We start from the raw sequence: 57,671 nt of genomic DNA on the forward strand, positions 1-57,671 counted from the left end.
GACTCAAAACGCTCAAAAATCTTCTCAAGAATTACAAAAGAAATTACGATTGCAGTAAAAGAGGGTGGTGCTGATCCTGAAGGAAATGCTAGGCTCCGTTTGGCAATAAACAACGCTAAAGGCGCAAATATGCCAAAGGATAACATGATGCGAGCCATTCATAAAGCCGAAAAAGATCCTGATAATTTTCATGAGTTAACATTTGAGGGTTATGGTCCTGGTGGAGTAGCTATTTTTCTTGAATGCTTGACCGATAATAATAACAGAACTGTTAGCGCTGTCCGTTCTGTCTTCTCAAAAAGAGGAGGAACCCTTGGAACTAATGGCTCATTAGCTTTTTTATTCGATAGACAAGGAATCTTCACCATTCTAAAGGACAAAATTAATTTGGAAGATGTGGAGCTCGATTTAATTGATGCTGGAGCGGAAAACATCGAATTAAACGATGACACCTACACGGTTTCCACAGCAATGGAGGACTTTGGGAAGATGAATAAGAAATTGGAAGAGCTAAAAATTGAAGTTGAAAACGCTTCCCTACAAAGAGTTCCAAACGATTATAAAAGCACCGATAAATCAACAGCGCTTAGAGTTTTAAGGCTGATTGATGAGTTTGAGGAGAATGAGGATGTTCAAAGTGCCTACCATAATCTAGAAATTACCGATGAGATTATGGCTGATATGGAAAGTAGCGAGTAATTAAGGATTTTAAATAATAGCGAGGTCATGTCTTTCGACTGACCTTTTTTTATTTTTGACTATGACACCAGATTTTATTCTTTCTCTAGATCAAGGAACATCAAGCTCACGAGCAGTAATCTTTGATCGATTCCAGCAGCCATTGGGAATGGAACAGGTTGAATTCACTCAGCACTACCCATCTCCTGGTTGGGTGGAACATAACCCCGAGGAAATATGGGAAACACAGATTCGGGTTGCAAGACATCTTCTTAAGAAATTAAAAATAAAACCCGATAGAATAGCAGCCATTGCCATTGCCAACCAGCGAGAAACAACTGTTGTTTGGGATCGTGAAACAGGCCGACCCATCCATAATGCAATTGTTTGGCAGGATAGACGTACCGCAGATATTTGCGAATGGCTTAGAAGTCAAGGATTAGAGGAGTATATTAAATCGGCCACAGGATTGGTAATAGATTCCTACTTTTCAGGAACAAAGTTAAGTTGGATTCTTAAAAATATTCCAGGAGCACTTAAACTTGCGCAAGAGGGACGATTGGCCTTTGGTACAATCGATTCGTGGTTGCTTTGGAAGTTAACTGGTGGCAAAGTACATGCAACCGACTCAACAAATGCATCGCGAACCATGCTTTTTAATATTTCCACCCTTAAATGGGATGAGAAATTACTTAATGCACTGAATATCCCTGCAAGTGTTCTGCCCAATGTTTTGCCCTCCTCTGGGCTATTTGGGCGTACGGCTAAAGATATTTTTGATGGTTATTCAATTCCCATAGCTGGCATTGCTGGCGATCAACAATCAGCACTTTTTGGTCAAAAATGCTTTGATGCAGGAGATGCAAAAAATACCTATGGCACAGGCTGTTTTATGCTAATGAATACGGGGATAAAGCCCGTGATATCAAACTCAGGATTACTTACAACCATTGCTTGGCAAATTGGAAACGAGGTAAACTATGCCCTTGAAGGAAGCGTTTTTATTGCTGGTGCAGCAATTAAATGGTTGCGCGATGGGTTAAAGATTATTAAAAACGCATCGGACACCGAGGAGATTGCACTCTCAGTTATTGATAGCCAAGGAGTTTATATAGTACCCGCCTTTACTGGGCTTGGTGCGCCCTACTGGGATATGTATGCTAGGGGTGCTATTTTTGGTTTAACACAGGGAGTAACCGATAAACATTTAGTTAGAGCAACTCTGGAATCATTAGCCTACCAAACTCGCGATATTATTGGATTAATGGAAATTGACTCAGGAATAAAACTCAAAAGTTTAAAGGCTGATGGAGGAGCATCTGCAAATAACTTCCTAATGCAATTTCAATCAGATATCTTAAATGTAGATGTTGTTTGCCCACCATTCCCTGAGGCAACTGCTTTTGGAGCAGCACTTCTTGCCGGATTAGCCATTGGATTTTATCAACAAAATGATATAAAATCAATAATTCCAGGAAGCAAAAGCTACCAACCAAAAATGGGTGAACATCAAAGGGACGAACTCTATCGGGGATGGCTTAAAGCTGCTGATAGAACGAAAAACTGGGTAAAGGAGAAGTAGTTGTTCATGAATATATAAGAAGTTAGATTGAAGTTAATCGGAAATTATTCGGAAGTTAATCAAAAAAAGCAACCTTTTTATAGTTTATCGCATTTTGCGATAATCGAGTGTGCCAGTACTACAAAAACAATAAACCCAGATTTTGCTTTATTTGAAGTCTGAAATTATCAATTCCTAAGATTAATTACCTTTGACCTTTTCAAATTCGAAAATGATGAAAAGACTTACCGCTTTAATGCTGATTTTAACCACGATGATCCTTATGGGAGGTTGTGGAAAGTTTGAGAAAATTGCCATTTATGGGATGAAGGATGTAAAATTCAGGGGAATGAAGGATGGTAGAATTCTATTAAATCTAAACCTAGAAATTGAGAATCCGAATAATAAAAAAATAGTAATATCTAAAATTTACTTTAAGGCATGGATGAATAACCGGGAGTTAGGAGTTTTAAATAGCACTAAAAGTATAGTACTGAAAGCCAAATCTCGCGAGGTGTTTCAAATTCCAGTTGAGATTGTTTTAAGAACAACTGCCGATATTTTTAAACTCATGAACATTAAAGAAGATCTCCTTAATCAATTAACCATCGAAGGGTTTATAAAAGGCCGTATTTTTTGCATCTCAAAAAAGTTAAAAATCGAAAAGCAACCCTTTTCTAAGTTAGTGAATTCTCATAAAGAGAAACTAGAAACAACAGAAGTAAAAGACACCCTGCAAAATAGAGAAACCTTTCAGAGCGATACATTAATTGTGAGATAAGAATTGTTTTTTGCACGGATAATTAAAACACAATCTTAAAATTGCAACACTTAAAAAATTCCTACTCCTAGCGTGGATGCTAGATATCAGATTTTTTTGATTAGATTATCAACAGCTATATATCTGTTTAACATCTTTTTTTAACTTTGCAGTGCATTTTGAAAAATGTTTCTTGATGAGAAAATACCTCATTCCCCTAATCATTATTTGTTGTTCAATTAGCGTTGCAGGTCAGGACTACACCTCTAGGGGGGATGATATTCTCGTTCAAATCCGTCAGAATAAAACCAATCAAGGGAAAGTTACAATAAACCAGAATCCTCAAATAGAGCATGTTTTTAACCTCGATATTCTGCAAAGTGCAAGACAACCCGGCATGCATGGATATCGAATCAGAATCTACTTTGATTTAGGCCAAAAATCGCGTAAACAATCAGAGGGCATTGTAGGGGAATTCATGCAGAACTATCCTGGCATATCTGTTTACAGATCTTACATAAGCCCTTACTACAAAGTATCGGTTGGCGATTTTCGCACACGCGATAATGCCCTTAAACTTTACTATCAGTTACTTAAGGAATACCCAAAATCATTTATCGTACCCGAGTGGGTAAACTTCCCGCCACTCGAATAAATAATAAAATATGCAGAGAATAGTAGATATTCGAAAGCTGAAAGCAACCTCAAAAAAAATCCCTACGGATACAACAGAGTTAGCTTCGGTCGAATCGAATCTTCAATACTATCCTTTGAACTATTTCTTTGCAACGATGTTTCCATTTAACCAAACGTTATCAATCAGTTATAGAAATGAGCGATCAGATTAAACACGAGTGCGGAATTGCTTTGATAAGGCTTCTTAAGCCCCTAGAGTACTATCAGGTAAAATATGGGTCATGGAGATATGGATTGCAAAAGCTTTACCTGTTGATGGAAAAACAGCACAACAGGGGTCAGGATGGCGCAGGATTGGCAAGTGTGAAGTTTGATGTTGAACCCGGGCAACGATATATCGATAGGGAGCGTTCTAACTCACAATCATCTATTCGTGATGTTTTTGATGCTGTAAACAAAACGTTTAAAAAATACGAATCAAAGCCCGATTTAATTGACGATCCTGCTTGGGCAAAGCAAAACCTTCCTTTTGCAGCGGAACTATATCTTGGACATCTTAGGTATGGCACATTTGGCAATCATAGCATAGATTACGTTCATCCTGTGATGAGGGAGAACAACTGGAAATCGAGAACGCTAGTTGTAGCAGGTAATTTCAATATGACAAATGTTGACGAACTTTTCACGAAGTTGGTTAACCTTGGACAACATCCTAAGGATTATTCCGATACCGTTACTGTCCTTGAAAAAATTGGACATTTTCTCGATGAAGAAAATCAACAGCTTTTTAGGCAGTATAAAAACGAAGGAATTTCTAATAAGGAAATAACCAACCTGATTGCCGAGCATATTAGCATAAAAAAGACACTACAGGATTCAACTAAAGATTTTGATGGGGGCTACGCTATTGCGGGTTTATTGGGACATGGCGATGCTTTTGTTCTCCGCGATCCATGGGGCATTCGTCCTGCTTACTACTTTGCTAACGATGAAATAGTTGTAGTGGCTTCGGAACGACCTGTTATTCAAACCGTTTTGAATATCTCTGTTGATGATGTGAATGAAGTTAAACCTGGGCATGCTCTCATTATTAAGCGTGATGGCACAATAAGCCACGACGAGATAAGGGTTCCTCAAACCCGAAGTTCTTGTTCATTCGAGCGAATTTACTTCTCAAGAGGAACCGATAAGAGTATATATTTAGAAAGAAAGAAATTAGGAGAATTATTAGCTTTAAAAAGTTTAGAGGCTGTTGATTTTGATTATCGGAATACAGTTTTTTCGTTTATTCCAAATACAGCCGAAACAGCATTTTATGGAATGGTTAAAGGGGTTGAGGACTACCTAAAGATGGAAAAAAAGAGGTTGATTCTCGAAAAAGGAAAATCTATTACTGAGGATGAGTTGGACGAAATCATCTCAATGCGTCCACGGGTTGAGAAGGTTGCTGTTAAGGATATTAAACTACGAACTTTTATTTCGCAGGATAGTGGACGCAACGATTTGGTTGGACACGTATATGATGTAACCTACGGAATTGTCCGTAACGATGTTGATAATCTCGTGGTTATCGACGATTCGATTGTAAGGGGCACCACCCTGAGGGAGAGCATACTTAAGATCCTTGATCGATTACATCCAAGAATGATAGTAATTGTATCATCATCACCACAAATTCGCTACCCCGATTGCTATGGCATTGATATGGCAAAACTCGGAGATTTTGTTGCATTTAGGGCTGCAATCGAACTTTTAAAGGAAACGGGGCACGAGGGTGTAATCAACACAGTATATAAAAACTGTAAAGCGCAACAAAATCTACCCAAAGAAGTGATTATTAACTACGTAAAGGATATCTATAGGCCATTCACCGATGAGCAAATTTCCGATAAAATCGCTCAAATCTTAACCCCTAAAGGGATGAAAGCTCAGGTGAAAATAGTATTTCAAACAATTGAAAATCTTCATATTGCATGCCCAAACGATTTGGGCGATTGGTATTTTACAGGAAACTACCCAACGCCAGGCGGCAATAGGGTGGTAAACACCTCATTTATTAACTATATTGAGGGGCGGAATCAGAGAGCCTACTGATCCTTTTTCCGAAGTTTTGATTCGTGTTTAATGAACTTTCGGAGTTCATATTTTTCCTTGATATTTTTGAAGAAGCTAGCGATATGCCTTTCTACTTTATGATCATAGATATCGGAAATGGTAATCATAATTCCTGTTTCCTCAACATCACCAAAGAAAGGATTAATAACTGTTCCAAAAACCTTCATCGAGGGGCTGATATTCATATATGAGTTAATCAAGGGTGGAATTTTCTCACCTAAATGACGGATTTCGTGGGAGAGTATCTTATAATCCTCCTTGTATGAACTTCCATTAAATATTTTTGCAAGTTTCTCCCTATCCATTTCAACAACCATAGGATAGATAGGTGTTATTAGACCCTCTGTATCGCTAAAGTACTTTTCGAAAAAATAGAGTAGTAGATTACGGGAATCAAGGTTATAGTTACGGTACATTGTCACCTTCCCAAAGAAATATTTAATATGCGGATTTATGACAATCAATGCACCCAAACCATCCCACAGATTATCCAAAGCGTATATACCCTTTCCAAGCCTATAAATAGATTGATATTTTGGCTGTACGAATGACCGACCCAACTCTATCATGTGGGGCATATATTCTGCTATAAACTTATCGGAGAAATTAAAAAGATGCTTTGTTGATAGGTTTATCTCTTCACCTTTAGAAGGATCGACGCTATGGTAACGATAACCACCAACTATCTCCTTATCCTTTGGATCCCAAACAATTAGTTGTTTGTAACAGTTTGTGCAAGTATCGTATTCATCAATATCAATGCTCAGACCAGTACCACCACCGGCAGAACGGAAAGTCAATTCGCGAAGTCGACCAACCTCCCTCATAAGATTCGGTGAATCTGCGGCAGTAAAAATATAAAGATCGTTCCCTGCGTTGTTGGTATGGCGAACAAACTTATCGTGTGTAAGTTCTTGTTCTAGCAACTTTTTATCTACATGTTCAATGATCTGTTCCATCAACAAAAATTTGCTAAAAGTAACACTAATTCATGCTTATTGTTTTCTGCTTATCAAAATTATGAATTTTGAGCCATCTCATAAACACTGCTTTTCACCCAGTTTGCCCATCCTTGTGGGGGGAGTGAATTATCAAAATTTTTATATGGAATGGGTTTACCAATTTTCACGACAATGTTTTTCCCTTTTTGTTTGAACATCTCATCTACGAGATAAAGCATTTCAATATTTGCCTTGATTCCAAAGAAAGCCCTAAGTTTGGCTAGATTATAAAAGAAATTAGAGTTTCGACCGCTAAAATATATGGGCACAATATCGCGTTGATGTCTTAGCGCCTTTGTGATAAAACTCTTTTTCCATTCCAAGTCTTCAATTTTGCCTTTCTGTTTGCGGGAGCAGAGACCCGCAGGGAAATATAGTATTTGAGAACTAGAGGAGTACGCTTGCTCTAATGCACGTGCATTTTGCGATGATTGTGAACCATGTTTATTAACTGGTATAAAAATGCCATGAAGCTGCTTTAAATGCATTAGTAAATCATTCACAGGAAACTTTACTTCCGGATATTCTTGACCTAAAAGATGTATTAGAATCATACCATCCAGCCCACCAAGGGGATGATTTGAAGCGAATAGGTACCTACCATCTTGGCTAATATTTTCAATCCCTTCAACCTGATAGGATACATCCATATGTTTTAATACTGCATCAATAAATTCAACGCCCTGTTTTTGTCCATGCTGGGAGAGAATCTCATTAATCTCAGCTTGATGGATGATGCGTTTTATGTATCGAATAATAAAGTGAGGCAGGAATTTAATTAGGCGAGGACTTTTGCCTGCTATTACCTTCTCTACATCTATGAAATTCTCTTTTTCTTGCACAGAAACATCATTTATTATTAGCAAAGTTAAGAATCAAAAATTGACAAATGTGATAGAGAAAAAATCACCCAATAATTTTTGCCAACAAACACATATCAAAATATCTATCTCGGGCATAGTAGTAATCACGCATTATACCCTCGTTGATGTAACCATTCTTCTCAAGCACCCTTATTGATGCCTTATTTTGAGGGTCAACCAATCCATTTAAGCGATGCAATTTTAGTTCGGAAAAGCAATAGTTGGTAATAAAGTTAACTGCTGAGCTGGCAAAACCTTTCCCCCAAGATTCTTTAAGAAATCCATACCCAATTTCGGCTTTATGATTATCCTTATCAATACCAAATAGGCCACCATAGCCAATCTCTTTTCCAGTGCTCATTTCACTAAAAACCCACCAAATGGCTGTTTGTTCCGCCATTGATTTTAGGAATTTAGCAAGAAGTGCTTCAGCTTCATTAATCGTTTGGAAAGGTGTGCGAGGAACAAACTCTAAATTTTCAATGCTTGAGTTAAAGTTAAATAGCAAATTGATATCACTAGAATTTAGTAAGCGGAAGTCCAATTTTTCGAACATTTTATTGGAGTTAAAAGTTATAAAACGTTACTGTTTTGAACGTTCGACCCTAGAAGCAAAATATTTTGTATTGCCACGCCAAGGAAAGGACATATAGCGTTTAAAATAATGTAAATTTACCCTTTCGCCCGTTAATGCAACAGCCTCCAAATCTTTTATCACCTCTTTCTCCTTGCTTTCAACAGAAAAATCAAATGTTTCAGCAATTGGGCTTGCTCCCCTTAATGCGCCGAATGATTCAAGTCCAAGTTTTCCCTCGTATGTTTTAAAAATCATTCCCTTTTGGCTTATACGTAATATTTTTCCTGCCATTACTCCTTCCTCGTACTTGCCCCAGTATGTAAATGCGCAGATTCCAAGAAAAACTATTAAGGCAAGTATAATAATTCGTTTAACTATCTTCATATTCAGTAGGCTAAAAGTGTCTTCAAAGATAATAAATTTGGTGGTTTGGCATTATATCTTTCAACTAGAAAAACACAAAGAGAACTTAAGGCATTATTTTGCCAACCGCTCTTTAGCCTCATTTACAGAACACACAAATACTACCCTTCCATACCTATTACTTTCAAAAATAAAATCCTTTAAGCTCTTACTTGAGTATTTTGTAAAATCGCCAACTAAAGCAAGACGCACGCTATAAGTTGAAAACTTTTGAAGAATATCTCCGGCTATACCTGTCTTTAAATCAAAAAAAGCAGGAATCAAATTTTTCTCATGAATTATAATTCTGGTTGATCCTTGATAATTACAATTCCCCATTATATCTAAAACATCCTGCGTACTATTTATAATGATACTCTCAGAAATTATCTCAGCAATACTTATTCCGTTGATTTGGCTAATTTCTATTTTCATAGTTTATATTGTTATTGTGAGGATGAAAATGGCAACTACGTTTTTTTACTATAACTATTATTTCTTAACCTATTTATTTTCCAAGGCCAAATTTGAACTCAATTTTCCTGCAATAAAACCAGTTGTCCAAGCAGCTTGTAAATTATAACCCCCTGTAATTGCATCAATATCTAAAACTTCTCCGGCAAAATAGAGGTTTTTGCAAACCTTACTTTGCAGTGTATTATGGTCAATGCTTTGCAAACTAACCCCACCGCAGGTTACAAACTCTTCTTTAAATGTTGATTTTCCGCTTACAGCATAAATATCATTTGTTAATACACTAATCAATTTATTGAGTCCTTTCTTACCAAGTTCGCTCCATTTTTTCTTTAGGGAGAGTTCACTTTTCTCTAATAGGTACAGCCATAATCTCTCAGGCAGAGCGTAAGGTCGAATATTCGATAATAATTTATTGGAATGTTCATTAATAATGGCATTCATGTAATTAATGACTAAGTCATTATTTTGCTCGTAAACCCAATTTACCTGAACATTAAAGTTATAGCTCATCTCATTCAATACCCTTGCCCCGTATGATGATAATTTGAGAATTGCAGGACCACTCATTCCCCAGTGTGTAATAAGTAATGGACCTTCTGATTTAATTTTTGTGCCTTGAATACTCACCAAGGTATTTTCAACCACAATCCCCATCAATTCAGTAATTGGGTCTGACGGAATATTGAATGTAAATAATGATGGAACGGGGTTTTCAATTTTGTGTCCCAAAGATTCTAACCATTCCAATCCATCCCTTTTTGGAGAACCTCCAGTTGTAACAATTACCTTGTCAAAGATTTTAGGCTGGAATTCATCCTTAAGAAATACAAGTTCTAGCTGATTTTCTATTTGTTTTATTGCTTTTACACCATGTCCCAGTTCTATTTCAATTCCAAGTCTTTTAGTTTCTCCTATTAAACAATCGATTATACTTTGTGAGTTTTGAGATACTGGAAAAACACAATTATCACTTTGAGTTACTAAAGGAACGCCTCGCGATTCAAACCATTCGATTGTATGATTATTATTGAAAATGTGAAAGGCTTTTTTTAATAATCGTTCACCTCTGGGGTAAGCTTTGCATAATTCATCTATGGAATTGCAACCGTTGGTGACGTTACATCTTCCTCCGCCAGATATTTTAACTTTTGATAAGGGTTTTAGCGATTTTTCAAAAATTACAACCGTAGCATTTGGATAATTTTCCTTTGCTGCAATTGCAGCAAAAAAACCAGCAGCACCTCCTCCAATTATCCCAATTTTCATTTAAACTCCCAGACAATTAATTATATACGATTCGCCCATTTCTGTTGCTATTTGTTAATAATATTTTGATTGAATCGCTATTGCAGTTCTTTTTTTATCAGTTCAATTTTAGTATGATTTTCGAAAGAGAAGGTTGAACTTTTCTTTTCAACATGCTCATAGAGAGCTAATATCTTTTTTAAAAGATCTGCCTTTTTCGCTTTTTCATAATTCAGGTCGTCCAGCATTTCATAAATAATATCTGCATAAACCCCGATAAGTTTATAATCGGGTGTCATTTTTTCAAGTTTCTCAATTATCTCTTCTTCAGATAAAGACAGAATTTCGGAAAGATCTAAATCGAGTTCTGTTTTAAGCGTTTGGTTTACAATCTCTATTCCCTGTTCGGTTTTTCCTTGTGTTTTCAGACTTATCAAATCGGCTAAGAGTTTTCCTAAAACTCGCCCAAGTTCATCGATTTGTTTTTTTAGATAATCACGGTATACCATAAGGGTAAAAAGTGTAAGTTATTTTGACTAATTGGACTGTAATAGCAAGATGTAAAGATCTAAAAGACAATACAAATAGTAACAGTTTACTTACCATAAAAGTAAGCAATTTTTGATAAATCTATCGAGGATCAGTTTTTAGCCAGAAAAAGAGAGGTTATGTTGAAACGATTTAATGTATTTATTCGAATTCGTTTATTATTTCTTTAATTCCTTCAGGGATTGTTGTTATTTTAAAATTAGGGAAATGTGTATTGAATTTTGTACAGTCAAAAATATAATCCTGCTCCCATTGGTACAGCAGTTCAATTATCTCTTTAACAAAGGGATTAAATAACCCCACTATTTTAATCATCTCTTTTTTGAGAATGGTATATTTTAACTCTTTCCCTTTTATAGATGAACACTGAGCAATAAATTGTTTTGTGGTCATTCTATTTGTATCACAAGGTAAATGCCATGTTTGATTATAGGCATCTGGGGTATTTCCTAATAAAGCGGTAGCTTTAGCTGCATCGGGAGAATAAATCAAGGTTCGTAGAGTGGAATCGTTCAATAGCACTTGCAGTTTTTTACCTTTTTTGATATTGTAAAATATGGTTGAATTTGTTCCACTATTAGTATTGTGAGGACCATAGAATTCGGGTGCTCGGCAAATCATTGCCGTAATTTGATTGTTTTTAATTTCATCTAAAAGCATTTGGGTAATTACACCTCTTACTTTACCCTTGATGCTAACGGCATTAAAAGGTGTTTCTTCGGTCATTGTTCCTTTTACCTTACCGTACATGTAAACGTTATCGAAAAATACCAATTTAGCATGGTGTAACTTACAAGCATCAATAACATTTCGCATCACTATAGGCCACTGTTCGTGCCATATTTTTGAGTTGTACGGTAAACCAGCAGTGAGATAAACAATTTCGGATCCTTTTACAGCAATTGAAGTTTGACTGGGGTTTAGTAGATCAGCAGACACCAGTTCGTCCGTATCATTAATCTTTTTGGGATTTCTGCTTACCAAGCGAATATCCTTTGTGTATTTTGAATGAAGTTCTTTTGCAAGCTCACTTGCAATAATGCCATTGGCACCGAGTATTGTTTGCATGGGGTTATTTATTTTTATTCAGTGGAGTTGTTGGTTGGCTTTGCTTTCCAGAAAATCAACCTATTTTTTATTTTAGCTATAAAATCCTTACCAATTAAGAATATGCTTAGATAAAACAGAATTTCTCCGGCAACTAAAAGCCCTGTAATTACCCCTGCAATTGTACCTTTTGAAAAACCAAACCAGGGAACAACCAGTATCAACCCAAATAAAATACAGGAAATAGCTAATAGTATATAACCAATTGTTTTAGTCATTTTTTAGGCGTGCCATAAATTTTAAAGGATCCTTATATCAACATAATTTAAGTAGTTAAGTTTATTCGAGGAATAAAAAATTTTATAAATTTCTTCTTGTTAATAGTGAGATTCTATTATAAATAGTAAAATATACTTAAATTGCAGTAGTATATTTAGATACAGGGTAGAATTGCTAACAAAAAATCAACCTGTTTTATTATAGGATAATTGATCTCATAAATTACTGTTAAATCAAGCATCAATAACGTTAAACACGCACCCATGTATACAATTAGTAAAGGCCATCTTTTAGCTAATTATTGTTTATTAATTATGCTTCTGCTAGTTGCAAAAACCATAACTATGGCTCAATCTGTAGATCTTGGTTGGAAAGGATCAGCGATGATGCCTCTAAATTTATTTACAGATAAAGATAGATGGATTTGCAACTTTAATCAGGGGGCAAGAGATTCTGGCTATATAACCACCAATGATACCTGTGTTTTTCTACACTGGAAATTTGGTTCAGGGAAAAGAGACAAGTTTGTACAGTTTTATCAGGTAATGAGTCCAACCATCTCATTATCCGATAAGGATATATTTGGCTTTGATGTTAAAGGATCAAAGTGTGATACAAGACGTAACATTCAACTCAAATTTGAAGATGGTACCATTCAGGGCACCTATAAATGGGACGGATTAGCTAGTATTACCAGATGGTGTGAGAGCGTTTCAGTTCTTAAAAAACAAATAGGGAATGGCGGAAGCATTAGCTGGAATGCCGTAAAGGTTATATCGTTCGAGGTTAATTCTGGAGCATCAGATAATGATATATTGCCCGATTCGGGTACGATAGCATTCAAAAAACTTAAAACCGATTCTGCTGCATCTTGGGTACGTGCAACCTCCTTTGAAACGCTTAACGATTCCAGTGTGTTACCTATAATTGCTAAGCAAGCCTTAAAAGCAATTCTCAATCGTCAAAATAGCAATACAGGCCTTTTTTGTACCTGGCTCGCGGATAAAGTCTCCTATCTATATGGGCAAGGACTTGTTCTAAAAATACTTTCTTCGGAGGGGCAGTGGGAGAATTCAAAACCAGTAGATTCATGCTCCAGAGCTGCAGAAAAATTGGCGCTATTTCTAGTTAAAAATCAAGATAAACTTGGTTTCTGGCCAAGAGCTTGGAAAACCGAAACAGGGGATATTATTTATAATCTTGAGGGTGATGGAACAGTATGGATGGGTGATTTTCCCTGGATTATTACAGGTTTACAGAATTACTATAATAAGTCAAAAGATAAAAGGGTAATAATTGCCATTGAAAAAGCAAAATTCTTCCTGTATAACTTAATAGACAGCGATGGGAAATTCTACACAATCAACCCGCTAACTAAGGTGAAGTATGAGGTTTCAAGCGGCGAAGCTTATACCGCGGCAATACTCAGTGTCAACGAACTTGGCGACTCGTCTAAAGCGAATAAAATGTTGCAATATATTGACAGTAAAACATGGGATACAGAATTAAAATACTGGCAGGAAGCAATAAATGCTCCTCGTGTAGTGCTATTTGCCAACACATGGCTTTCTGCATTTTTTAAGAAAACGTCTGATGCACAAAAGTCTCTGGATGCACTTTCCTTTTCGGGGAAAGTACTTTATACCAAGGGACCAAGTGATCCTGCCGGATTTGATGGGATTGGGCCAATTGCAACGTGGTATGAAGGAACGTTATCTTACATCTGTGCAGGAGGAACTGGTAGTCGTTCACTCTTCTACAATTTAGTTAACCATCGCTATCCCGATGGAACAGTACCTCATTATAACGACTCTGTTAGTGTAGCCGGAATTTGGGCGGTTAAATGGTCGAGTCTTGATGGTACATCATGGCTCTACTATGCAGCATCAAGAAAATCCCCATTCGACAGGTTAACCACTTTAGATACTTGCAAAACTGAACCAAAAAAAGTATTAATGCACTACATGGGATGGTTTGGTACTGGTATAACAGGCCAACATTGGTCATGTGGTCAGCCCAGAAAACCTCTTATCGATTATTACGATTCAAGAAGTTGGACAACATCGCTTTACCATATATTATTGTCTTGGTCATGCGGAATTGATGGGTTGGTTATTAACGTAAAAGATGACTTTGACGAGCAAAGCCTTAAGGTACTAATGCCTACAATTAATAAAATCAGGGATATTGATAGTACAGATTTTAAATATGAATTTGCTATCAGCTATGATGATCAGGGAATGGATAAAAAAGAACCATTGGATACTGCTTTAAGAAAAATTTCGTACTTACGTGATTATATCCTTCCGAATACATCAAATTACCTGTATTATTATGATAGACCGGCAGTTTTTGTATTTAATTATCCAAATAAATTTTTAACTGCAAAAAATTTTTATGACGTTACAAGTAGCATATTTACTGAAAAACAACCAATTATTCTGTGGAATGAAATAGAAGCAGATGCTATCGATTATATTAATTCTTCATATCCTTGGGTTGGCCCTGATAATACCGGATGGTATGCAAATGGCAAGAACTGGGGGAGAAAATATTTGCAGTGGTACTATCCTGAAGTAAATCAATATGGTTTAAACCTCAATTTTACTACCGGAGGCGTTTGGCCTGGTTTTGATGACAAGAGTAATAATTGTTGGGGAGAAAAGAATAGATGGATGGATAGGCAGAATGGAACTATATACGATTCAACATGGACATTTGTGAATAATTACCAGTCCCCCTTACCATTAAAATGGGTAATTATTGAGACCTGGAATGATTGGAACGAGGGTACTGAAATTGAGCCTAGCAATGAATTCGGTTATAAATATCTTAAATCGACAATTAAAAGCATTAATGATTTTAAAAACACAAATATTTCCTTAGATACTTGTAAATTTGAGGCTGCAAGAAAAATCTATGAAGCATCAAGATTGATTGAACTTAAATTACGTGATTCGGTAAAACATTATCCCGATCTTAAACTTGCAATTAAAAATTTAATACTAAAAGATTGTTCCAATGCCATATCTTTTGCTGAAAATATAATATCGAACATCAATGAAAACAGCATTAGCGGAATAAAAATATACCCAAATCCATCTAACAATAAACTTAATATTGAGTTAAATGATATTAAGCAATCAACAATGCGGGTTATTGGTATTAAAGGGGATATTATGCTTACCAAAATAATAAATAGGCAATTTGAAACTATTGATATATCTAATTTGCCGAAAGGGGTTTACTTTATTCAAATATTACAAGAACATAAATCTTTCGTAAAAAAGATAGTTCTAAACTAATATCATACAACAGACTTTATATAGATTAAGCATCAACTGTTGTACCTAAAGTTTACTCAAAAACTTTATCCTTCGGAAAAGAAGGTAAACCCTAGAGTTCCGAACTTTTTAAAAAGTTCGGAACTCTTATCAAACTCAAACGGCTTAATCTGTATAATGGCTAATACTACTTTTGTAAGTTTTAAACTAGCGTGATTATTAATTGATTTAAGATTACTACTAATCGAGAATTGGGTTGGTGGATACCATTAAAAGTTATTGAAAAAATCTATCATTAACTTTGAATAATTAGTAAATCCTGTTAGCGGTAATGTTTCCGATTTGTCATAAATGTCATGATATGCTTGAATTCCGCCTAGGGTATAAATATAATAAGAGGGTACACCTTTATCATAAAACAGACAATGATCGCTATTGCATGCAGCACCCCTGATTTGAACAGATTTCAAATAGCTATTCTTTTCATTTAAGCGTGTAAGTATATCAAAATAGGTCTTAAATACACTACCGTTTACAACTTTAATACCATCGTCACCTGTACCTGCAAGATCAAAATTGACTAAAAACTTTATCTTCTTCAAATCGAATAATGGGTTATCGACAAAATATTTTGCTCCAACAATGCCAATCTCTTCAGCCGATAATGCAATAAATACAATAGAGTATTTGGGAGGATTGGCTTTAAAATGTTTGGCTAAGGTTAGCAGCATTGCTACGCCACTTGAATTGTCATTAGCTCCCGGGAAATATGTTTCTGATCCCATTTTTCCTAAATGATCATAATGCGCCAGTACTACTAGAAATGAATCAGGCTTTTCCTTCCCTTCTACATAGCCAATTATATTTTGTGTTTTATATTTTATTAATGATGCATCGATCTCTATTTTTCCCTTCTTTAAAGTAGCGATGTCATACCCATTATTAACAGTAAATGATGGTTTGGATGATTGAGTTGTTGAGGTGCTCCACGTTAATTTCTCACTTGTTACTATAATTGTCCCTGAAGAAGGAACGTTAGGGCTGTATTTTAGAAAATTTATGATATCTTCTACTTTTTGTTTCTCTTCTTTTTTAACAGTTTTAAAATCTCTTTCATTTATAATCAAAATCTTACCTGTTGAGGATTGTATAGCATTTCGAACCTTATTGTCGTCTAACAGGTCTTGTTTGTTGATAATATATACTGAAAATTCACCATTCAATGATGGGGATGATGGATCTACAATAAAATCCTTCCCTGCCACTAATTTAGAGTTGTCAAATGCTAGTTTCATGCTTTTGGGGAAAGTATTTACATCAATCTTAAAGGGTTGAAAATAACCCTTCTTAAATGGGTTTAATCCAATTTGAGAATATTGATCTTTAATATAATTTGCAGCAATTCTATTTCCATCCTCAACATAGCCTCGTCCTTTAAACTCAGGAGAAGCGAGTGTCTTTACAACCTCTTTAGGGTAATCAACATCTTGACCTATCAAATTAAGAAAGATAGAAAGAGCTAATGAAACTGCAATAATTTTTTTCATATTTTAACTATTCATAATTCAATTTGCCATAAAGGTAAATTATTTCCATTAAATCGATGAGGAGTATTTTTTATCTCTATATTAGACATTAGACTTTATATAGATTAAGCATCGGTTGATAAATTTAGCATTGATAATCAGCATGGTTATAATCTAATCAATATAATGTCTAATATGAACACCCACGTTTTTAAAGTTGTATTTAAAAACTGTGGGTGTTTATTATTGTCTAAACCTTAAACCTTCCCTGAATACTTTTCAGGGTTATCACCAAAACTTGTAATATTTAATGTTGCTTTTTCTCAAAGTAAGTAAGCGATAAAGCAATTAACTTGTAGGAAACATATAAAATTACTGGAAGGCATGCCAACCAAAGGATTTGAGTAATCATAATTTTTAATTTTAATGGTTAATAAACATGTTCCTTTTCCATATCGTTAGCATCTAACTTTTTACTGTTCATTGCTCTCCATACGTATACTATGTAAGCTAACACGAAAGGGATAAACAATGAAACATAGCTCATTGCAGTGAGCGTATAGTGACTCGAAGAGCTATTAGCAATGGTTAGAGAGCTCTGTAATTCGGCAACTGAAGGGTAGTAAGCAGTGTTATTGAAACCAGCCAAAAGGAACAATGAAAAAACGGCTAAAACAGTACCAATTCCTGCAAACCATATAGCTTTGTTGCTATATTTTACAAACGAAACTATTGGCATAATTATGCCCATTAAAACTAAAACTACACCTGCTAAAAATAATAAGGCTACTAAAGGCATATCAATTAAATTGATAAAATACTTGTAGGATTGCATAAATACTTCACCCGTTACTGGGTTTACCGCAAAACCATCTTTAAGCATTAGCATTCCTGTAAATAGCAGAAAAAATACTAGGAATGGAATTGCGTTATACCATAGCTGTTTTTTTACCTTCTCAATAATTTCAGAATTGTCAATAGCATTCATGAAATAGAGTAAAGCCAAAACGCGTGATAAAAAGAATACTGCCAAACCCAACGACAGGTTTTGAATATTTAAAGCAGCCTCAAGACCACGCGAAGCCATTGTCCATTGCGAATGATGTTCGTTATCAATAGTGAAGTTTGAACCAGTAAAAAATGTGCTAACCGCTGCACCCAAAAGTATAGTGCCTAATAGTCCATTCAAAAAGAGGAAAGCGTCGAAAACCCTTTTGCCAAGAACGTTTTCAGGTTTTGAGCGGAACTCATAGGCAACGGCCTGAATAACAAAAGCAAATAGGATAACTATCCATACCCAATAAGCACCACCAAAGCTTGTGCTATAAAATAAAGGGAAAGATGCAAAGAAAGCCCCTCCAAATGTTACCAATGTAGTAAAAGTGAATTCCCATTTACTGCCAACGGTATTAATTATAAGACTTCTGGTAGTGTCCGTTTTACCCAATTGGTAAATGAGTGTTTGTCCGCCTTGTACAAATAGTAAAAATACAAGTAGGGAGCCCAGCAGAGATACTAGAATCCACCAGTATTGCTGTAATGCGATATGTGATAAAGTTTCAAACATTATTCGTTTCCTCCATCTTTAGGACCAATTTTAATTTGTTTTAGCATAATCTTGATTTCTGCAATTAGCAATATCGTGAAAATGATGGCAAAAAGGGCGAAAGTTATTTTTACCGAACCAACATTTATATTTGAAACAGCAGTTATGGCAGGCATTAAATCCTGAATAACCCAAGGTTGGCGACCAACCTCTGTAACTGCCCATCCAAGTTGTGATGCAAGATATGCTAATGGTATACTGATAATAGCAGCACGGAAGAACCAGCGTTTATTTTCCAAGCGATTGCGAAATAGAAAAATCAAAACAAGTACAAAAAGAACAACAAACCAGAAACCAAGGGCAACCATTATACGGAATGAATAAAAAGTTAATTTAACAGGAGGTACTATTTGTTTGGCATCGGTAAGGTAGCCATAGCCAAAGTAATTGTAATTTGCATTTAATATGGAAAGAGATTCTTTCGCTTTATCATAATCTTTAGTTTTTTTGGCAGTATTATAATCTCTTAAAGTTTGTATTGCTATTTTACCTTTTTGGATTTTTTCAGAGGCAGATATAATGCCGTGTTCGCTATTGCCTTGCACTATATCTTTAATACCTGGAACATATGCATTAGCATCGAGAAATGCCATAGAAGACAAGAAGTTTGGTATTTCGAGTTTAAATGCAAAATCTTCTTTAGCCAAACTATCGGTATTATTGTTTTTAAGAACCCCAAAAACTACAAGCGGAGCCTTACGTTGTCCCTGATAGATATTTTCCATTGCAGCGAATTTCATGGGTTGATGCTTTGCCATTAATCGTGCAGAATGGTCGCCTGTAAGGATGATGAATAATGACGTAATTAAACCAAAAACTGCGGCAACCAAAATGCTAAGCTTAGCAAAACGTATTTCGCGATTTTTTAGCATATACCAAGCGCTAACTCCTATTACAAAAACAGCGGATAATACATAACCAGACGAAACGGTGTGTAAAAATTTGTTGATAGCCACTGGTGAAAAAAGCACATCCCAGAAATTGGTCATCTCGTTACGGGTCATATCGGGATTGAAGTGCATGCCAACAGGGTATTGCATCCACGAGTTTGCAACCAGAATCCATAGTGCAGAAAGATTTGCGCCTATAGCGGCAAGCCATGTAGAAACCAAATGAAATTTTTTGCTGACTTTGTTCCATCCAAAGAACATAACTGCAACAAAGGTGCTTTCGATGAAAAATGCCATTATCCCTTCAACAGCAAGCGGAGCACCAAAAATATCGCCAACAAACCATGAATAGTTTGACCAGTTGGTACCAAACTCGAATTCGAGTATAATACCAGTTGCCACACCAATAGCGAAATTTATACCGAAAAGGGTCATCCAAAACTTGGTAATTCGTTTCCATTCTTCGTTTCCAGTTTTAACGTAGAGTGTTTCCATAAAGGCAACAATAAACGAAAGTCCTAGAGTTAGAGGCACAAAACACCAGTGATAAATGGCCGTAAGGGCAAATTGAGCCCGAGACCAATCAACCAGAGTAGGGTCATAAAGTTGTGTCATAAATTAACTGTATTAGGTTTAGGTTGAAAAAATTGTATAAAGGAATAATTCGAAATTCAAATTGATTTCAAAAGCCTAAAGTATATAATAGGTGTGTAATAATTTAAATTAGAGATATTACAAAACTATTACATGTATCAAATCTATATTTTGAATTGATACATGTAAGTATTACGTATTGATTTTCAATACAATATCGGATTATTGTTTTGTCATGCTGAACGAAGTTAAGTATCTAACTTTTAGATAATTAAATCCTTCACTTCGCTCAGAACCGAGCTTGCGAGTTCGGCGGAGCCAATAACACCTTACATAGAATTGACGTTAATTACCTTCTATTTTGGCCGAGCGATTAAACGAGTAAAGCAATCAAAGGGTGATGGGAAATAAATGGAGTGGATAAGTTTAGAAACTCAAAATATAACTTCTTAAATCAATTGAATCGGATAGATTCATTTTTTTCTTTAACCGAACCCTGCTAATTTGAACCGATGAGGCTTTAATATTAAAGAAACGTGCAATCTCTTTTGTTTCGAAATTCATTTTTATGCAGGCACAATGTTTGATATCGTTTGATGATAACATTGGGTGTATTTTCTTGAGTTTACTAAAAAAATCAGGATGTACCTCTTCAAAGTTGGCTATAAGCATTTTCCAGTCTTTATCCAATTGTTTATAGCTGTTAATGATATCAAATATCTTCTTGAACTCCTTTTGGCTTTTTGAGAATTTCTTATCGGTGAGAGTTTTAGTTAAAACACTTTCTATTTCGGACAGGATTGTATTCTTTTGATTCATGTATAAAGCATCAGCAGCAACCTGCTTCTGTTTTTTCTCTTTTAGAACATCGGAGGTAATATCGATTAATACGGTTTGCACATATTTCTGGCAATTAATCGTATTGTTTACTAAATCGAGTCTGATATAACGAATATCACCATTGCTATTTAAAATCCTTAGTTTTTTAACTAACGGTGAAGGAACGTTGTTGTCTTTTAATTTTAGGGATAGCTCTTCGGCAATTTTTCTATCATTTGGGTGGAATAATCCAACAAAACCAATCTTCTCGAAATCTAATAAGGATTTGAGTCCAAGCCAACTCATAGTGGTTTTATTGATGTAAACAGGTTTGTTGTTCTGCGTTAGAATAAGCCCTAACGGAGCATTTTCGGCAAGCATTTTATATTTCTGACGCTCATCAAATATTTGCTTCTCAAGATTTGAGATATGGGTTATATCCTGTAATACGCCAAAGAATTTTTTGTTTTTAGTTACTGGATCTATTCTGACTTCGCCAATTCCGCGAACAGTTTTCTCCTTATCATTGGCATCGATAATTCTGAAGATAAAATCAAATTTTTTCTTTCCGTTATAGGTAAGTTGAAGCAATTGCTTAACCTGCTCGGAATCCTCATGGTGAATATATTTGACAAAATTTTCTTTGTGCGATGTTTGATTTTCGCTGTAGCTATGCCCAAAGATATTATAAGCTCCGTGCGACCATATTTGAAGCCCTGTGGTTAAATCGCTTTCTATATGACCAAATGAATTGGCAATTTCAGCACGAATTTGTCGAGCATGACTCCGCTCCAGTTCATTCTTTGTGTTTTCTTTTTCGGTAATATCAGATCTGTACTCGACAAAACCTGTTAGGGTTCCATTATCATCGAATAATGGGGTGTGCCTTACCATCCATATTCTATTATCATTAAGGGTAACAATCCTCTCTGTAGGTACGAATACACGGCTAACTACGGGGCAATTCATACAGGGCTTATTATTGTTAAACCATACATTATGACATAATTCACCAATGTAAGAATCATCCTTTATGTTAAGTTGCTCCTTACCAGCATCGTTGAGCCATATAATGTTGTGGTTGATGCTATAAAAAGCAATAACTTCTTTAAATGAGTTGAGAATATCGGTGCGAAGTTTTTCTTCAACCTGTAATGCCGTATTATACTCCAAATCGGGAGTAATATCGCGACTTATAATGAGCGTTGCTGGTTTTTTATTGTAAACAAAAGGAATCAGATTACTCTCAGTATCGAAAAAAGTCTTATCGAATCGGATATTTTTTAGGTGTACAGGCGTAATGGGTAAATTAGATGTAGTTGCCAGACGATCGATTACGATATATTGATGATCGGCATGTATTGTATCAAGAATATTTTTTCCAATAATATCAGCAGAACTTGTGCAGCGCAATAATTTTAAGCCTTTTGAGTTTATAAAAACAAACTTCCCTTCCTGAATAACTGCTATATAATTTGTGGAGTTTTCAACAATAGAATTATAAAACTCTTTGTTTTCTTTCTTTAGTTGGGTGCTTACTATTTTAAGCTCTTTGTTTAAAGACTCAAAATTATTTATCAGTAAATTGAAGCGTTCCATCCGGCATTATTTAATGTCAAAAATAATTGAAATAATTAAAAAATAAGTTTATTTTACATGAAGAATGGTTTAATGTTTGTGTACGAAAATACCATTCAGATAAATGGATTTGGAGGTTGAAGTTAGTTTCCGACAACTTTTTTACCTGCCGTTTCCTCTTTGGATTAACTGTCGTTGGGCATTATAAAGTTTTATGTTTTATTTTAATTTTGATAATTCTTAAACACTAAAAGGTATGAAATTCATAATCTCAATAATTACATTGGTATTTACCTTGCAAGGTTTTTCTCAGGATAATTATTATGATTATTCACAGAGAGAGAAAGAGGTGGTATTCTTAGATAATTTTGATAACAATAATAATCGTTGGTGGCTTGGTGACAATTCTGAAGCGCTTTCTAGTGTTGAAAATGGATACCTTACTTTAGAATGGAGAGGAAAATCTCCTATTTGGTATAGCCTTAACGGAATTATTTTTGATTTGACTCAGGATTTTGAAATTGAAACCCTTATAAAACAAACAGGCGGGACTAAGGGAAATCTATTTGGGTTAATATTTAACAAATCGGATAAAGGTGAATGTGGGTTTATTGTAAACTGCAACAGCGAGTCGGTTGTTTATCAGGATAAAATTAACGAAACCAGAAGGTTTATAAAAGATGGGGGAGAGTTTATTCCTAATATTAGCGTTGTATATAATGAATTTACTAAGCTAACTATTAGAAGAACAGGCGACCAATTCTCCTTTTTTGTAAATGAAGTCTTACTAAAATCTGGCCCTATTACTGAATTTAATTCAAATCGTATTGGTTTCCAGATATGGTATAACTCAAGAATTTGTGTTGATTATTTGAAAGTATCATATTTAAGAAAGGCAAAGGAAATAATTGTACCTGAAATTGCAGATAACCTAAAGAATAAAGGCAATAAGCAATCCATAATAAAATCTGATGTTGATGTAAATATTCCAGAAGTTGCAAAGCAAAACTCCGATAGGTTTGCCCTGATTATAGGTAATGAGGACTACTCATCAAAGCAAAAGGAGATAAACACCGAGGCTAATGTTGAATTTGCTCGAAACGATGCAACCATCTTCAAGGAACATGCTATTAAAGTGCTGGGCATCCCTGAGGAAAATATTACATTCCTACTTGATGCAACACTTGGGGAGATGAGCCAAGGAATTGACAAGCTAAATAAGATTATTAAAGTAACCGAAGGAACTGCTGATGTATTTGTTTACTATGCCGGACACGGGCTACCCGATGAGAATACTAAAGAGGCCTATTTAATACCTGTTGATGTGAATGGTACCAATTTGATCTACGCAATTAATTTAAACACTTTATACTCAAAGCTAACTGAATTCCCAAGCAGAAGAGTTACAGTATTTTTGGATGCCTGTTTTAGTGGAGGAGCCAGAAATCAAGGATTGCTTTCGGCTCGTGGAGTTAAAGTAAAGCCCAAAGAGGATGTTCTAAAAGGTAATTTAGTTGTGTTTACTGCGAGTTCAGGTGAGCAAAGCTCTTTACCCTACAAAGCCAAAAACCATGGCTTATTCACCTATTTTTTGCTAAAAAAGTTTCAAGAAACAAAGGGGGATGTAACATACAAGGAGCTATCCGATTATTTGAATAAATCCATTAAGTTGAATTCAATTCTAATTAACGATAAAGAGCAGCTTCCACAAACAAATACAAGCATAGATATTCAAGCCGAATGGATGAATTGGAAACTTAATTGAAAATTCTATGGTAAACGAAAATCCATATTTGAACGAATTGAATAAGAAAACCGATGATGAATTATTCGATATTATAGCAAATACAGATGAATCCGAGGATCCATTTATGCATGAAGCGGCTATAAGCATTGCATTAGAACGTGAATTAATTACTGAATATCAAGCAAAACATCTACTTGAAGGAAATATTGCAGTATTAGAGTACAATCCTGAAAATATTGATAACCAGGAATTAGAAAAGGAAGCACAGGAAAGTCATGAAAAATCTAAGGAGAAGAATAATGTAAGATTTGGGTTATCATTAATGGGAGGAGGGGCACTTCTTATATTGTATTTTTATAACGGTGGATTGATATTTCCTGTTAAAACGCTAATAATTGGAATAACTTCCATGTTTGTGGGAATAGTTCTTTTAATTATTGGTCTTATTGAAAAGAATAGAAGAAAAAACAATACCGAAGAGAACATTGACTGAACCCTTTTTGCTGAAATTTAATTTACAAGAACCTCTAAACTTAGCTTTCTATTTTTTCATTTAGAAGTAGGTTAACGGCATCCTTGAATGAACCTGCTAGAATAACATTGCCTGTATTGACAAAGAAAATCTCATCTGCATTTTCAATGGTGTTTAAGCGGTGGGCAATTATTACCCGGGTGGTCGATGATGGAAGTTTCCTTAGTATTTCGTCAAGCAATTGTTCTGTAATAGTGTCGATATTTGCAGTGGCTTCATCAAGAATAAGTAATTCTGGTTTTCGAAGTACAGCTCGCATGAATGCGATTAGCTGTTTTTGTCCTAGACTGATACCATCTCCAGTAGTTTGAACCTTTGTATCAAGCCCTTGATCGAAACGTTCCAATAAGCCCGCCAGTCCAGCTTCTGAAATAACTTCTGCCAACTGTTTGTTAGAGAGATTTTTGTATTCGACATTTCCGTATAGAATATTATCACGCACAGTTCCTGAAAACATAAAAGGGTCCTGAAGAATAAATCCAATCTTATGACTACGTTCTTCGGGTTTATATGATCGTATATCTTTGCCATCAAGAAGGATAGAGCCCTTTGTGGTATCATATAATCTTGCAATAAGTGATGCTATGGTAGTTTTACCCCCACCTGTAGGGCCTACAAACGCATAGGTTTTCCCTTGTTCCAAATCGAAATTTACTTCATACAATACCTCTTTACCATTTGGATATTGAAATGATACATCTCGAAAAGTTAGGTATGATTTACTCTCCTCGTTTTTAACATCTTCCACGATATCTAAATTGTTTTCGAATGATAATAGCAGTGAAATTCGATCCCAGCCGGCCAAGGCTACCTGAAAACTGGCCCACAAAGTTGCTAATTGACGTAATGGGTTGTAAAAATTATTTATATAAGCAATAAAACTAATAAGCAGACCAAGGGTAAATAGTCCTTTTGTAATTAAATAAATCCCAAAAGAAAGCACAATCATCTGACCAATATTAGCAGCCAAAGTATATATAGGCATAAAAACAGTATTGGCAAAACCTGTTTGAATCGACTGTGCATAATTTTCTTTATTAACCTTTTCGAAACGTTTACGGAAATAATCGCGACGATTGAAAGCGATAATTACCTTAAAATTTGCGAGACTCTCCTGCACCTCTGCGCTAAGAGTCCCGGTTGTTTTCATGCTGGCCGCATTTCGGCTTTTTACCCAGGGCGAAATACTCTTGGTAACGAACCACATCATTAATGCTGGCGATAATGCTGCAATACCTAAGGGGAGATTTATGCTTAGTAGAAAAATCCCTGCCCCAATCATTATAATAAGACTTCCAATAAATTGCATTAATGATTGTGAGAAAAATTGGTTTACCTTATCGGTATCATTATTAATACGAGATATAAGATCGCCGCTCTGGTTTTGATTAAAAAAATCAACTGGAAGTTCTTGGAGTTTGTTAAACACTGCGTTACGCAAGCTGAATAGCATACGTTGCCCGATGCCTCCCATCATACGCATTTGAATATAGTTTAAAGCAAAAGCAACTATGTAAACTGATAATAGAATTGAGGCAAACACCAGTACTCCATGGAACTGTTTGGTTTGAATATATTTGTCGATAGTATGTCCAATTAGGTATGGCCCAAGCAAACTGAATCCAGCATTGATAAGAATAGCAATAAAGGCTATAGTTAAGTTGCGACGCTCTTCACCAATAAGAGCAATCAATTTTCGGAGCGATGCAAGGTTCGATTTCTTTTGCTCCGTTTTATTTGATGCTTGGTGTAGGTTATAGTTCATAGTGATGTGTGCTTCGTTGTGAGCTATAAATTTGAATATATTCAGGCGAACTCTTCTTTAACTCCTCGTGCGTACCAGTTGCAATAACTTCACCCTCCATTAAAAGAATGATTTGTTCGAAATTCTTTACCGATGCAATTTTTTGAGTAATTGATACAAGGGTCAAATCCGGGTAATTATTTTCAAGGTTACAAAGAATTTTATTTTCTGTGGTTCTATCAACGCGTGAGGTAAAATCGTCGAGTAAAAGAATTTTAGGATTTATAGCAAGCGCACGTGCCAACATGATACGCTGCTTTTGTCCACCAGAAAGGCTGGTACCGCGCTCCGATACAATTGTATCAAGCTTTTGAGGGAGCGATTCAATAAAGTCTGTTAGTTCGGCAGTGGCAATGGCTTTCTCCAATGACTCGTTTGTTACCCTATCGTTGAAAGCAATATTTTCACGAAGGCTCATGTTAAAAATCACGCTATCCTGAAAAACAAAACCAATTTGACTGTGGAATAGTTCCTTTGTATACTTATCCATATTTATACCATCAAATTCTATTGAGCCTGAACTAGGAGAAATAAGATTTGTAAGTAAATATAGCAGTTGACTTTTGCCTGCTGCTGTGGGTCCTAATATGGCGGTTCTGCTTCCTGTTTTTATCGAAAATGAAACATCCTTCAATATAGGTTTTTCCTTATAAAACAATGAAACGTTTTTAAGCTCAATATCACCCTTTATATCGCTATTAATAGTTCCAGTTTCAACTTCTTCGGGTGCTTTAAGAACCTCGTATACCCTCATATAGGAGGCCGAAGCTTGAGCAATGATATTACTCATAAAACCAATCATTAGAATAGGGAAAATTAATAGCATAATATAACTGTAGAATGCAGCAAAATCTCCTAATGACATACTACCAACCATTACAAAATGTCCACCCATAACCAGTATTGTAACCAAAGACAGATTGGCTACAAACTGAATTACCGGGACTAATGTGGCAAATAAGCGTAGAATGGATAATCCCAAATTACGAGATTCCATATTTGTCTCCAGAAATCTCATGCTCTCTGGTTGTTGCGAGTTTAGCACCCGTATTAATGCGGAACCTAAAATACTTTCGTTAATTATCTTGTTAAGCGAGTCAATAATCTCCCTACTTCGTTTATAAAGCACTCTCACCTTCTTTAGTACAATATAAAAGGTTCCGCCAATAATTGGTACAATTAGAATAACCGCTAATGCCAACTTCCAGTTGATAAGAATAAGCAAAATACATGTGCCCACAATTACAAAGATTGATGAAACAATAACGACAAAAGCCTGGGAAACAAACGTTTTTATTGAATCAATATCCGATGTGAGGTTCGTTAAAAGTTTAGATGGGTTCGAACTAAGAATATACGTATAACTCTGGCGTGAAATTTTTTCGGATAGCTGTGTTCGCAAATTTCTAGCAACTCGCTCCGAGGTATAAATTTGAATAATGTTTTGCAAAAAAACGATTATAAATATTGCAACAGCAGCCACCAGAAACTCAAGAATCACAGTTTCCATATTATAGCTCTTTGATGAAAAAGCATCGATACCACGAGCAATAATTTTCGGAATCAACATGTTAATTCCGTTGCTAATTAACGCCATGGCAATCAGTATCGATACCATTCCAGAATATGGTTTCAGCAAGCTGAATATACTGGGTTTAAGATTTTTGCCTTTTGTAGGTTGAGAGGTAGGTTTGTTCATAGCTATGTGTACTGTTATGCAAAGGAATTTAAAAAAAATGATTATTCATTCGACTAATCGGCAAAGTCATAAAATTTATCGGTAAGTATACTCATAAGATGCTTAGATTTTAATTTTGGTAAATGCCGTTAATACTTAAACATAGCCCAATGAGGCTATGCAGATATTGGACTATAGGGAATCTCAATACGGTATAAGTATAGCATTGAAATATTTCTATTATTGAAATCATTTTATTTTAATCAAGTAAAACAAATATCTCCTCACATAAGGCAAGAAAAATTTACCTTTTTTTCAACATTGAATCTACTCCTAATCTGCTGTGTGGAATTGCCTAAATTGGTCGAATAGCGAAAAACATAGATAATTGGTTTTGTTGATTAGTGTTGCAAGAATAGCTCTTAGATTATCTTATCCTAATAAAAATTAATATCCGTTTTATTGTAGTACCTTACAAAATAATTTCTTAAAGCTAAAACGATCATCCCAAATTTGGCAATGGAAAACACAATTGTCGAATCGACTTATAAAATCTGCATAAATAACTATTGATAAAAACTTTATCAACCTAAAGCGTCAAGTATTAATAGAAAGGGACAATATATGTGTTTTTCACCAGAAGCAAGTTTTGCAGGGGGTATAATCATTTCATCTGTCGGTATTGCCACTGTTAGGAAAGTGCATAAACCTTCTCAACTAGTTTTTGCATGCATTCCACTATTCTTTGGCATTCAACAAATTGCCGAAGGTTTTTTGTGGTTAACCATACCTCTTCCAGAGTATATAATCGTTCAAAAACTTTCTACCTATATATTTTTAATAATGGCGGTTGTTATTTGGCCCATGATGATTCCTCTTTCTGTGCTATTCATGGAAGAGAATAAAAAAAGAAAGAAATTTCTATGGATTCTATTGACTATTGGAACATCCTTATCATTGTATTATACTTTCTGTTTGCTGTTCTTTAGTGTTAATCCGCAGGTAATGGAATACCATATTCAGTATAATACCAATTTTCCTAAATCTATAGCTATTGTAGTTTTTATTACTTACCTAATTGCAACCATTACCCCTCTATTTGTATCGAGTATTAAAAGAACACATCTATTAGGTATTTTGATGTTCCTATCGTGCTTGGTTACAGCAATATTTTTCACCCGATTTCTTACTTCGGTATGGTGCTTTTTTGCTGCGTTGATTAGTGGGGTTATCTATTGGATTCTTAGAGACTCAAAAATAAAATTCAACTTTGATAAACTTAGCCTATTGAGGAGTCAATTCAAAATACATGGGAATTAAACCAAGCATATAGGATATGCACACTAATCTTAGTGAATGGTTACGTACTCATTGGCACTTCCATTAAGAGAATTTCCGAATCGCTATCGGCGGTGATAGTTAATATTTCAGTATCCCAAACCCCTAACCCATCGCGTTTATTCAACTTAATTTGATTGATCGTTGTATCACCGCTGATGATAAATGCATACACCCCATTTCCAATTTTTTTGACTCTGTAGCTATCCGAGACTCCTTTATCCAAATGGCCTAAATGAAACCATGCATCCTGATATATCCAAACACCCTCATCGTTGGCATTGGGAGAAAGTATTTGTTGAAATCTATTTTTCCTGTCCGATTCGTGTAATGTAATCTGATCGTATCGGGGAGTAACGTTCTTTTTGTTGGGGAAAATCCAAATCTGCAAGAATTGTACAAGTTTATCCTTATTCTTGTTGTATTCGCTATGGGTAATACCTGAACCAGCGCTCATCACCTGGACATCTCCCTTTTTAATAACAGCGATATTTCCCATGCTATCCCGATGTTCCAAATCGCCTTCTAAGGGAATGCTGATGATCTCCATATTATCATGCGGATGCGTATCGAACCCCATTCCAGCACTTACCTGATCGTCATTTAAAACCCGTAATGTCCCAAAGTGGACTCTTTCGGGATTGTAGTAATTAGCAAAGCTAAAAGTATGGTAGCTATTGAGCCATCCATGGTTGGCATGACCCCTCGAAGATGACTTGTGTAAAACGGTATTTGCCATAATCTTTGAAGCTATTAGTATTGATGGCTAAACCATAATTTGTCAGAAAAGTTCATTGAACCAACTGGTGTATACGAGAGATGCTATTTAACAAAGCATGACTTTAAATTTACCCTCAAAACATTTCCTATCACATTATCAACGATACTAAAATACCTCCTAGAATTATCCAAACAACATCTACTTTTCGCATCAGAAGAACAAATGCAACAAGTGTGAATATAATGGGGAAGATACTCCAATGGATACCGATGGCAAAACGGCAGGTAACTATTGCTAGCAGACCCACGAAAGAGCATAAAATACCATTTATAACCCTATTGAACTGAGGATACGAGCTGAGTTTATCGAAAAATGGAATGATGCCTACAAGCACAAGGAATGATGGGGTAAATACAGCAAAAGTTGCAAGTAAACTTCCCAATACCCCAAAGTGCATATACCCAAAAAATGTAGCAGCAATAATGATCGATCCAGGGGTTACCTGCCCAAGAATAACGCCATCCATGAATATTTTTTCGTTAAACCAACCGAATAGATCAACCAGCTCGTGGTACATGATAGGCATTGAGGCTAAACCTCCACCAAACGAAAAAAGATCGATTCGTAACATGATGGTTGCCAGTGTAAAATATTCTTTATTTACAAAGAATAGGATGCCTATACCAGCAACAACTGAAGCTAATGCCCAAAGAAAGAATCGAAAGGTTTTTACACTCTCAAGTTTTTGAAATGGGGGGGAATCTTTTTTTGTAAAAATAAGACCTAACAGCGCAGCAGAAACCAATACTAGCGCAGGGTGCAATTTGGTTAAGAATAGCCCAGCAGCAATGGCTGCAATTACCCAATCGTTCCAATTGTGAAAATTCTTTTTTCCAAAGGTATATGCGGCATTTGCAACAATGGCAACAATAACCACCCTTAAACCACTTAAAACTTTTTCAACACCCGAAATATTTTTGGAATGCTTATACAATACTAAAAGAATAAATATGATAAAAAATGCAGGAAACCCAAACCCAACAAAACATATAATAGCACCCGGAACTCCTTTAATTTTCAAGCCAATATAGGCAACCAGCTGCATTACAATTGCCCCTGGAATAATTTGACAAAGTGCAAGACCCGAATCAAATGTGTTTGCCTCCAACCACTTTTTATTATCAACAATATGTTTTCGGATATGGGCCATCATAGCAGGACCACCAAAGGCTGTAAGCCCCATCCAAAAGAAAACACGGAACAAATCAAAATAGTTAGGACTTTCCTTCTGCTGCATACTTTGGGGTTAATATGAAATGTCTAAATTACAATATACTCTCTTCGGGCTTACCCTAAGGAATGAAAATTATTTACTTTTCTTCATTTTATTGATAGTGGAATACAAAACATGAACATATAGCAGGTTTTGCAATGCAAAAGCATAATATTGCATAGTGTTAATTAAGCTATCGCAATTTGTAATGTACAGTTTCATACCCATCAATTGCAAAGTTCATGCAAAATAAATTGGTCGGCATCGGGAAAGATCGTTTTTGGAAATGAACAGTGGTAATTAGAATCAGCAAGTTTTCATAGAGGATTTGCATTTAAGTTCTTTAAAGACTGTGGGAATAGAATAAAGCACCCTTAAAAAAGCCAAAACAGTTTTGACAAAATGAAGAATTCGACTCCCTATAGACGACATCTTTAATTTAATGGGACTCTATTTATTTTGATTAATAGTATTCTCAATGATTATTAACAATTTAAACAGCAAAAAAATAATAATCTTTCATTTTTAAACATTCATTTTATTTATTTGGTTAGAAAAAATGATTAATAAAATGTGCTCTCGAAAATAAAAAATTAATTTTGATTCATATTATTACCATTTTATGGAACAATATGAATTTTAAACTCAGTCATTTTATAATGATGTTTTATTTGCTGAATATTTTAACGAATTCGTTCATTTTTGGTTATGCCAACCGATAAATTGGCTAGGTATTTATCCGAGTTATTAGGCGTTATTATCGTCTAAATTATAGAATAGAGAACTTAATTAGATGTTGATTTAATTTTATAACTATGAAAATAAGTACTTTACAGATTCTTGCTTTAATTGGAATTTTAGGGGGTCTTTTAATGTTTATCGGAGATATGTTTTTCTATTTAGTACCTATTGACGGTAATTCATTCTTCAAAGGGACTATTTTTATTATGAGCCAAAGGCAAAATTTATGGTTGGTAATGGGTGCATTGGTTGGTCCATTAGCTGGATTATTACTATCAATATCATCAATATCAATTTATATAGCCTTAAAACCTTATAATAAATTTTTACCGATAATTATTTCAATATCATTCATCATCATTTTCACTTTCGGAGGTGCTTTTCAGACATTATATGCGCTACAAGGTTCTTATTACAGAATTGGAGATCCCCAAATTAAAGCTGATGTTTTTTATTATTTAGGGCAAATTATGAACCCAATTCAAAAAATAATGTTAGTTTTTGGTAGTTTAGGCAATTTTCTATTTATTTTATTTATTTTATTGAAAAAAACATTATATCCAAAATGGGTTATATTTTTCACACCCCTTACAGCCTTGTTAATTGTATATATATACATGATTGTTCCATATCCTTTGGGTGCGTTTATCGTAGGTGGATGGACCAATATCTGTTTGATTTTATTTTTTACAATTAACTACATAGTTTTTAAAAAAAGTTTAACAAAAACAATCTAAGAGTTTTAATATGAAAAAAAAGCACTTAGCAATTTTAATAGTATTATTTATGAGCATAAATTTAAATTTCTCATGCGATAGTAGAAATAATTATAATGATAGTAATTCTGATATAATAATAGGCATCGGGGAACTTGTGGAGCAAACTGTTGATTCGGCTAGTTTTACAAAAATTAACCTTATTGGACAATCAAATATTTCCATTACAAAAGGCGATACTCAAGTAATTAAAATTAAAGCGCAACAAAACATTTTAGATATTATGACTCATAGAGTATCAAATGGTGTATTTATAGTTGGATTTGAAAACAACCACAAGATTGGAACAAATAAAGGCATTTTTGTTGATATTATAACACCTTCAATCATTTCTGATGTTTCCATCTCAGGTGTTGGAAACATAAAGGCATACAAGGGACAACAAGAAGCATTTAATATTACAATGTTGGGAACTGGTAACGTAGATGCCTTTGATTTAATTGCTGATAATTGCTCAATAGTAATATCTGGAACTGGAAATTGCAACGTATGTGCAAATAAAAAATTAAACGTTACAATTGCTGGGGTGGGTAAAATTTCCTATAAAGGACATCCAGATATTTCTCAAAACATTTCAGGTACAGGTAATATTAATAATGCAAATTAGCTTACAAGGTATTTATGAAAAAATCAAAGTATTGTTATTTTTTTGAAGAGGGTGATGAACTAATTGCATATTCGGCTCTATGTAACGAATTTGAAGAATTTCACATAAATCAAAAAGGAAAAATCGATGATATTCTTAAGTTTCCTGATGAGATAATTACCAACAACGATAATATCATCTATAAAAAATTAGCGGATAAACTTTTTATAATCCCTGACTATATAGATGAATATAAGCAAATGGTGGAAATGCATCGAAAGACAATTTATAGACAAGATAAAATAATGTTTACAATTTGCCCAACAATGGCGTGCAATTTAAGATGTAAATATTGTTATGAGGCTCATGCAGAATTATCCGAATCCACCATTTCACGTGAGGTTATTGACAACATTAAGAAACATATTGAATCAAAAATTGAGCATTTGAAAGAATGCACTATTTCATGGTTTGGTGGTGAACCTTTATATTGCCCTGAGATAATTGAAGAAATAAGTACATTTTGTATTGATCTTTGTGAAAAGAATAAAGTACAGTATACTAGTGGTATGACTTCAAATTTTGCCTTAGCTACCAAGGAGGTAACTTCAATACTCACAAAATCAAAAATTCATAATGTACAAGTAACGCTTGACGGCTATAAAGAGAATCATGATTTATTCAGGGTAACTAAAAATAATAAGGGAACTTGGGATTTGTTAGTTAAAAATATTTTATACTATCTCAATTTTGACAAGAGTAACAGCATAATTCTTAGAGTACACTTCCCTAATACTGCTAATGAAATATACTTGAATAATACATTAAGAGATTTGCAGGTTTTCGATAAAGAATTGCGCAATCGGATTGGTGTTTACCCTCATGCCGTTTTTAGCAGTTGTACAGATACATGGGACAACAATGATAATAGTACAAATAAAAAGAAAGTTGAGACTAAAGTATCGTCTGTTGTATTTAATAAGTTGCTAGAGAAATTTAGAAAAGAAGTTTTTCAATTAGGATTTCAATCCAACGTTTTCAATATTAAACCCTACAATTGTGAGGCGGATTTAGATTATTTCTGGACAGTGCGCCCTGATGGTTATCTTTCAAAATGTACCGTTGCACTTGAAAAGGAACGTGCACAAGCCGTTATTAATAAAACAGGTATAAAAATACTGAATAATAAAATATTGGATTTTCATCAAAAAGACCATTCCATGTACTTATATAAGGAATGTTCAGAATGTAGTTATTTGCTATTTTGTTGGAGAGGATGTGCTTATTCACTTGCTGAAGAAAAAGAGCATCCTAAAGATATTGAGCGAAAATGTGGTATAAAGCACAATAACTGGATGATGGAAAGGCAAATAGATAATATCAGATATAAATATTTACAGCAAAAAAGAAATTTATTAAATCATGAGAATTGATCCATTTACCGATATTGTTGAATTTGAGCAAAAAGTATATATTATTAATCTCCGCACAGGAGCCATTGATGAAATTGACACAGAGCTTAAAACCAATATTGTCAAGCTAAAAGCTAAAGGCAGTTTTTCTGACGAAGATTCATTAGTTAAGGGAAGTATTTTGTTAAACCTTATTGATAAAGGATATATTACAAGTTTCACAGATAAGGACTTAGAAATATCAAAAGTCAACACTTTTGAGGGTTATAAAGAAACCCGTAAAAAGAGGGAGAAAATACCCTCTTTGGTTTTGGACAACAATATCTCTCAAACCTTTTGTACACCATTAGAAAGCGATAGAAATCCTACAATTTCTATGGCAATGGAAAAATTTAAAGATATTGTTAGCCATCTAAAGAATAATGACTCTGTGAATGAAATAAACATATTCAAAACACATATAAGCAATAATGATTTATCAAGTATTCTGGAAATTCTAAGAGAATTTGATTTAAGACTTAAAAGTATATATACAAGCGTTAAGAATGCTTCCGAAATAAATTCACTTTTGGATACTATAAGCAAAAGTAATATTCAAACTGAAGTTAATATTCGGGATAAGAATAATCCGCAATACTATTCCTGTCATATCTTTAATAATAAGCAAAAAGATATTACTGGGCAAAAGAAACTATATTATTGTGATGATGATTATTTTATTTGTCAGTTTTTATACAACACATATTTTATTGATAATACAGGAAACATAAACTATTGTATTAAAAAATCATATACTGACGAAAAAATAAGAAATATATTTAACGAGGATCAAAACATTTCAAATTGGAGTCTTAACATGTTTGATACCTTATGCAATAATGAGAAAAAAAATTGCAAATATTCCCTATACTGTAGAAAAATGTGTGGTTTTTTAGAAAATATACGAGAAACTAAAGCAAATGATGAGTGCCCAATACCTGTTGAATTAGATAAATATATAAAAGAAAAGGTCAAAACACTGACTAGTTAACACTTTTAAAATTGAGCATATGAAAAAGATTAAAAAACCTAATTTATTTGAGTCTTTTGAGATAATTATTCTTGTATAAATTCTTGAGCTTTGCTTAGGGTATAACAATTATAGATATCAATGACTTCATGTTTGAATCATTATTTTGTGAGTTATTAATTTAATGAAGGCTATAGAGTCATTTAATAAATAACGGAATTTGTTGTATCTTAAGGATAATGTTTTTTTTGTTTTTTGTTTTATATATTTTAATTATTAACTTAAAAATTTACTATTATGAAAGAAGTAAAAAAAGCTAATGCTTTTGAAGCATTTGAGATTATTGATCTCGAAGAAAAATTAGAATTCTGTAATTTCATTTGTGCCAATGTTGATGTTGCTTGCGGAAGTGATATAGGATGTGGTGCTGTTGTCAATGGTGCTTGTGGAAATCAGGTAGCTTGTGGTGGTGCTGGTTGTTCAGAGTAATGAATTAAGTGATGAGGGTGTCCAAAAAGTAGAGGACACCCTCTTTTTATTGATGCATTTTTCGAGAAGTCTTCTGAATATTCAATTTTCAGAGACTTAATTTTTATTTTTAGACAGTTCTATCATTTTTATAATTTACTTGTTAATGCGAATAGATAATAATATGTTAACGATAAAGAAGTTAGTATTCAGATTTATCTTTCGGATAGTATACTTTGCTGTTTACTTTTCAATTGACCTTAAGTTTAGGTTAAATAAACAAAAACACTTTGTTCAAAGAAACACCATTGTTTCCATAATAAAAAGACTTTTAGATGTTGAAAAGAGAGTTGTTGCAGATAATATCTATCGAAAAAATTTAGCTTATGCTCATTCTTACTTGGTAGTTTATAAATTGTATCTCTTTTTGTTGTCTAAACATTTACACAAGAATACACAGATAAAAAATATTCACAACAAGATTGATTTTGAAAAAGGAACAATTTTTTTAACTTTTCATTTTATAGGCAATATTGAAAATTTAGTACGTTGGATATCTTTGAATAATAATGAATTGCATATAATTTACGGTAAGAATTTCTTCACCAAAGATGCAGAACGATTGCTAGGCAAAAAAAAAGATGACACATTTGAAAATTTAAAATATATTCATCAATATAATAAATTATTTAAACTGAAATTGATATCTTTTGATGAACCCAATATTTTCTATGAATTATCTAACATTCTAAAAAGTGGAGGTAAAGTTCTCTTTATGTTTGATGAGTTTCCTAAAACTACTAAAAATGAAACACATTTTTTTAAATACAGAATAAATGACTATTTTGCAGCCCGAGTACCAAAAACAATATTTTATTTACTTAAAAAAACCAATTGTCAATTAGTACCTATAATAAATGTGAGGGAAAATATTATTAATAATTCAGTACATATTTTGGGCAATATAAATTACAATTATGCTCTGCCTAATGTATCATTTGAGGTAGAGAGTGAAAGAGTTTTAAAAATAGTATATGATTTTTTTGTTTCACATTTGAGGGAAACACCTGAACTTTTAATGCCCTCCGTTTGGCTTCGATTTTACTATTATGTTAAAAGTAGTTCCAATATCAGGAATAATACAATTACAACACTAATAGATTCTAATAAAAGCTATAAACCTGAGGGTGATTTTATTTGCTATTTAAATAGAAGAAAAAATTTTGGTTACATATTTAGAGAAAATGACTTAAAATGCGCAAAAGTAAGTGCTATAAGTGTTAAAATATTCAGCGAATTAATTCGTAAAAATCATATTTCAAAAAATGAATTGATGATTTATAGAGATGAAATTAATGCCATGCTTAGTAACTTTGCTAAAGAAGGCTTTATAAGCGAATTGAAATGAGCAATAATATAAAAGAAAATTCGCCAATATACATTGCGAAACACGAATTAACTTGTTTAGACACTTCCAGTAAAGAGAAAAGATATCGTTTAGTTTCGAATAAATGCGATATAGAAATTAACGATAATGTAAAATTATTCATTGATTTTATAAAAGAAAACGAAGGAGAATTATTCGGAATAATAATCAATAAATCTGTTCAGTACTACAATACAGATGAAAGCACAATAAAAAAATCCCTTGATCAGCTAATTACTAAAGGGGTAATCGTTCTTGATAAGATCGAAGATGGTGAGGAATTTATACCATTTAGGAATAAGTCAAGCCAACTATGGTTTAGAAAGAAGTTAATTGAAACAGAAAATCATAAAAAATTCTTTAGTTTTTTTCATTTTGCATTTTCAAAGGCATTTATTATTACAGTAGTGATTTTGCTTTTGGTAATTGATATAATCTTCTGGAAATTACACAGCAACGGAGCATGGAAAAATGAGTTAAAATTTTTCTCATCCTATGATTATGTTTATATTATATTATTCTCCCTTTTTATGACTTTTATCCATGAAACAGGTCATATTTCTGCAGCTATGAAATACAATGCAAAAACTGGAGGAATAGGGATAGGTATGTACTTTTATCTTTTAATCGCTTGGGCTGATATACATGAATCATGGAGTTTGAAAAAGCGACAAAGTATGATGATTTCAATAGGAGGGCTTTATTTTAATGCTATTTGTTTTATTCCGTTCACTATTTTGGGTATTGTCTTAAAATCAAGAGCAATTATCGATTTTGTTATATTGAGCCATTTCACTATTTTGTTTTTGTTTAACCCATTTTTGAAAATGGATGGATACTGGTTTATTACCGAATGGGTTGGCGTTCCTAATTTACAGACTAAAATTACTATGTTTTTTAAGGAATATCTTCCTTCGCTCGTAAAAAAGGAAAGGAAGAGAAGCATTTTTAGTAGTTATTCTTTAAAAGTAAAATCATTTTGTGTAATCTATGCTTTTTTAACAGGGGCTTTTATGGTTTACTTTATGTACTTTATAATTCACTTTGGGATTACTATGTTATTAAATTTTGATCGCGAATACGTAGGTGTAATTGTTAACTATATTGATGGCTCTCGACAAATGTATTTTAATACATTTATTCGAAATACTTTTTTGTTAGTTGCTTGTACTAAAATTTTATGGGGATATTTAAAAAAGGTTATTCAATTATAATAGACATTAAACACTATACCGATTAGGCTATAATCATGCTGATTATTAGTGCTAAATATTATTAACTGATGCTTAACCTATATAAAGTCTATTATATTGAATAAAACATTAATGCGTTCTTTTACAGATCTTTGTAATCAATAGACACAATGCCAATGGGTTTAAAGTACGACAAAACCACAAAAAACACGACTCAATTTCTGAGCCTTACTGGCTTTTTCCCTGCGGAGTTAGAAAACCTAGGCATGGAATTTCGTGTGGAATGAGTAAAATTTTCCAACCATTTTACTTTAGAGAAATCCCGGCAACGAATAATCTTGCCACAAAAAACTGTCAAAGATTGGTACTGTGTCACAAATTAGGATTCGGTGGCTTAAGTAATGAATTACTTATTGCACTATTTAAGATTAACAATACAATACATTATAAACTAATCTAAACAAAGCCAAATTTTTAATGGGAAATGAAAAATTCAAACTATTTCTTTTACTTAATATTTCTTCTCTTTTTGTATTCAAGTTCGGTGGAAAGCCAATCTATTAACGGAATTGTGGTTGATGCATCAACTTTATCGCCATTGCCATACGCTAATATAGTTATGAAAGATATCAAAGGCGGGTATATGTCGGATGCTAACGGGAAATTTGAAATAAAAACTTTAACACCAACAACATTATATACAAGTTATATCGGTTATGAAACAAGTCAAACGGAAATTACACCTATAGACTCCTTTGTTCTAATTAAATTAAATAGTAACGCTTATTCGTTGCAGGAAGTTACTGTATTTTCAAGAACTTCTAATCAGGTTGACACATTGAGTTTTATGAAATTCAAGAATAAGCAAATAGAATTGCTTTCAGGTTTTTCCAAAGACTTGTACAGATCGCTTCAAATGATGCCAGGTGTAAGTAACAATAATGAGTTAAGTGCTAAATATAATGTACGTGGTGGAACATTTGATGAAAATATTACATTTATTAATGGAGTTAATGTTACCGAACCTTTTCACATGAGATATGAACCATTAATAAGTGTTGGAATATTTCCCATTGATGTAGTAGATAAAATTAATTTTTCATGTGGAGGTTTTAGTGCCCAATATGGTGATGCTTTAAGCTCAGTTTTAGATGTTACTTATAAACGTGGAAATAATAAGGCGTTGGCAGGTATTGTTAATGCTAGTTTAATTGATTTTGGATTTTTGCTTGATGGACCTATAAACTCAAAATGCACATACCTTTTTGCGGTTCGGAAAGATTATACTAATTATGTTCTGAGAATGGCTAATAGTGATCCCAATAACAATGTTTCATACTATGATATACATGCCCAACTTGATTATAATATTACACCAAAAAGTAGTATAAGATTTAATTGCATTTACTCAGCTGATAATTTTAGATACAAGCCCAAAACTACTTTTGCATATTATAATGACCAATTTTATGATAACGCAAACCAGTTAATTAAAGCAGAATCTACCCAATCTTATACAAAGGATCTTGATATGAATTATTCAAACAAATTAATTTCACTTCAATCTCATAATAAGTTATCTGATAAAATTTCAAATGAATGTATAGTTTCATACTATCAAGCATACGATAATTATAAAAGTAAAGATCTATATTTTACAACAAGAGATTTTGAAATTAGCAAAAACTATTATTATCAATCTACTTCAAATACTTCAAATAATAAGTATTTAACTACTGATATTCTTGAGGTGCAAGATCATATTAAATATTATTTGACTGCACATAATTCATTATTGCTTGGAATAGATTATCAAAATTTACATTATAACTCTAATTTTAGTAATGTTCGAACTAAGATTTCAAGGTGGAATTTTGTCAATTTTCCGGATACAGCAAATCAAACTAATATTTTTATAGATACTTTAAAAGGCAAACCAATAACTTATAAAATTGGTGGATATATTGAAAATAGATGGCAGATTAATAAGACTATTCAATTGAATATTGGTTTTCGTTTGGATTATTTTAATATGAACAGGGAATTTGATATTAACCCGCGGTTAAGTATGGGCTTTAATTTACCTAATAATATTAGCATAAGAGCCGCTTGGGGTATATTTAGTCAAATGCCAATATTTAACCAGTTTAGATTTATGTCATCAACTTCAGCTAATACAAAAAATCAAAAGGCACAACATTATATAATAGGTATTAGTAAAAGATTTGACAAAAATGTTATAATCAAAATAGAACCGTATTTTAAATATTATCAATCCGTAATTCCTGCTCAGCGATTGACTAATACTGATTTGATATATTCTTTGGCGGACTCTTCAAAAGGAGCTACAGGTTATGCGAAAGGTGTCGATTTTGAATTTCAAAAAAATTACAATAAAGTATCAATATGGCTTAGTTATGGGTATCTAGTAGCGAAAGAAAAACTTAAAAACGGTATTGAATACCCTAGGTATTCAGATCAAAGGCATACTTTTTCGTTTAGTATGAACTATTATTTAAATAAGAAATGGGAATTTAATTTTAAATATTTTTACGGTAGTGGTTATGCCTATACACCTCAGGTGTTAACATCAACACCTCCATATAGATGGATTTTACAAGAAAAAAACTCAGGTAACTTTCCCGCTTATAAACGATTGGATATAAGAATTAGCAGAAAAATTGATTTATTTAAGAAACCTTTGTTGATTTACATGGATATTATGAATGTTATGAATGCTAAAAATATTTATTCGTATGATTACAAGTATGATGCACGAGAAAACCCTTGGATGAAAACTCTAACATTATTACCAATGATTCCATCAATTGGTATGTCATATCAGTTTTAGTTAATCTTAAATACATACATTATAATGCTGAGTAAACTACATAAAGAAACTTTTATTGATAATGCATTATTCTACCTTCTTTGCGGTACAATTGCATTTGCTTTTGTAAATATTAATCTTGCTTTACCCATACTAGTTTTAATTAGTTTGTTTAGTTACTTATTAAGACAAAGAGGTAAAATATCTGATAAAAATATTTATGTTAAGAATGTTTTACTTTTTATCATAGTTATTTATGAGTTTTTTAATTATTCTCAAGCAATTAACGAATTTAACTCATTGAATTTCTTGATAAGAATTATTTTTTTGATTTTCATCTATTATTCGTTGAAGAGTTATTTAGCACTTCCACATTTTAAAACTAAACTATTTTTAATAATTTCAATTATTGGGCTTATTTTTGGAATTGTTTCAATCTTAGAATTTATCTATTTCCATTATAATATAGGTCTTACAGGTTTTAGTGATATTGTTGATTTTAAATATATTTTTAGACCTTTAAATATTTTGATAAATGAATGGGTGTCTATTTGTTTAATTTTGTTGCCCTTTACAACAGTAAACTACTTTTTATTAGAGAATAAAAAAAAGTACCGTTTTGTTTTTGCAATATCAATGATTCTTACGGTAGTTTGTATCCTAATCTCATTTTCGAGAGGTGCTTATATTGCATTAGCTTTATTTATATTTATTTCATCTGTTTTACTTTTTATTTATAAAGTATTTAATTTAAAAAAATTAATTAGTTTAAACATTGCTGTTATTTTAATTTGTTCCTATTTAATAATTCCATATCATAAATCAGTATTATCAACTATTTCATTATTTAAAACAACATCTCAGCAAAGAAGTATTGAAGGGAGAAAAGAATTGTATTCTTCTGGAATAGCTATTTTCAAGGATAATTACAAATATGGTATTGGTTCAAACAACTTTGCAATAGCTAATAATACATATAAAGAAAAGAATATAGACACTGTTTTTACTGGAAGAACGAATAACTCATGGTTGCAAATACTTATTGAAAAAGGTCTTATAGGCTTCTTTTTATATTCAACTGTTTTTTGCTTTGCAATTTTCACCTCACTTAATCAACTAAGGAGATACGATACCGATAATTTTAGAAAAATTCAAATTATTATTTTGAATGCCGGTTTTATTGCATTTATAATGAGAGAATTCACTTTCTCATCTTTATTAACCAATAATATAGTGCTAATATTGACATTTCTTTTGTTAATGTTTATTCTTAATGAAAATCATTTTAAAATTAGATCGAATATATCAATTTTTAAGCATGTGTTTTTTGTTGTTTTAATGATAATTGGAATTTACGGTTCAATTATGAGCTATAAAATCTATAGAGCCCAAACTTGTAATTTGAAATGTATTGACGAATTTAATAAAGGGAATAATGAATTGGCAGAATATTATAACAATAAATCTATTGAATATTTTCCTAATAATTCAGAATATATGGCTCATAAGGGGTTTTTAAATTATTTAAAGTATAAAAAGGAGCACAACGATTCTTTATTATTTAGGAACACTAATGGAACTGATGTGAATCTAATAACTTCAAGAGCTTGTTATAATAAGTCATTTGAGATAAATAATAAGGATGATTTTTATCTATTTAACCTTGGCATCCTTTCTTTTTTAACAGGAGATAAAGAGTTAGGTTTAGAAGAAATAGATAAAGCAATTCTTGTGGAACCTAATATTGCTATTTATCATATTGTAAAAGGATTGATTCTTGAAAAAAATGGTGATTCTATAAATTCAATATTTAACGAATATACTACTGCTCTTATTTTATCTCCGGAGTTGACCGATTCATATTTTTATAAAGATTTTAGGAGTAGATTTCCTGTTGAAAGCAAACAATTAATTCAAAAGGCAATTGAAAGAATAAACAAATTACAATTATCGAACCCTATAATTATGGCGAAATTAGGAAAATTACATTTGGCCAATAATGATACAGTAAATGCCAATAAATTCTTATTGAGAGTTACACAGATAATGCCGAATGTTAACAGACCATGGCTTTATTTAGGTGATATAGGTAAGGCAAAACAGGATACAACAAACATGAAAATTTATTATGAACGTTCGGCATATTTAGATTATGGAGATTTTTTACCTGCAAATTCATTGGCCAATTATTATTATTCGATAAAACGGAATGAAATAGCAATTGAGTTTTTCAAAAAGACATTGACAAATTGGTTGAATATTCAATCCCAGCATTCTAATACAAGTGAAAATATATATTTAACAAAATCAATTTCCAATAATTTACTACCAGTAGGAATTTTGTATTATATCAGACCAATTGTTGATTTTGAAGATATACAGGTTAAACTATTTGAATTGAATTTGAGTGATGAACAAAAGAAAGAATTTAATCTATTATTTAGTAAAATAAGTGAAAAAATAAATAATGTAAACTCAATTTCAATTAGTTACAAGTGTGACTAATTTTTTTAAAACTAAATTTTATTACTTGGTATCCTGTATAAAATAAATGTAGAAGTTCAATTTAAAAAACTAAAATTGAGAAGGATAGGAAAGTATTTTAAACGTAATTGTGAATATGATACAGCTTAATAATATACATAAAACCTATTTTACAGATAAAACCAGCCTACATGTTTTAAAGGATTTGAATTTATCAATTGAGCAAGGTGAATTTGTATCAATAATGGGTTCTTCTGGTTCTGGTAAATCTACTTTGCTAAATATTATTGGACTATTAGATAACTATGATAGTGGTGAGTATTATTTTAATGGTTTGTTAATGAGGAATTTATCGGAAAAAAAAGCAGCCTATTATCGAAATACCTTAATGGGCTTTGTTTTTCAATCGTTTAATTTAATTAACTATCAAAACGCATTAGATAACATATCATTGCCATTATTTTATCAAGGAGTGTCTCGAAAGCAAAGAAATAAAATTGCTTTAGAGTATTTAGAGTTGATGGGGTTAAAAGATTGGGCGCATCATTTACCTAATGAAATGTCTGGTGGACAGAAACAGAGGGTTGCAATTGCCCGAGCATTAATTACCAACCCACATGTAATAATGGCAGATGAACCTACAGGAGCTTTAGATTCTACAACTTCTTTAGAAGTTATGGAATTATTGAAGCAAGTAAACAACAAGGGTATTACAGTTATATTGGTGACTCATGAAGTTACTATTTCTTCAATGACAAACAGGATAATTTATTTAAAAGATGGAGAAATTCATAAGAATACGGAACTATAATAAGAGCAAATAAGAAGAAAAGACAGAAATGAAAATGTTTTCCTTTTTTAGTTTGCATGAATTACTTGCACCCCTGAAAAATAATAAAGCAAGAACCATACTAACTGGATTTAGTGTAGCATGGGGTATATTTATATTAATCATTCTATTAGGAGTTACTAATGGTGTTCAAAATGGGATACTTGTGAATTTTGAAAATGAAGCAAAAAATAGTATCTGGATTTACTCAGGAATAACAAACAAGAGTTATAAAGGACTACAACCAGGGCGTCGAATTAATTTAACAAAGGATGACTATTTAGAACTTTCCAACACTTTAAATTCGTCAATAGAAAAAGGTACGGTACGGTTATATTACTGGAATAACAATATAATAACTTATAAATCACAATTTGGAAAATATAATATTTGTTTTGTAAACCCAGGTATTAAGGATTTAACGCAACTCCAGATTATAGCGGGGCGTTTTATAAATGAAAATGATGTAAAAACCGAAAGAAAAGTTATTAGCATTTGCTATACAATTAAGCAAGAATTGTTTGATAATGAAGAACCAATTGGTAAATACGTTAAAATAAATAATATTAACTACATGGTAGTTGGGGTTCATAAGAGTCCCTCAGAATATGATAATCACAAAGCCTATATACCTATTAGTGTTGGGCAAATGTTAAACAAAAATTCTCAAAACATCAATGATATTGGATTTCTATTGCATAATATTTCTGTACAAAAAACGAAAGAATTAGAACTATGTATAAGGAAACAATTGTCACGTAAACATGATTTTGATGATAAAGATAATAGAGCTATTTGGATTAAAAACTCGTTAGAAACCTATGAAAAAACAATAAATATGTTTTCAGAAATAAATATTTTTGTTTTTTTCATTGGAATTGGGACATTGATTGCGGGAATAATGGGTGTGAGTAATATTATGCTGATAGTTGTTTTTGAACGGAAAAAGGAAATAGGAATTAGGAAGGCTGTCGGGGCCACGCCGTTTGCTATTGTTGGTCAAATTGTAATTGAGTCTGTGTTTCTAACAAGTGTTTCGGGTTATATTGGCTTAATTACAGGTATAGGTATGTTAGAGTTCATAAATAGAAATGCAGTAAATGCACAATATTTTAAAAACCCATCTATTGATTTACGTATTGCATTATTGGCCGTTGTTGTTTTAATTATTTGCGGTACAATTGGAGGGTACATACCAGCAAAACACGCAGCAGGAATTAAGCCAGTTGACGCATTAAAAGATGAGTAATACCAAATAAAATGATTCTGTTCAAAATTGATAATTGGCATGAGATATATAGAATTTTGCGGAGTAATAAACTTCGCACTCTACTAACTGCTTTTGGTATTTTTTGGGGAGTGTTCATGCTAGTGTTAATGGTTGGTGTAGGCAAAGGTTTTGAATATGGAAGCAGAAAAAAATTTGGAAACTTATCCGTGAACAGTTTTTTTATTTGGCCACAAAGCACAACCAAACCTTATAATGGTTACAAACAGGGAAGAAATTATACTTTTTCTCTGGATGATGTTCGTATCATCAAAAGTAATATTCGAAGTGTTGAATTTATAGCTCCTCAGTTAAATGGAAAACCCTATGGAAGTTTGTTAGAATACAATAATAAAACTGGGAATTATAGCATGATTGGGAATTATCCTGATTACATGCTTAAAATAGATCCAGTAAACATTATTTATGGTAGAATAATAAATAATATTGATATTAAAGAAAAAAGGAAAGTTGTTTTAATTGGTTATAAAGTATATTGTGATGTGTTTGGCAAGAATGAAGACCCGATAAACAAACTTGTGAAGATTGGATCTGTATATTTCACTGTTGTTGGTGTTTTTAATTCGCTACATTCAGATTCATGGGCGCTGCATCAGGACAATACTATTGTTATCCCGTACACAACATTTCAAAAATTATATGGTATTGGAACAAATGTATGGACAATGGCTCTTATTGCTAAAGATAGTTATGATTGCAAAATCACTGACGAAAAGGTTAGGGCTTTATTACGAAAACAACACAAAATTCACCCAGAAGATAAATCAGCCATTAATGGATATAATCTTGGCTCGGAATACAAAAAAATGAATGATTTTTTTGACAGTATTAATTTGATGATTTGGATAATTGGCATAGGAACATTACTGGCTGGGGTATTTGGTGTTACAAATATTATGTATATAACTGTAAGTGAAAGAATTTCGGTATTTGGTATTCAACGGGCTATAGGTGCAGAACCTAAACAAATATTTATTCAAGTTATTGTTGAATCGATGACTTTGACATTTATAGCAGGTTATCTTGGTTTATGTGCTGGGATAGTTGTTGTTGAAACTGTTGCATATCTATTGGTAAATAATATAATAACCAATATCACTTTTGGAAGACCTGAGGTTAATATAAATATTGCATTGATTTCTCTTTTGATTATAATTGTAAGTGGAATAGTAGCAGGATTTATGCCTGCTAGACATGCAACAAAAATTAAACCAATTGATGCCATAAGAACTAATAAAGACTAATTATACTAGAAATGGAAAAAACACTTAAGTATTTAGGTATCAGTTTTATAATACTGATATTTATAGTTCCAATACTCTATTTAAGCACTAAATCAAAAAAGAGATTTGAGATATATAGCACAACCAATGCTGTAATTACCAATGTTGTAAAAAAGACAACTGTAACAGGCTCAGTAATACCTCGCAAGGAAATACAAATAGTTCCACAAGTGTCTGGGATTATAGAAAATATTTATGTTGAAGCAGGACAAGAGATTAAAAAAGGGGATTTAATCGCAAAGATTAAAATTATACCGAATATGTTACAACTTAGCGAGGCAGAATCACGCTTTGAAAAAGCTAAATTGATGTTAGATGATATTCAAAGAAAATTTGATCAACAAGAAGTTCTTTTCAATAAAAAAGTAATACCCGAAAACGATTATTTTCAAAGCAAAATAAGTCTTGAAAATGCTAAAGTTGAGCGAAATGTTGCTGAAAATAATCTTCAATTGATTAAGGAAGGTGTTGCTAAGAATGCATTGGTTGCAACAAATACACTTATAAGGTCAACTATTAATGGAACAATACTCGATGTGCCAGTCAAAGAAGGTAATTCAGTAATTGAAACAAACACTTTTAATGCAGGAACAACAATAGCAACAGTAGCTGATTTGAATGATATGATTTTCAAGGGCATGATAGATGAAACCGAAGTAGGAAAAATTAATAAAGGAATGCCAATAAAACTAATTATTGGAGCCATTGAAGGGGTTAAGTATGATGCAATTATAGATTATATTTCGCCTAAGGGAGTTGAAGTTTATGGAAGCATTCTTTTCGAAATTAGAGCAAAAGTAAAACTTGCAAATAAGTTTTTTATGCGGGCAGGTTATAGTACAAATGCAGAAATAGAAATGGAACGAAAAGACAGTGTTATTGCTATTAATGAGAGCCTTTTACAGTACGATAACGACTCTACCTTTGTTGAAATTGAAACAGCCCCACAAAATTTTAGAAAAAGGTATCTTAAAGTTGGAATAAGTGATGGTGTGAAAATAGAAATTCTAGGAGGACTTAAGTTAGAGGATAAAATAAAAATTTCAAGTAAATAAACGCATAATTGATTTAAGTTATTAAAAATAACTCATTGTGCAATTAGATATTTCACAATGCTATAAACAAGTAATGAGTGAGTTTTGCAATACTCACTCATTTAACAAATGGTTAACCAGAATGAACCACCGTGCCTTTCAACATTATCCAGATTTTTATGATTCCAAATAGGTTCCAGAATTGTTCTTAATTCCTTATCTTCACTTATAAAGTAATTAGGTAGTAAAGGTTTGTATTTTTTGCTATTCGCTAATAAATACATCGCAAGGCCATATTGCTCCGAATAAAACCTATCACACATAAATTGTGGATAATCGAATGGTAGGTATATATCATGAATATGTACAATAACCCCTTTTGGAATATTTGGTAAAACATCTAAATAAAAAACCAGCGAATCGGAATTTGGTAAAATTCGATGGGAGTTATCAATAAAGAGAATATCATTTTCTTTTAGGGAGAAAATATAATCAAAGTTTATGTTCTCAAAAGGTTCACGAATAATTTTAGTTGCAAGCTGATCTATTTCTGCCCGAGGAGCAGGGTCAATTGAGATAATGTTTGTATTCAACCCATTATCCTTTATTGCTTTGTAAGCAACCTTTGTAGAAAAACCAGAACCAACCTCAACGTACGTTTGGGGTTTAAATTTTGAGATTATTGTATAAATCCCAACGATATCTAAACCGGGTAAAAATTTATTATTATAAACAGGTTTGGAGTTATCACTTTCCTCATCCATCTTTTTAAACGACTGAAAAACCTCTTTATACTTTACTGCCTCGTTTAATAGTTCAACATACAACGAACGATTTTCATTTATTATCCCATAAAGCAGATTATGTGCGGGTAGTCCATGCCCATACCTTGGTTTAAGGGTTACTTTATAGTCTAAAAATAGATTTTGAAACTTTGGAGAAAAAAACCTATAGATATCCTTAATTTTCATGCCCAATAGTTTTAATTTCATTACCAATAGAAACGTTGACAATATAAATCCCGCACTAAAATTACTACAATTAATTTCAATTCATTCATTAGGTCAATTTTCCCATGTTTGCAATTCTATTTCATGCAAATCCTTATGAAGTATCAGCTCGAAGGTCGTTACCCAGAATACTATCCTAAAGCCCCATCATCCGAGAAAATAAATAATTATCTTTGTCAAACAAAAGATTTACTACAATGCTTCAGCAGGATGCTATAAAAATAGTTCGCCAGTACGTTGCAAACCTTAATAACGGAGGAGTTGCAATATTTAAGGCGTATTTGTTTGGCAGCTATGCTCGAAACCAAGCAAGTGAAAGTAGCGATATTGATGTTCTGCTAGTATCTGATATTTTCGACACTGATGATGATGCAATTTTATCAAAGCCATGGTCGCCAAAATACCGAAACGATTATAGAATTGAACCCATTGCAATTAGTCGCAAACAATTTTTTATTGATGACAGTTCTATTATTTTAGAGATGGTTCGTAAAGAAGGTCTGGAGATAAGTTAATCTATTTTTAACCAGTCGAATATATACTGCCTTTGCTCTCATATTTTGTTAACAATTCTCAAGCCATTCCCCCAAAGCCCCAAACCACCCAATCCTAAACCCACACCCTTGGATTCCACCAAACACATTACACCCTTAGCAAACCCTCATTCCTCCAAAACTATCCCACCATCATAACAATTCAGCAACCCACACCTGCAAGGATATAAGGGGATGGGCATAATAGGGTAAACATAAAACCTTGGTATCGCAATTTGCGATATCATATTAAGTGTAATCCCCTCAGCTATGCCTAAGATTCAAACGATTCTTTCTTATATCCTATCGAACCGAATATGATATTAGGCTCTTTTTGTTATTTGTGTTTGAAATCCAGCAAAATAGCAACCTTTACTTTTCCTATCAATAAAATAAGATTGCCTTTCTTCTCACAATAGTTAATTTTATCCCCGAACCAAATACCAATTCAACGGTTCTATTAGCAACTATTTATAAAACCAATGAAGTTCGATTCATCAATTAAAATTAAATCGCTTTATCAGCTATATGAGATTTTGCCCGAGGATGAGAGGATAATTGTGGATGTGCTAAGGCAAATTGTTAAAGAGAACTTGCCCTCAAATTGTAAGGAGAAGATTTCATATAATGTTCCATTTTTTTATGGTAGGAGAGGGATTTGTATTATTTGGCCTTCAACAATTCCAAGGGGAGGGGTTAAGAGTGGCGTTCTATTGGGATTTTGGTATGGAAACAGACTTATAGATATTGATAATTACCTTACGCATGGAACGAACAAGCAAATCTTTTACAAGATCTACAATTCAGTGGATGAAATTGATGAAGAAGCAATAGTAAAACTCCTGCGAGAGGCTGTTAAACTAGATTTCCGCAAAGTTAAATGACGATTTATGGCTGATTATTTTGACACACTCTTCCATTCAACCATAGCTTGAGTAAGTTTTGAGGATATCCTCGCGTAATTGCCACCATAAGCAATCATCTTTTCGGCCTCTGCTTTTTTACCATTTACAGCCAACTCAACCACGTGGGCAGCAGCTTTATGAAACTCTGCATGAAGTTCTTTCACGGTTTTATAATGATTCGATGATTTATCAAAAGATGAAAGCGTTGAACCGTAAAGCCATTTTCCGAAAGCGCATTGGTTATCCTGACGTATGGTTTCTATATCGGTATCAATTTTTCCCGATTCAATGGTGTTTATTAGTCGGGTTTTCCAAAACCCGTGAGCACCAATTGCCTTATCAAGTTCCTCAATATTTGCCATTGTACACCTCCTTTTTTAGCTGTTATTATTTTTAACTTCTAAAATGAAAGCAGTTTCTTATGAAGAACAGAACAAACTAACTAAAAAATAGTTCAAAATGCTGAATAATTACTATTTATTATCCGTTTATTCTCAAAATCGAGCAACCATTTCTTATTCGCCAAAGACCACCACCATAGCCTGTTAAACTTCCATCCTCACCAATTACTCTGTGGCATGGAATTAAAATCGAAATCCGATTCATCCCATTAGCACCTGCTACAGCCCTTATAGCATCTGGTCTATTCAGCATTATTGATTGTTGTTTATACGATCGGGTTGTACCGTAAGGAATAGTCTTAAGTAATTCCCAAACCTGTTGCTGAAACTCTGTTCCGGGCGTTGCTAGGGGAACTGAAAATATTTTTCGTTTCCCATCAAAGTATTCCGCTAATTGCTGGTTAAGCAAATCGAAGTGTTTATGGTGACCCTGAATTAAGTCGGCATTAAATATTTTTGATAACGATTTAAGCTCCGTTTCGAGCATCTTCCTATCTGTAAACTCCAAAAGGCAAATTCCCTGCTCAACTGCGCCTGCATACATAATGCCCAGCGGGGTTTCGATTCGTGTGATATTTATAATCTGCTTATTTTTACTATTGGATGGCGATACTCCAAAAATTGATTTAAACGAATCGTTGAAACCACTCAGGGATTCATATCCAGAATCGAATGCCACAGCGGTTATTGATTCTCCGTTTTGTATTTTTTTGAAAGCGGAATTAATACGAAACATCCTTTGGTAGGCGTGGAAGGTAATGCCATGATTTTTCAGAAACCATCGCCGTAGTTTGCTTGGTTCAACGCCTTTTTGGGTTAAATCCCAATCGGAAAACTTCTTGGATGGATCTGAATTCAGCTCATTAAGAATATCTTTTATATAATCTGGCGTTTCGCCTAGTTTTTCCAATGGTGTACAAACCTTGCAGGGTCTATAGCCACTAAGAATGGCCTCCTTGGTGGTTTTATAGAATTCAACATTCTCCTTTTTGGGCTTTCGGGCGGTGCATGTAGGGCGACAAAAAATACCGGTAGTTTTTACTGCTACAATAAAAGATCCTTCAAACGATGAATCCTTTTCTACAAGCGCTTTATACATTATATCCTCTGTAAGCATAATCGATATTTATAACGCAAAGGTAAATTATCTTGAGTAGGCTAACTACCGAAAATTTGACAAGTAATTTTTAAATATTAGAATCGCTTATGTGCATAAATCACAATTAGGAATTATTTAAAATTCTTTTATCGCAGTTTGCGATATTTATTTGTTAATGTTACGGGATTTGAGGATTGCAAAGAAACTACATAGGGCAAAAACATAAGAAAGTTTTTTAGGTGAATAATAATTGAAACTAATTTAGATTATCATCCTAATTTTCAGAAAAAAATTATCATAAAACAACACTTTTAGAGTTATACAAGAAAGATTGAAAGGAATAAGTAGAAAGATGGTTGGCAACATGGGAAATGTTAAATTTTATAAACAAACGTTAAAAATTAAACCATTTTCATAAAAAACTATCAGAATAGTTGTAACTTTAATAATAGTTGAGGGTACTTATTTTAAAGTAAACATGCATAATCACTTTAATAAATCAAATATGATATCGATTATTTATGCAAAATAAGGGATGAATAGAACAGCCAACACAATCAATAACTCCGCCTTTTAGAGGCTGTGTGAAAATACAATAACTACCATGACGAATTGAAAAAATGATAAAAATACATAAAACGATTTGGGAATTACCTCATAAATTACTATATTTAAGGCAGTTAAGTTCCACGTGAAACAATTTTACAATGGATTTGCACTGTAAACAACCGAAAAACCGAAACGAACTTTTACTTTACCCCCATGTCGAGCAGTGGGTGAGCGAAGACAATCCTGTGCGGTTGATCGATAAGGTGGTAGACCTGTTCGTCAAGGAAAATATCGAAAACATGATCTGTAAGGGTCAGCATGACCAAGGGTGTACCAGCTATGGGCCAGGCAGCATGCTAAAGCTCCTGTTGTACGGGTATTTTAACTGGATATCTGGCAGCAGGCGCATAGAAAAGGAAACCTACAGGAACATTGAAGTGATATGGTTGTTGGGCGACCTCAAACCCGACCATTGGACCATTTGCAATTTCAGGAAGGAAAACAAAGACTTGATCCGCTCGGCGGCCATTGAATTTAGGAGGTTTTTGATGGCCAATGGCTACATCGAAGGCAAGAGGATCATTTTCGACGGGAGTAAAATGAAAGCCTACGCAAAGCGGGGAATGTATTGCGAGAAAAGCCTGAACGCCCGGATAACCAAGATTGAAGAGCAGCTGGACAAATACCTCGAAAACTCAGATCAAACCGATGAATTGGAGGATAGGCTAGAGGCCGAGTCCAAAGAAAACGAAGACCTAAAAGCCAGAATCAAGGAGCTTGAAGAAGAAAAAGCAAAATTGGGGAAGCTAAAAGGCCAGCTAAAAAAGTTGGACAGGAACTACATCTCGCCAACCGACCCCGATGCCCCGCTGATGAAAAGCAGGGATGGGAAGATGCCCTGCTACAATGTCCAAACGGGAGTGGATGCCAAACATCACATGATTATACTGGCCGAGGCCACAGCCGAACCTGTCGACACGGGGTTGTTAATAGCCAATTTCCAGGACATCAAGTCCCAACTGGGATTGGAGCCCGATTCCGTGGAGGCAGACAAAGGCTATGCAGAGGTAAACCAGATCAAAGAGATCGAAGAAAACTCCCCTGCCAAATGCATTGTACCCTTACAGGAATCCAACTCAAAAAAGCAAGACCGATCCAATGGCATCGGCTTTGTATACGACCAAGAGAACGATCAGTATACCTGTTCAAACAATAAAAAATTAAGGCTCTTCCAAACCAACTATAAACACCGTAACCAGCTCTATAATATTTATAAATGCAATGATTGCGGGGGGTGTCCCATCAGGGACAAATGCACAAAATCCAAAACTGGGCGGTCGATAAAAGTGAATACCCTCAACCAATGGATAGAAGGGTACAAGCAGCGGCTTTCAACCGCTGAAAATAGGGAAACAATAAAACAACGAAAGACTATCGTTGAACACCCCTATGGAACTATAAAAATGATAATGGGAAAATTCTGTTTTCTACTTCGTAAAAAGCACAAAGTACAAATAGAAGTAGACCTTTACTCAACGGTTTACAACTTAAAAAGGTTAATAGATATAGAAAACATGCAAGATTTGTTCAAAAAAGTAGAACAATACAATTGGAAGGTTGCATAAACCTCCTTGGCATTTTTTGAAAACTAATAAATATGACAGAATTGAATAAAAAACTGATGAAGTTTATTTTCACACAGCCTCTTTAAGGCGGAGTCAAAGGGAAAAAGGGTATTGGGCTTTAGCCCCAACATCAATTAGATTACAAATGACTGATTAAAATGGACTTAATATTTGACATTTTTTAGAAGATTACTTAAAAGGGATAATCAAAATAAAGGGCTAAAGCCCATAGATTTTAATGATTACAGCCTCCGCCTTAAAAGGTGGAGTTATTGATTCAACCCTTAATTCACACTATTTATATAAGAATACATTCAAAATCTGAAAACCAACATCTATGAAAAAACTAATTCTTTGTTTTATCACATTTATTATAACCTTTAGCTGTTTTTCGCAGGAAGTTGAGCGTAGAACCTATCAAACAAATTATACAACAATTGCTCCCGAAATTGATGGATTGATGAATGAATCCTGCTGGAATTTGGTTGAATGGAGTGGCAATTTTACCCAAACTCAACCCTATGAGAACAAACCCCCAACCCAGCAAACATCGTTTAAAATTCTTTATGATGACGATAATTTGTATGTTTTTATCAGGGCAGATGATACTGAAGCCGATAAAATAAGCAGAATACTTACCCGCAGGGACGATTTTAGCGGCGATATGGTTGAAATTAATATTGATAGCTATTACGATAAGCAAACTGCTTTTTCATTTACAGCAATGGCCTCTGGGGTTAAAGGAGATGAGGCTGTAAGTCTGGATGGAAATAATTGGGATTCGAGCTGGAATCCCGTTTGGATATTAAAAACTTCAATAGATAATAAGGGCTGGAGTGCCGAAATGAGCATTCCCTTAACACAATTGCGGTTTGGGAATAAGGAGGAACATGTTTGGGGAATCCAGCTAATGAGGCATATTTACCGCGAAGAAGAACGTTCAAACTGGCAGTATATTCCTAAAGGATCACCGGGTATGGTACATTTATTCGGTGAACTGCATGGTATTAAAAATATCAGACCAAAAAGGCAGGTAGAAATAATGCCGTATATGGTTGCTAAAACCGAAACGTTTAAGAAGGAGGACGGAAATCCTTTTGCCGATGGAAAGTCAAGTAAAATTACAGCAGGTGTGGATGGGAAAATTGGTATTACTAACGATTTCACTCTCGATTTTACTGTAAATCCGGATTTTGGTCAGGTTGAGGCCGATCCATCAGAGGTAAATCTTACTGCCTTTGAATCCTATTTTTCGGAGCAACGCCCGTTTTTTGTTGAAGGGAAAAACATCTACCAGTTCAGACCAAATAATCCTATTGTGATAAATAATATTGGGCAGGATAACCTTTTCTATTCTCGTCGTATTGGTCGATACCCACAGTATTACCCTGAAATCGCTGACGTGGAATATGTTAAAATGCCTGAGGCAACTACCATTCTTGCTGCCTTTAAACTTTCTGGAAAAACAAAAAAAGGTCTTTCCGTTGGTGTTTTGGAAAGCACAACTGCTAACGAAAAAGCGGTGATTGATAATAACGGTGATAGAAGGAAAGAGAGCGTAGAGCCTTTAACTAACTATTTTGTTGCTAGGTTACAACAGGATTTTAACAAGGGCGAAACGGTTCTTGGCGGGATGTTTACATCTGTTAATCGCAATATTTCTAATCCAGCGATGAATTACCTTCATAAGGCGGCCTATGCAGGTGGAATTGATTTCAAACATAGCTGGAAGGATCGAATCTACTATATCAGCGCAACAAGTACCTTTAGCAATGTACGTGGCGATAAAAATGCTATTACCGCAACCCAAACCTCTTCCGCTAGGTATTATCAACGCCTGGATGCTAAGCACCTATCTGTTGATTCAAGCCTAACTTCCCTATCTGGCTATGGTGGTTCGCTTAGGTTTGGAAGGCAAGGGCAGAAGAAAATTCAGTTCGAAACTAGTGTCAACTTTAAATCGCCCAGTTTGGAGTTTAATGATATAGGATATATGCGTTATTCCGATATTATCCACCATGGAACATGGGTTGGTTACTATTTGCGGGAGCCATTCAGCATTTTCAGGAACTTTTTTATAAACATGAATTATTGGATGTACTGGAATTTTAATGGCGATTTACTATCGACTAATGCCAATATGAACCTTAACGCCCAGTTTAAAAACAAATGGAGAATTAATGGTTCTATGGGTCGACAGAATCAAAACCTATCAACAACATTGTTACGTGGTGGCCCTTCAATTATTATGCCCGGCTCATGGGATCTAAACCTGAATTTAGGTTCCGATTATTCTAAAAAAATATCGTGTTTTATAGGAACTTACTATGGATTTAGTGATGGCAATTTATCCAATGATCGTGATTATTTTGTTGAGTTGAATATCCGACCAATTAATTCAGTTTCCATTTCATTGACTCCAGATTTTTATATTGGTAAAAACGAGTTGCAGTATTTAGAAACCGTGGATTACAAAGGCGATCCACGATATATATTTGCCCAAATTAATCAAAAAACGCTTAGCCTTACCTTTAGGCTTAACTATACGCTAACCCCCGATTTATCTATCCAATATTATGGTCAACCATTTATTTCATCGGGCAAATACTG

46 protein-coding genes and 1 pseudogene (2 of these 47 cut by a window edge) are annotated in these 57,671 nt (G+C 33.6%); 27 read left to right on the forward strand and 20 right to left on the reverse strand.

Going from position 1 to position 57,671, the window contains the following annotated elements:
- The 6 genes from HOO91_01450 to HOO91_01475 all read left to right on the forward strand — a co-directional run.
- Positions 1-699, forward strand: the 3' portion of a protein-coding gene (locus tag HOO91_01450; protein NOU16211.1) for a YebC/PmpR family DNA-binding transcriptional regulator. 51 nt of this gene lie to the left of the window's left edge; the window shows 699 of its 750 coding nt (coding positions 52-750); its start codon lies off the left edge, out of view; it ends in the stop codon at positions 697-699.
- Positions 700-760: 61 nt separating this feature from the next.
- Positions 761-2,260 carry a glycerol kinase GlpK gene (gene glpK, locus HOO91_01455; protein ID NOU16212.1) on the forward strand — a complete coding sequence of 500 codons (1,500 nt, stop codon included), beginning with the start codon at positions 761-763 and terminating at the stop codon, positions 2,258-2,260.
- 214 nt (positions 2,261-2,474) lie between these two features.
- Entirely contained in the window at positions 2,475-3,020 is a 546-nt protein-coding gene (locus HOO91_01460; protein ID NOU16213.1) for a hypothetical protein, read from the forward strand.
- Positions 3,021-3,195: 175 nt separating this feature from the next.
- The gene (locus tag HOO91_01465; GenBank protein NOU16214.1) at positions 3,196-3,654 is read left to right on the forward strand and encodes an SPOR domain-containing protein; all 459 of its coding nucleotides are present in this window, start codon (positions 3,196-3,198) and stop codon (positions 3,652-3,654) included.
- Positions 3,655-3,664: 10 nt separating this feature from the next.
- On the forward strand, positions 3,665-3,847 hold the full coding sequence (locus HOO91_01470; protein NOU16215.1) for a hypothetical protein: 183 nt from the start codon (positions 3,665-3,667) through the stop codon (positions 3,845-3,847).
- A complete protein-coding gene (locus HOO91_01475) occupies positions 3,831-5,729 on the forward strand; it encodes an amidophosphoribosyltransferase (GenBank protein NOU16216.1) in 1,899 nt (632 codons plus the stop codon). Before HOO91_01470 ends, HOO91_01475 begins: the two co-directional genes overlap by 17 nt.
- On the opposite strand, the gene HOO91_01480 is transcribed toward HOO91_01475, so the two are convergent.
- From HOO91_01480 to HOO91_01520, 9 genes are all read right to left on the reverse strand, one after another.
- Positions 5,723-6,709 carry a GNAT family N-acetyltransferase gene (locus HOO91_01480; GenBank protein NOU16217.1) on the reverse strand — a complete coding sequence of 329 codons (987 nt, stop codon included), beginning with the start codon at positions 6,707-6,709 and terminating at the stop codon, positions 5,723-5,725. The two genes, HOO91_01475 and HOO91_01480, sit on opposite strands and share 7 nt — an antisense overlap.
- Positions 6,710-6,768: 59 nt before the next feature.
- Complete coding sequence (locus tag HOO91_01485; protein ID NOU16218.1) at positions 6,769-7,593, reverse strand: glycerol acyltransferase; 825 nt, start codon at positions 7,591-7,593, stop codon at positions 6,769-6,771.
- Positions 7,594-7,657: 64 nt separating this feature from the next.
- Positions 7,658-8,170: a GNAT family N-acetyltransferase gene (locus tag HOO91_01490; protein ID NOU16219.1), complete on the reverse strand. Its 513-nt coding sequence runs from the start codon at positions 8,168-8,170 to the stop codon at positions 7,658-7,660.
- Between the two features lie 27 nt (positions 8,171-8,197).
- Entirely contained in the window at positions 8,198-8,575 is a 378-nt protein-coding gene (locus HOO91_01495; GenBank protein ID NOU16220.1) for a 6-phosphogluconate dehydrogenase, read from the reverse strand.
- Positions 8,576-8,668: 93 nt separating this feature from the next.
- Positions 8,669-9,028, reverse strand: a complete 360-nt coding sequence (locus tag HOO91_01500) for a DUF4180 domain-containing protein (protein NOU16221.1) — start codon at positions 9,026-9,028, stop codon at positions 8,669-8,671.
- Positions 9,029-9,097: 69 nt separating this feature from the next.
- Positions 9,098-10,336, reverse strand: coding sequence for an NAD(P)/FAD-dependent oxidoreductase (locus HOO91_01505; GenBank protein ID NOU16222.1), 1,239 nt, complete (start codon positions 10,334-10,336; stop codon positions 9,098-9,100).
- 77 nt (positions 10,337-10,413) lie between these two features.
- Positions 10,414-10,824, reverse strand: coding sequence for a hypothetical protein (locus HOO91_01510; protein ID NOU16223.1), 411 nt, complete (start codon positions 10,822-10,824; stop codon positions 10,414-10,416).
- Between the two features lie 181 nt (positions 10,825-11,005).
- Positions 11,006-11,932 carry an NAD-dependent epimerase/dehydratase family protein gene (locus HOO91_01515; GenBank protein ID NOU16224.1) on the reverse strand — a complete coding sequence of 309 codons (927 nt, stop codon included), beginning with the start codon at positions 11,930-11,932 and terminating at the stop codon, positions 11,006-11,008.
- A 14-nt stretch (positions 11,933-11,946) separates the two neighbouring features.
- Positions 11,947-12,189: a transporter suffix domain-containing protein gene (locus HOO91_01520; protein ID NOU16225.1), complete on the reverse strand. Its 243-nt coding sequence runs from the start codon at positions 12,187-12,189 to the stop codon at positions 11,947-11,949.
- 264 nt (positions 12,190-12,453) lie between these two features.
- Here HOO91_01520 and HOO91_01525 point away from each other — a divergent pair, with 264 nt between their 5' ends.
- The gene (locus HOO91_01525) at positions 12,454-15,495 is read left to right on the forward strand and encodes a T9SS type A sorting domain-containing protein (GenBank protein NOU16226.1); all 3,042 of its coding nucleotides are present in this window, start codon (positions 12,454-12,456) and stop codon (positions 15,493-15,495) included.
- Between the two features lie 248 nt (positions 15,496-15,743).
- On the opposite strand, the gene HOO91_01530 is transcribed toward HOO91_01525, so the two are convergent.
- The 4 genes from HOO91_01530 to HOO91_01545 all read right to left on the reverse strand — a co-directional run bounded on the left by HOO91_01530 (position 15,744) and on the right by HOO91_01545 (position 22,508).
- On the reverse strand, positions 15,744-17,021 hold the full coding sequence (locus HOO91_01530) for a M20/M25/M40 family metallo-hydrolase (protein NOU16227.1): 1,278 nt from the start codon (positions 17,019-17,021) through the stop codon (positions 15,744-15,746).
- 409 nt (positions 17,022-17,430) lie between these two features.
- Complete coding sequence (gene cydB / locus HOO91_01535; GenBank protein NOU16228.1) at positions 17,431-18,567, reverse strand: cytochrome d ubiquinol oxidase subunit II; 1,137 nt, start codon at positions 18,565-18,567, stop codon at positions 17,431-17,433.
- On the reverse strand, positions 18,567-20,111 hold the full coding sequence (locus HOO91_01540) for a cytochrome ubiquinol oxidase subunit I (protein ID NOU16229.1): 1,545 nt from the start codon (positions 20,109-20,111) through the stop codon (positions 18,567-18,569). The genes cydB and HOO91_01540 overlap by 1 nt, the downstream gene beginning before the upstream one ends.
- A 405-nt stretch (positions 20,112-20,516) precedes the next feature.
- Positions 20,517-22,508, reverse strand: coding sequence for a PAS domain S-box protein (locus HOO91_01545; protein NOU16230.1), 1,992 nt, complete (start codon positions 22,506-22,508; stop codon positions 20,517-20,519).
- A 235-nt stretch (positions 22,509-22,743) separates the two neighbouring features.
- Between HOO91_01545 and HOO91_01550 the strand changes: the two genes are divergently transcribed.
- Both HOO91_01550 and HOO91_01555 read left to right on the forward strand, forming a co-directional pair.
- Positions 22,744-24,252, forward strand: a complete 1,509-nt coding sequence (locus HOO91_01550; protein ID NOU16231.1) for a caspase family protein — start codon at positions 22,744-22,746, stop codon at positions 24,250-24,252.
- A 7-nt stretch (positions 24,253-24,259) separates the two neighbouring features.
- Positions 24,260-24,727 (forward strand): DUF202 domain-containing protein, encoded by a 468-nt coding sequence (locus HOO91_01555; GenBank protein ID NOU16232.1) that lies wholly within the window; start codon positions 24,260-24,262, stop codon positions 24,725-24,727.
- A 40-nt stretch (positions 24,728-24,767) separates the two neighbouring features.
- Here HOO91_01555 and HOO91_01560 read toward each other — a convergent pair whose 3' ends face one another.
- Entirely contained in the window at positions 24,768-26,531 is a 1,764-nt protein-coding gene (locus tag HOO91_01560) for an ABC transporter ATP-binding protein (protein NOU16233.1), read from the reverse strand.
- On the reverse strand, positions 26,521-28,269 hold the full coding sequence (locus HOO91_01565; GenBank protein NOU16234.1) for an ABC transporter ATP-binding protein: 1,749 nt from the start codon (positions 28,267-28,269) through the stop codon (positions 26,521-26,523). The genes HOO91_01560 and HOO91_01565 overlap by 11 nt, the downstream gene beginning before the upstream one ends.
- Positions 28,270-28,872: 603 nt before the next feature.
- On the opposite strand from HOO91_01565, the gene HOO91_01570 reads away from it, so the two are divergent.
- Positions 28,873-29,568 (forward strand): hypothetical protein, encoded by a 696-nt coding sequence (locus HOO91_01570; GenBank protein ID NOU16235.1) that lies wholly within the window; start codon positions 28,873-28,875, stop codon positions 29,566-29,568.
- Positions 29,569-29,608: 40 nt separating this feature from the next.
- Here HOO91_01570 and HOO91_01575 read toward each other — a convergent pair whose 3' ends face one another.
- Together HOO91_01575 and chrA are read right to left on the reverse strand one after the other, a co-directional pair.
- Positions 29,609-30,325, reverse strand: coding sequence for a pirin family protein (locus HOO91_01575; GenBank protein NOU16236.1), 717 nt, complete (start codon positions 30,323-30,325; stop codon positions 29,609-29,611).
- A gap of 130 nt (positions 30,326-30,455) precedes the next feature.
- Complete coding sequence (gene chrA, locus HOO91_01580; protein ID NOU16237.1) at positions 30,456-31,604, reverse strand: chromate efflux transporter; 1,149 nt, start codon at positions 31,602-31,604, stop codon at positions 30,456-30,458.
- A gap of 791 nt (positions 31,605-32,395) precedes the next feature.
- Between chrA and HOO91_01585 the strand changes: the two genes are divergently transcribed.
- From HOO91_01585 to HOO91_01645, 13 genes are all read left to right on the forward strand, one after another.
- Positions 32,396-33,058: a hypothetical protein gene (locus HOO91_01585; GenBank protein NOU16238.1), complete on the forward strand. Its 663-nt coding sequence runs from the start codon at positions 32,396-32,398 to the stop codon at positions 33,056-33,058.
- A 49-nt stretch (positions 33,059-33,107) separates the two neighbouring features.
- A complete protein-coding gene (locus tag HOO91_01590; protein ID NOU16239.1) occupies positions 33,108-33,704 on the forward strand; it encodes a hypothetical protein in 597 nt (198 codons plus the stop codon).
- A 14-nt stretch (positions 33,705-33,718) separates the two neighbouring features.
- Complete coding sequence (locus tag HOO91_01595) at positions 33,719-35,116, forward strand: radical SAM protein (GenBank protein ID NOU16240.1); 1,398 nt, start codon at positions 33,719-33,721, stop codon at positions 35,114-35,116.
- Positions 35,106-36,125: a hypothetical protein gene (locus tag HOO91_01600; GenBank protein NOU16241.1), complete on the forward strand. Its 1,020-nt coding sequence runs from the start codon at positions 35,106-35,108 to the stop codon at positions 36,123-36,125. Before HOO91_01595 ends, HOO91_01600 begins: the two co-directional genes overlap by 11 nt.
- Before the next feature lie 276 nt (positions 36,126-36,401).
- Positions 36,402-36,593: a hypothetical protein gene (locus HOO91_01605; protein NOU16242.1), complete on the forward strand. Its 192-nt coding sequence runs from the start codon at positions 36,402-36,404 to the stop codon at positions 36,591-36,593.
- Between the two features lie 145 nt (positions 36,594-36,738).
- Complete coding sequence (locus tag HOO91_01610) at positions 36,739-37,980, forward strand: hypothetical protein (GenBank protein ID NOU16243.1); 1,242 nt, start codon at positions 36,739-36,741, stop codon at positions 37,978-37,980.
- Positions 37,977-39,212, forward strand: coding sequence for a hypothetical protein (locus HOO91_01615; protein NOU16244.1), 1,236 nt, complete (start codon positions 37,977-37,979; stop codon positions 39,210-39,212). The genes HOO91_01610 and HOO91_01615 overlap by 4 nt, the downstream gene beginning before the upstream one ends.
- Positions 39,213-39,675: 463 nt before the next feature.
- Positions 39,676-42,042: a TonB-dependent receptor gene (locus HOO91_01620; GenBank protein ID NOU16245.1), complete on the forward strand. Its 2,367-nt coding sequence runs from the start codon at positions 39,676-39,678 to the stop codon at positions 42,040-42,042.
- Positions 42,043-42,066: 24 nt separating this feature from the next.
- Complete coding sequence (locus tag HOO91_01625; protein ID NOU16246.1) at positions 42,067-44,526, forward strand: hypothetical protein; 2,460 nt, start codon at positions 42,067-42,069, stop codon at positions 44,524-44,526.
- A gap of 115 nt (positions 44,527-44,641) precedes the next feature.
- Positions 44,642-45,316, forward strand: a complete 675-nt coding sequence (locus tag HOO91_01630; GenBank protein ID NOU16247.1) for an ABC transporter ATP-binding protein — start codon at positions 44,642-44,644, stop codon at positions 45,314-45,316.
- 28 nt (positions 45,317-45,344) lie between these two features.
- Positions 45,345-46,583 carry an ABC transporter permease gene (locus HOO91_01635; GenBank protein NOU16248.1) on the forward strand — a complete coding sequence of 413 codons (1,239 nt, stop codon included), beginning with the start codon at positions 45,345-45,347 and terminating at the stop codon, positions 46,581-46,583.
- 11 nt (positions 46,584-46,594) lie between these two features.
- The gene (locus HOO91_01640) at positions 46,595-47,866 is read left to right on the forward strand and encodes an ABC transporter permease (protein NOU16249.1); all 1,272 of its coding nucleotides are present in this window, start codon (positions 46,595-46,597) and stop codon (positions 47,864-47,866) included.
- 11 nt (positions 47,867-47,877) lie between these two features.
- A complete protein-coding gene (locus HOO91_01645; GenBank protein NOU16250.1) occupies positions 47,878-48,960 on the forward strand; it encodes an efflux RND transporter periplasmic adaptor subunit in 1,083 nt (360 codons plus the stop codon).
- 101 nt (positions 48,961-49,061) lie between these two features.
- Here HOO91_01645 and HOO91_01650 read toward each other — a convergent pair whose 3' ends face one another.
- On the reverse strand, positions 49,062-49,910 hold the full coding sequence (locus tag HOO91_01650) for a class I SAM-dependent methyltransferase (protein NOU16251.1): 849 nt from the start codon (positions 49,908-49,910) through the stop codon (positions 49,062-49,064).
- A gap of 212 nt (positions 49,911-50,122) precedes the next feature.
- Between HOO91_01650 and HOO91_01655 the strand changes: the two genes are divergently transcribed.
- Complete coding sequence (locus HOO91_01655) at positions 50,123-50,464, forward strand: nucleotidyltransferase domain-containing protein (GenBank protein NOU16252.1); 342 nt, start codon at positions 50,123-50,125, stop codon at positions 50,462-50,464.
- Positions 50,465-50,964: 500 nt separating this feature from the next.
- Positions 50,965-51,366 (forward strand): hypothetical protein, encoded by a 402-nt coding sequence (locus HOO91_01660; GenBank protein NOU16253.1) that lies wholly within the window; start codon positions 50,965-50,967, stop codon positions 51,364-51,366.
- 14 nt (positions 51,367-51,380) lie between these two features.
- Here HOO91_01660 and HOO91_01665 read toward each other — a convergent pair whose 3' ends face one another.
- Positions 51,381-51,749, reverse strand: coding sequence for a CZB domain-containing protein (locus HOO91_01665; GenBank protein NOU16254.1), 369 nt, complete (start codon positions 51,747-51,749; stop codon positions 51,381-51,383).
- A 92-nt stretch (positions 51,750-51,841) separates the two neighbouring features.
- Positions 51,842-52,905: pseudogene (locus HOO91_01670) on the reverse strand (methylated-DNA--[protein]-cysteine S-methyltransferase).
- 689 nt (positions 52,906-53,594) lie between these two features.
- On the opposite strand from HOO91_01670, the gene HOO91_01675 reads away from it, so the two are divergent.
- The gene (locus HOO91_01675) at positions 53,595-55,061 is read left to right on the forward strand and encodes an IS1182 family transposase (GenBank protein ID NOU16255.1); all 1,467 of its coding nucleotides are present in this window, start codon (positions 53,595-53,597) and stop codon (positions 55,059-55,061) included.
- Between the two features lie 337 nt (positions 55,062-55,398).
- Positions 55,399-57,671, forward strand: the 5' portion of a protein-coding gene (locus HOO91_01680) for a hypothetical protein (GenBank protein ID NOU16256.1). Its footprint extends 361 nt past the window's final position; only the first 2,273 of its 2,634 coding nucleotides appear in the window; its start codon is at positions 55,399-55,401; its stop codon lies off the right edge, out of view.

The organism is Bacteroidales bacterium, assembly GCA_013141385.1.
Lineage (GTDB): Bacteria > Bacteroidota > Bacteroidia > Bacteroidales > Tenuifilaceae > UBA8529.

Bases quoted from the DNA above. Each gene is read 5' to 3' on its own strand.
- HOO91_01650 (NOU16251.1), bottom strand. From the start codon at position 49,910: ATGAAAATTAAGGATATCTATAGGTTTTTTTCTCCAAAGTTTCAAAAT.
- HOO91_01620 (NOU16245.1), top strand. From the start codon at position 39,676: ATGAAAAATTCAAACTATTTCTTTTACTTAATATTTCTTCTCTTTTTG.
- HOO91_01625 (NOU16246.1), top strand. From the start codon at position 42,067: ATGCTGAGTAAACTACATAAAGAAACTTTTATTGATAATGCATTATTC.
- HOO91_01490 (NOU16219.1), bottom strand. From the start codon at position 8,170: ATGTTCGAAAAATTGGACTTCCGCTTACTAAATTCTAGTGATATCAAT.
- HOO91_01505 (NOU16222.1), bottom strand. From the start codon at position 10,336: ATGAAAATTGGGATAATTGGAGGAGGTGCTGCTGGTTTTTTTGCTGCA.
- HOO91_01590 (NOU16239.1), top strand. From the start codon at position 33,108: ATGAGCATAAATTTAAATTTCTCATGCGATAGTAGAAATAATTATAAT.
- HOO91_01530 (NOU16227.1), bottom strand. From the start codon at position 17,021: ATGAAAAAAATTATTGCAGTTTCATTAGCTCTTTCTATCTTTCTTAAT.
- HOO91_01525 (NOU16226.1), top strand. From the start codon at position 12,454: ATGTATACAATTAGTAAAGGCCATCTTTTAGCTAATTATTGTTTATTA.
- HOO91_01475 (NOU16216.1), top strand. From the start codon at position 3,831: ATGAGCGATCAGATTAAACACGAGTGCGGAATTGCTTTGATAAGGCTT.
- HOO91_01610 (NOU16243.1), top strand. From the start codon at position 36,739: ATGCGAATAGATAATAATATGTTAACGATAAAGAAGTTAGTATTCAGA.
- HOO91_01465 (NOU16214.1), top strand. From the start codon at position 3,196: ATGAGAAAATACCTCATTCCCCTAATCATTATTTGTTGTTCAATTAGC.
- HOO91_01520 (NOU16225.1), bottom strand. From the start codon at position 12,189: ATGACTAAAACAATTGGTTATATACTATTAGCTATTTCCTGTATTTTA.
- HOO91_01615 (NOU16244.1), top strand. From the start codon at position 37,977: ATGAGCAATAATATAAAAGAAAATTCGCCAATATACATTGCGAAACAC.
- glpK (NOU16212.1), top strand. From the start codon at position 761: ATGACACCAGATTTTATTCTTTCTCTAGATCAAGGAACATCAAGCTCA.
- HOO91_01540 (NOU16229.1), bottom strand. From the start codon at position 20,111: ATGACACAACTTTATGACCCTACTCTGGTTGATTGGTCTCGGGCTCAA.
- HOO91_01635 (NOU16248.1), top strand. From the start codon at position 45,345: ATGAAAATGTTTTCCTTTTTTAGTTTGCATGAATTACTTGCACCCCTG.
- HOO91_01500 (NOU16221.1), bottom strand. From the start codon at position 9,028: ATGAAAATAGAAATTAGCCAAATCAACGGAATAAGTATTGCTGAGATA.
- chrA (NOU16237.1), bottom strand. From the start codon at position 31,604: ATGCAGCAGAAGGAAAGTCCTAACTATTTTGATTTGTTCCGTGTTTTC.
- HOO91_01660 (NOU16253.1), top strand. From the start codon at position 50,965: ATGAAGTTCGATTCATCAATTAAAATTAAATCGCTTTATCAGCTATAT.
- HOO91_01560 (NOU16233.1), bottom strand. From the start codon at position 26,531: ATGAACTATAACCTACACCAAGCATCAAATAAAACGGAGCAAAAGAAA.
- HOO91_01515 (NOU16224.1), bottom strand. From the start codon at position 11,932: ATGCAAACAATACTCGGTGCCAATGGCATTATTGCAAGTGAGCTTGCA.
- HOO91_01675 (NOU16255.1), top strand. From the start codon at position 53,595: ATGGATTTGCACTGTAAACAACCGAAAAACCGAAACGAACTTTTACTT.
- HOO91_01640 (NOU16249.1), top strand. From the start codon at position 46,595: ATGATTCTGTTCAAAATTGATAATTGGCATGAGATATATAGAATTTTG.
- cydB (NOU16228.1), bottom strand. From the start codon at position 18,567: ATGTTTGAAACTTTATCACATATCGCATTACAGCAATACTGGTGGATT.
- HOO91_01565 (NOU16234.1), bottom strand. From the start codon at position 28,269: ATGAACAAACCTACCTCTCAACCTACAAAAGGCAAAAATCTTAAACCC.
- HOO91_01600 (NOU16241.1), top strand. From the start codon at position 35,106: ATGAGAATTGATCCATTTACCGATATTGTTGAATTTGAGCAAAAAGTA.
- HOO91_01605 (NOU16242.1), top strand. From the start codon at position 36,402: ATGAAAGAAGTAAAAAAAGCTAATGCTTTTGAAGCATTTGAGATTATT.
- HOO91_01470 (NOU16215.1), top strand. From the start codon at position 3,665: ATGCAGAGAATAGTAGATATTCGAAAGCTGAAAGCAACCTCAAAAAAA.
- HOO91_01585 (NOU16238.1), top strand. From the start codon at position 32,396: ATGAAAATAAGTACTTTACAGATTCTTGCTTTAATTGGAATTTTAGGG.
- HOO91_01665 (NOU16254.1), bottom strand. From the start codon at position 51,749: ATGGCAAATATTGAGGAACTTGATAAGGCAATTGGTGCTCACGGGTTT.
- HOO91_01510 (NOU16223.1), bottom strand. From the start codon at position 10,824: ATGGTATACCGTGATTATCTAAAAAAACAAATCGATGAACTTGGGCGA.
- HOO91_01550 (NOU16231.1), top strand. From the start codon at position 22,744: ATGAAATTCATAATCTCAATAATTACATTGGTATTTACCTTGCAAGGT.
- HOO91_01555 (NOU16232.1), top strand. From the start codon at position 24,260: ATGGTAAACGAAAATCCATATTTGAACGAATTGAATAAGAAAACCGAT.
- HOO91_01595 (NOU16240.1), top strand. From the start codon at position 33,719: ATGAAAAAATCAAAGTATTGTTATTTTTTTGAAGAGGGTGATGAACTA.
- HOO91_01460 (NOU16213.1), top strand. From the start codon at position 2,475: ATGAAAAGACTTACCGCTTTAATGCTGATTTTAACCACGATGATCCTT.
- HOO91_01575 (NOU16236.1), bottom strand. From the start codon at position 30,325: ATGGCAAATACCGTTTTACACAAGTCATCTTCGAGGGGTCATGCCAAC.
- HOO91_01480 (NOU16217.1), bottom strand. From the start codon at position 6,709: ATGGAACAGATCATTGAACATGTAGATAAAAAGTTGCTAGAACAAGAA.
- HOO91_01545 (NOU16230.1), bottom strand. From the start codon at position 22,508: ATGGAACGCTTCAATTTACTGATAAATAATTTTGAGTCTTTAAACAAA.
- HOO91_01570 (NOU16235.1), top strand. From the start codon at position 28,873: ATGTGTTTTTCACCAGAAGCAAGTTTTGCAGGGGGTATAATCATTTCA.
- HOO91_01495 (NOU16220.1), bottom strand. From the start codon at position 8,575: ATGAAGATAGTTAAACGAATTATTATACTTGCCTTAATAGTTTTTCTT.
- HOO91_01645 (NOU16250.1), top strand. From the start codon at position 47,878: ATGGAAAAAACACTTAAGTATTTAGGTATCAGTTTTATAATACTGATA.
- HOO91_01630 (NOU16247.1), top strand. From the start codon at position 44,642: ATGATACAGCTTAATAATATACATAAAACCTATTTTACAGATAAAACC.